At 64.1% G+C, this 56,610-nt stretch carries 59 protein-coding genes and 1 pseudogene (2 of these 60 only partly in view); 25 read left to right on the top strand and 35 right to left on the bottom strand.

Annotated elements, in window-relative coordinates:
- The 4 genes from L0966_RS19780 to L0966_RS19765 form a co-directional block, all read right to left on the bottom strand.
- On the bottom strand, positions 1-92 hold the 5' portion of the coding sequence (locus L0966_RS19780; protein ID WP_234053794.1) for a type II and III secretion system protein family protein. The gene continues 1,372 nt to the left of window position 1, outside the view; 92 of the gene's 1,464 nt are visible here — the first part of the coding sequence; it begins with the start codon at positions 90-92; the stop codon falls past the left edge of the window.
- Between the two features lie 29 nt (positions 93-121).
- Entirely contained in the window at positions 122-946 is an 825-nt protein-coding gene (gene cpaB / locus L0966_RS19775; RefSeq protein ID WP_234053765.1) for a Flp pilus assembly protein CpaB, read from the bottom strand.
- Between the two features lie 31 nt (positions 947-977).
- Entirely contained in the window at positions 978-1,499 is a 522-nt protein-coding gene (locus L0966_RS19770) for a prepilin peptidase (RefSeq protein WP_234053764.1), read from the bottom strand.
- A gap of 92 nt (positions 1,500-1,591) precedes the next feature.
- Positions 1,592-1,786, bottom strand: a complete 195-nt coding sequence (locus L0966_RS19765) for a Flp family type IVb pilin (protein WP_234053763.1) — start codon at positions 1,784-1,786, stop codon at positions 1,592-1,594.
- Positions 1,787-1,998: 212 nt separating this feature from the next.
- Here L0966_RS19765 and L0966_RS19760 point away from each other — a divergent pair, with 212 nt between their 5' ends.
- Genes L0966_RS19760 through L0966_RS19750 form a run of 3 tightly spaced genes read left to right on the top strand, consistent with a single transcriptional unit; the run spans position 1,999 to position 3,705 of the window.
- Positions 1,999-2,490 carry a pilus assembly protein N-terminal domain-containing protein gene (locus L0966_RS19760; RefSeq protein WP_234053762.1) on the top strand — a complete coding sequence of 164 codons (492 nt, stop codon included), beginning with the start codon at positions 1,999-2,001 and terminating at the stop codon, positions 2,488-2,490.
- Positions 2,487-3,098, top strand: coding sequence for a TadE/TadG family type IV pilus assembly protein (locus L0966_RS19755; RefSeq protein ID WP_234053761.1), 612 nt, complete (start codon positions 2,487-2,489; stop codon positions 3,096-3,098). Before L0966_RS19760 ends, L0966_RS19755 begins: the two co-directional genes overlap by 4 nt.
- A 10-nt stretch (positions 3,099-3,108) precedes the next feature.
- Positions 3,109-3,705 (top strand): TadE/TadG family type IV pilus assembly protein, encoded by a 597-nt coding sequence (locus tag L0966_RS19750; protein WP_234053760.1) that lies wholly within the window; start codon positions 3,109-3,111, stop codon positions 3,703-3,705.
- Between the two features lie 63 nt (positions 3,706-3,768).
- Here the strand turns inward: L0966_RS19750 and L0966_RS19745 are convergent, their stop codons facing one another.
- The 4 genes from L0966_RS19745 to repA form a co-directional block, all read right to left on the bottom strand.
- Positions 3,769-4,302, bottom strand: coding sequence for a hypothetical protein (locus L0966_RS19745; protein ID WP_234053759.1), 534 nt, complete (start codon positions 4,300-4,302; stop codon positions 3,769-3,771).
- A gap of 15 nt (positions 4,303-4,317) precedes the next feature.
- Positions 4,318-6,891: a TraM recognition domain-containing protein gene (locus L0966_RS22600; protein ID WP_234053758.1), complete on the bottom strand. Its 2,574-nt coding sequence runs from the start codon at positions 6,889-6,891 to the stop codon at positions 4,318-4,320.
- Positions 6,892-7,169: 278 nt separating this feature from the next.
- Positions 7,170-8,285, bottom strand: coding sequence for a plasmid partitioning protein RepB (gene repB / locus L0966_RS19735; RefSeq protein WP_234053757.1), 1,116 nt, complete (start codon positions 8,283-8,285; stop codon positions 7,170-7,172).
- Complete coding sequence (gene repA, locus L0966_RS19730; protein WP_234053756.1) at positions 8,285-9,454, bottom strand: plasmid partitioning protein RepA; 1,170 nt, start codon at positions 9,452-9,454, stop codon at positions 8,285-8,287. Before repA ends, repB begins: the two co-directional genes overlap by 1 nt.
- An 884-nt stretch (positions 9,455-10,338) precedes the next feature.
- On the opposite strand from repA, the gene topA reads away from it, so the two are divergent.
- The 7 genes from topA to L0966_RS19695 all read left to right on the top strand — a co-directional run bounded on the left by topA (position 10,339) and on the right by L0966_RS19695 (position 17,324).
- Positions 10,339-12,564: a type I DNA topoisomerase gene (topA, locus tag L0966_RS19725; RefSeq protein WP_234053755.1), complete on the top strand. Its 2,226-nt coding sequence runs from the start codon at positions 10,339-10,341 to the stop codon at positions 12,562-12,564.
- A 643-nt stretch (positions 12,565-13,207) separates the two neighbouring features.
- Positions 13,208-13,867: a hypothetical protein gene (locus L0966_RS19720; RefSeq protein WP_234053754.1), complete on the top strand. Its 660-nt coding sequence runs from the start codon at positions 13,208-13,210 to the stop codon at positions 13,865-13,867.
- Between the two features lie 195 nt (positions 13,868-14,062).
- Positions 14,063-14,548 (top strand): DUF4326 domain-containing protein, encoded by a 486-nt coding sequence (locus L0966_RS19715; protein ID WP_234053753.1) that lies wholly within the window; start codon positions 14,063-14,065, stop codon positions 14,546-14,548.
- The gene (locus L0966_RS19710; RefSeq protein WP_234053752.1) at positions 14,548-15,519 is read left to right on the top strand and encodes a hypothetical protein; all 972 of its coding nucleotides are present in this window, start codon (positions 14,548-14,550) and stop codon (positions 15,517-15,519) included. Before L0966_RS19715 ends, L0966_RS19710 begins: the two co-directional genes overlap by 1 nt.
- The gene (locus L0966_RS19705) at positions 15,519-16,151 is read left to right on the top strand and encodes a type II toxin-antitoxin system VapB family antitoxin (RefSeq protein WP_234053751.1); all 633 of its coding nucleotides are present in this window, start codon (positions 15,519-15,521) and stop codon (positions 16,149-16,151) included. Before L0966_RS19710 ends, L0966_RS19705 begins: the two co-directional genes overlap by 1 nt.
- On the top strand, positions 16,148-16,840 hold the full coding sequence (locus L0966_RS19700) for an MT-A70 family methyltransferase (protein WP_234053750.1): 693 nt from the start codon (positions 16,148-16,150) through the stop codon (positions 16,838-16,840). Before L0966_RS19705 ends, L0966_RS19700 begins: the two co-directional genes overlap by 4 nt.
- Positions 16,841-16,859: 19 nt before the next feature.
- A complete protein-coding gene (locus L0966_RS19695; protein ID WP_234053749.1) occupies positions 16,860-17,324 on the top strand; it encodes a hypothetical protein in 465 nt (154 codons plus the stop codon).
- A gap of 91 nt (positions 17,325-17,415) precedes the next feature.
- Here L0966_RS19695 and L0966_RS19690 read toward each other — a convergent pair whose 3' ends face one another.
- The 27 genes and pseudogenes from L0966_RS19690 to L0966_RS22595 form a co-directional block, all read right to left on the bottom strand.
- On the bottom strand, positions 17,416-18,174 hold the full coding sequence (locus L0966_RS19690) for a hypothetical protein (RefSeq protein WP_234053748.1): 759 nt from the start codon (positions 18,172-18,174) through the stop codon (positions 17,416-17,418).
- 34 nt (positions 18,175-18,208) lie between these two features.
- Complete coding sequence (locus L0966_RS19685) at positions 18,209-18,544, bottom strand: DUF4031 domain-containing protein (protein ID WP_234053747.1); 336 nt, start codon at positions 18,542-18,544, stop codon at positions 18,209-18,211.
- A gap of 61 nt (positions 18,545-18,605) precedes the next feature.
- Positions 18,606-19,733: a DNA polymerase III subunit beta gene (gene dnaN, locus L0966_RS19680; protein WP_234053746.1), complete on the bottom strand. Its 1,128-nt coding sequence runs from the start codon at positions 19,731-19,733 to the stop codon at positions 18,606-18,608.
- Positions 19,734-19,852: 119 nt separating this feature from the next.
- Positions 19,853-20,431, bottom strand: a complete 579-nt coding sequence (locus L0966_RS19675; protein ID WP_234053745.1) for a hypothetical protein — start codon at positions 20,429-20,431, stop codon at positions 19,853-19,855.
- Between the two features lie 75 nt (positions 20,432-20,506).
- A complete protein-coding gene (locus tag L0966_RS19670; protein ID WP_234053744.1) occupies positions 20,507-21,247 on the bottom strand; it encodes an outer membrane protein in 741 nt (246 codons plus the stop codon).
- Positions 21,248-21,544: 297 nt separating this feature from the next.
- Positions 21,545-24,424, bottom strand: coding sequence for a hypothetical protein (locus L0966_RS19665; protein WP_234053743.1), 2,880 nt, complete (start codon positions 24,422-24,424; stop codon positions 21,545-21,547).
- Between the two features lie 14 nt (positions 24,425-24,438).
- Positions 24,439-25,068, bottom strand: coding sequence for a hypothetical protein (locus L0966_RS19660; protein ID WP_234053742.1), 630 nt, complete (start codon positions 25,066-25,068; stop codon positions 24,439-24,441).
- A 10-nt stretch (positions 25,069-25,078) separates the two neighbouring features.
- Complete coding sequence (locus tag L0966_RS19655) at positions 25,079-25,513, bottom strand: hypothetical protein (RefSeq protein WP_234053741.1); 435 nt, start codon at positions 25,511-25,513, stop codon at positions 25,079-25,081.
- A 1-nt stretch (position 25,514) separates the two neighbouring features.
- Positions 25,515-26,489, bottom strand: coding sequence for a hypothetical protein (locus L0966_RS19650; RefSeq protein ID WP_234053740.1), 975 nt, complete (start codon positions 26,487-26,489; stop codon positions 25,515-25,517).
- A gap of 53 nt (positions 26,490-26,542) precedes the next feature.
- A complete protein-coding gene (locus L0966_RS19645; RefSeq protein WP_234053739.1) occupies positions 26,543-27,442 on the bottom strand; it encodes a hypothetical protein in 900 nt (299 codons plus the stop codon).
- Positions 27,443-27,566: 124 nt separating this feature from the next.
- Complete coding sequence (locus L0966_RS19640) at positions 27,567-28,274, bottom strand: hypothetical protein (RefSeq protein WP_234053738.1); 708 nt, start codon at positions 28,272-28,274, stop codon at positions 27,567-27,569.
- 52 nt (positions 28,275-28,326) lie between these two features.
- Complete coding sequence (locus L0966_RS19635) at positions 28,327-28,704, bottom strand: hypothetical protein (RefSeq protein WP_234053737.1); 378 nt, start codon at positions 28,702-28,704, stop codon at positions 28,327-28,329.
- 11 nt (positions 28,705-28,715) lie between these two features.
- On the bottom strand, positions 28,716-29,357 hold the full coding sequence (locus L0966_RS19630) for a hypothetical protein (protein WP_234053736.1): 642 nt from the start codon (positions 29,355-29,357) through the stop codon (positions 28,716-28,718).
- A complete protein-coding gene (locus L0966_RS19625; RefSeq protein ID WP_234053735.1) occupies positions 29,357-29,572 on the bottom strand; it encodes a hypothetical protein in 216 nt (71 codons plus the stop codon). Before L0966_RS19625 ends, L0966_RS19630 begins: the two co-directional genes overlap by 1 nt.
- Positions 29,572-30,864, bottom strand: a complete 1,293-nt coding sequence (locus L0966_RS19620; protein WP_234053734.1) for a hypothetical protein — start codon at positions 30,862-30,864, stop codon at positions 29,572-29,574. Before L0966_RS19620 ends, L0966_RS19625 begins: the two co-directional genes overlap by 1 nt.
- A gap of 402 nt (positions 30,865-31,266) precedes the next feature.
- A complete protein-coding gene (locus L0966_RS19615; RefSeq protein WP_234053733.1) occupies positions 31,267-37,860 on the bottom strand; it encodes a strawberry notch-like NTP hydrolase domain-containing protein in 6,594 nt (2,197 codons plus the stop codon).
- 282 nt (positions 37,861-38,142) lie between these two features.
- Complete coding sequence (locus L0966_RS19610; protein WP_234053732.1) at positions 38,143-38,667, bottom strand: hypothetical protein; 525 nt, start codon at positions 38,665-38,667, stop codon at positions 38,143-38,145.
- A 280-nt stretch (positions 38,668-38,947) separates the two neighbouring features.
- Positions 38,948-39,196: a hypothetical protein gene (locus L0966_RS19605; protein ID WP_234053731.1), complete on the bottom strand. Its 249-nt coding sequence runs from the start codon at positions 39,194-39,196 to the stop codon at positions 38,948-38,950.
- Between the two features lies 1 nt (position 39,197).
- Positions 39,198-39,686 (bottom strand): DUF882 domain-containing protein, encoded by a 489-nt coding sequence (locus L0966_RS19600; RefSeq protein ID WP_234053730.1) that lies wholly within the window; start codon positions 39,684-39,686, stop codon positions 39,198-39,200.
- A gap of 82 nt (positions 39,687-39,768) precedes the next feature.
- Positions 39,769-41,022 carry a type IV pilus twitching motility protein PilT gene (locus L0966_RS19595; RefSeq protein WP_234053729.1) on the bottom strand — a complete coding sequence of 418 codons (1,254 nt, stop codon included), beginning with the start codon at positions 41,020-41,022 and terminating at the stop codon, positions 39,769-39,771.
- A 25-nt stretch (positions 41,023-41,047) separates the two neighbouring features.
- Positions 41,048-42,313, bottom strand: a complete 1,266-nt coding sequence (locus L0966_RS19590) for a type IV secretory system conjugative DNA transfer family protein (RefSeq protein ID WP_234053728.1) — start codon at positions 42,311-42,313, stop codon at positions 41,048-41,050.
- A gap of 289 nt (positions 42,314-42,602) precedes the next feature.
- Positions 42,603-42,935 carry a hypothetical protein gene (locus tag L0966_RS19585; protein ID WP_234053727.1) on the bottom strand — a complete coding sequence of 111 codons (333 nt, stop codon included), beginning with the start codon at positions 42,933-42,935 and terminating at the stop codon, positions 42,603-42,605.
- A gap of 177 nt (positions 42,936-43,112) precedes the next feature.
- Positions 43,113-44,474, bottom strand: a complete 1,362-nt coding sequence (locus L0966_RS19580; protein ID WP_234053726.1) for a hypothetical protein — start codon at positions 44,472-44,474, stop codon at positions 43,113-43,115.
- A 47-nt stretch (positions 44,475-44,521) separates the two neighbouring features.
- A pseudogene (locus L0966_RS19575) lies at positions 44,522-44,668 on the bottom strand (GapR family DNA-binding domain-containing protein); the annotation flags it as partial.
- Complete coding sequence (locus L0966_RS19570; protein WP_234053725.1) at positions 44,668-45,306, bottom strand: hypothetical protein; 639 nt, start codon at positions 45,304-45,306, stop codon at positions 44,668-44,670. The pseudogene L0966_RS19575 and the gene L0966_RS19570, both read right to left, overlap by 1 nt.
- Positions 45,307-45,370: 64 nt before the next feature.
- Positions 45,371-45,793: a hypothetical protein gene (locus L0966_RS19565; protein ID WP_234053724.1), complete on the bottom strand. Its 423-nt coding sequence runs from the start codon at positions 45,791-45,793 to the stop codon at positions 45,371-45,373.
- Complete coding sequence (locus tag L0966_RS22595; RefSeq protein WP_370640938.1) at positions 45,793-46,467, bottom strand: GcrA family cell cycle regulator; 675 nt, start codon at positions 46,465-46,467, stop codon at positions 45,793-45,795. Before L0966_RS22595 ends, L0966_RS19565 begins: the two co-directional genes overlap by 1 nt.
- Before the next feature lie 466 nt (positions 46,468-46,933).
- On the opposite strand from L0966_RS22595, the gene L0966_RS19560 reads away from it, so the two are divergent.
- The 15 genes from L0966_RS19560 to L0966_RS19490 form a co-directional block, all read left to right on the top strand.
- Positions 46,934-47,863 (top strand): hypothetical protein, encoded by a 930-nt coding sequence (locus tag L0966_RS19560; protein ID WP_234053723.1) that lies wholly within the window; start codon positions 46,934-46,936, stop codon positions 47,861-47,863.
- 326 nt (positions 47,864-48,189) lie between these two features.
- Positions 48,190-49,383, top strand: a complete 1,194-nt coding sequence (gene parM, locus L0966_RS19555) for a ParM/StbA family protein (RefSeq protein ID WP_234053722.1) — start codon at positions 48,190-48,192, stop codon at positions 49,381-49,383.
- Between the two features lie 76 nt (positions 49,384-49,459).
- Complete coding sequence (locus L0966_RS19550) at positions 49,460-49,990, top strand: hypothetical protein (RefSeq protein WP_234053721.1); 531 nt, start codon at positions 49,460-49,462, stop codon at positions 49,988-49,990.
- Positions 49,991-49,995: 5 nt separating this feature from the next.
- On the top strand, positions 49,996-50,484 hold the full coding sequence (locus tag L0966_RS19545; RefSeq protein ID WP_234053720.1) for a hypothetical protein: 489 nt from the start codon (positions 49,996-49,998) through the stop codon (positions 50,482-50,484).
- Between the two features lie 262 nt (positions 50,485-50,746).
- Positions 50,747-51,181, top strand: coding sequence for a hypothetical protein (locus L0966_RS19540; RefSeq protein ID WP_234053719.1), 435 nt, complete (start codon positions 50,747-50,749; stop codon positions 51,179-51,181).
- A 17-nt stretch (positions 51,182-51,198) separates the two neighbouring features.
- On the top strand, positions 51,199-51,507 hold the full coding sequence (locus tag L0966_RS19535; protein ID WP_234053718.1) for a hypothetical protein: 309 nt from the start codon (positions 51,199-51,201) through the stop codon (positions 51,505-51,507).
- A gap of 154 nt (positions 51,508-51,661) precedes the next feature.
- Complete coding sequence (locus tag L0966_RS19530; RefSeq protein ID WP_234053717.1) at positions 51,662-52,603, top strand: DUF4116 domain-containing protein; 942 nt, start codon at positions 51,662-51,664, stop codon at positions 52,601-52,603.
- 53 nt (positions 52,604-52,656) lie between these two features.
- Entirely contained in the window at positions 52,657-54,060 is a 1,404-nt protein-coding gene (locus L0966_RS19525; protein WP_234053716.1) for a UvrD-helicase domain-containing protein, read from the top strand.
- Positions 54,061-54,127: 67 nt separating this feature from the next.
- A complete protein-coding gene (locus L0966_RS19520; RefSeq protein ID WP_234053715.1) occupies positions 54,128-54,715 on the top strand; it encodes a DUF6012 family protein in 588 nt (195 codons plus the stop codon).
- A gap of 3 nt (positions 54,716-54,718) precedes the next feature.
- A complete protein-coding gene (locus tag L0966_RS19515; protein ID WP_234053714.1) occupies positions 54,719-54,943 on the top strand; it encodes a hypothetical protein in 225 nt (74 codons plus the stop codon).
- A 15-nt stretch (positions 54,944-54,958) separates the two neighbouring features.
- Positions 54,959-55,192: a hypothetical protein gene (locus tag L0966_RS19510; protein WP_234053713.1), complete on the top strand. Its 234-nt coding sequence runs from the start codon at positions 54,959-54,961 to the stop codon at positions 55,190-55,192.
- Positions 55,167-55,583: a helix-turn-helix domain-containing protein gene (locus tag L0966_RS19505; RefSeq protein WP_234053712.1), complete on the top strand. Its 417-nt coding sequence runs from the start codon at positions 55,167-55,169 to the stop codon at positions 55,581-55,583. The genes L0966_RS19510 and L0966_RS19505 overlap by 26 nt, the downstream gene beginning before the upstream one ends.
- A gap of 49 nt (positions 55,584-55,632) precedes the next feature.
- Positions 55,633-55,818, top strand: coding sequence for a hypothetical protein (locus L0966_RS19500; RefSeq protein ID WP_234053711.1), 186 nt, complete (start codon positions 55,633-55,635; stop codon positions 55,816-55,818).
- A 13-nt stretch (positions 55,819-55,831) separates the two neighbouring features.
- Positions 55,832-56,332 (top strand): hypothetical protein, encoded by a 501-nt coding sequence (locus L0966_RS19495; protein WP_234053710.1) that lies wholly within the window; start codon positions 55,832-55,834, stop codon positions 56,330-56,332.
- Positions 56,333-56,504: 172 nt separating this feature from the next.
- A protein-coding gene (locus L0966_RS19490; RefSeq protein ID WP_234053709.1) for a hypothetical protein crosses the window boundary here: on the top strand, positions 56,505-56,610 show its 5' portion. Its footprint extends 65 nt past the window's final position; 106 of the gene's 171 nt are visible here — the first part of the coding sequence; the start codon lies at positions 56,505-56,507; the stop codon falls past the right edge of the window.

The raw sequence follows: 56,610 nt of genomic DNA, 5'->3' as shown, positions 1-56,610 counted from the left end.
ACCGGCGAGCCGTCCCCGGCTGCGACCACCGGGCCGCTCATCGCGATCAGCGCGAGGGCAATCGCCGCCGCGGACAGTCTTCCAGCTCGCATCACGGCTCCCCCATCTTGCCTTGCTACTTTCATCGGACCACGCCACCACGCATGATCGTGACCGATCCCGGCGCATGCGCCGGCCCCGCCAGCTTGCGGCGATCACCCAGCGCCCGCAGCGCCAACGTGATCCCGTTGCCCGCCGCACCAGATGCCATGCTCGCGATCTTGATGGCCGACGCGAGCTCCTCGGCCTGCTCCGGCGTGACCTCCAGCGTGGCCGTCTCCCCCGTCAGGCCCTTCTGGCCCCGGTCGGACACGTCGGACATAGTCTGGCCTATCGCCAACACGCGGAGGTCCTGCAGCAGCACCCGCGTCGTTGCCGTTGCCGGCCCTCCGCGCCCCCCCGACTGCTCTGTCCTCGTGAGGAGGACATCCACACGGTCCTGCGGTACGATGAAGCCACCCGCGGACTGCCCGCCGGAGCGCTCCAATGGAACCGCCATCGCCCTCATGCCGTCAGGCAGCACCGCCGCGAGGAATCCGGCGTCGCCCGGCGGGACGACCCGCATCGCGGAAACCGGCTCGCCCTTGCCAACGTCAACCCTCACGGCAGCACCGGCCATCTTCTCCGCAGCATCCGGCTCTGACTCCCGGCGAATAGCCGTCGACGGGATGAGCGACGATGGCCAGCGCAGCCATGTGACGTCCCCCCTGGACAGCCTGTCGCCCACCATCAGCGCCCGCGTCGTAACCAAAACCTCCTCACCGTCACGGCTCTCCCCTCCCCCGCCGAGCAGCCCGCCCGAGGCGTGGATTTCTTCGCCCTCCCCACCCACCGGGACCGCCTCGGGCTTCGCCGCCACCAGGAGAAACGCCGCAGCGCCACACACAACGGCGACGCCGAACAACATCAGTCTTTTTGCTTGCATCGCCTCGCGCCTCCTACAGGCTCCAGACCGTCACACCACCCGCGATCGCAAGCGGCACGCCGAACGGCACTGACACCCTCATGACCGGCGTGGGGCCGAACAGTAGATTTTCCAACCAGGGAAGCGGCACGCGGGTTTGGACCGGCAGGACTCCCGCGAAAAACCGGAAGGCGTAGGCCGCCAACGTGAACGCACCGCCAATCAGGCAGGCCAGGACCAGGAAATCGATTGACGCCGACGAGCCGACGCCGAACCAGATCCCCAACGCGCCCATAATCTTGGCGTCCCCCCCACCGAGCGGTCCCAGCGGCGCCCAAACCGCGGCGATAAAGAGCACCGCAAAGAACACCAGGCCCGTGACCAGATGATAAACGATCCGCTCGAACGGATAGCCATGCAGGGCCGCGAATGGCACGAACAGAGCAATGACCCACAGGACCGACCGGTCCCTGATGATCATCTGGCGCAGATCCTCAATGCAGATCGACGCCATCAGAAACGTAAAGGCGAGCCTCAGCCCAAGATCGACGACCACGTTGCCCCCTTGTCACGGTTTCCCGCTCTGGATTGCCCTGTGTGCAGGAGGGGCAAGGCGACCTGTCCCTCCTGCCGCCGTGTGTCAGGCCGTCACTTGATCGCAGCCACCTTCGTGGTCAACGTCGAGAAAATCGTACTGATCTGCGTCCCCATGTTGGTGGAGATCAGCGTCGCAGCGACGATGCCCACCACCAACAACCCCCCGTACTCCATGGCTCCAGCGCCCCGGTTGTCGCTCCAGACGGAACGGCAACCGTCGCCGAGCGCGCAGATGGCACTCAACATAATCAGCTCCCTGATTTCGGCAATCGATGATCGGTCGCCGATAAAAACGCATAATCCCGCCACATGAGAGCGTCAACTCGTGAGATAATAACTTGATTATCAGAACACGGGCAACATCTGGCGATTTTCCATCAACCGCCGCGATGGCAATGGCCCGCGACACGCATTATGCTCAGATCCGCTTAAGATCGCCCCACAATGAGGGAAATGATATGCTCCGCCAACCGCATCTCCGCCGCATTATGAGCGGTGTTTTTGCCACAGGATTGCTTATTTTCGGTGCCGCAGAATGCACTGCCGAGCCGCCGCCGCCGTTAAGCGCGCAGACGTCCGTTCTACTGGACGATTCCGTGCCCTTCTCCGTGCCGGCGGACACGAAGGTCGTCTCGGTGGCCAATCCCGCCGTCGCGGACGTCGCGAAGACCGACGCCCCGACTGTCTACATGCTGACCGGACGGTCTTTCGGCTCCACGAGCGTGCTCGTGCTGGACGGGATCGGAAACCAGCTCGCCCGGGTCACCATCACCGTGGGCCGCCCCCGCGGCCTCGTGACGGTGCAGCACGGGCCTGCGCAGCGCACCACTTACGCCTGCGGGCCGACCTGCTCACCGACCGCCGCCGTCGGCGACAGCGGGGAGTCCTTCGGTGCCCTCGCCTCCCAGCTCCAGCAGCGCGGCCAGCAGCTCACGGGAGCGCCGCAATGATCGCCCCTCGCCGTCCCGGACTGGATCGCGGCCGGGACCTGCTGTTCAACAGCCGGGCCGCGCTCCACAACAACAGCGGCGCCATGGCTGTCGAGTATGCCGCCGTGCTCTATCCGGTGGTTCTGTTCCTGGTGGCGACTCTGGAATTGTCGACCGTGCTGCTCACTCAGGGCACCCTGCACAATGTGACCCAAAACGCTGCGCGGATGATCTCCGACGGCGGCATCATCGGCAAGTCAAATAGCGCCGCAACTACGATCATACGGGACTACATCTGCGACAGCGGCGCCTTGACCTATTTCAGCGCAGCCACCTGTAAGTCGTCGCTGCGCGTTGGCCTGATGGCAGTCACCTCGTCGACCACGATCCCCGCCCCCATCGCGGGCGGCGCCGTCAACAGCGCCGCCTTTACCGTCACCTCCACGGACGTAGCCTCGGTCCTCCTGCTCCGCACCGGCCTGCAAATGCCGGATCTCACGATCGCCGGCTTGTCCAGCTTCCCGAAATTGACCAACGGCCGTCTCTTCCTCGTGTCAGGCGGCATCAGCAGGGTGAACCCCTATGCACAACATTATAATTCCGGCGACGGATCAGTCCTGTCGTTCTAGCAGCCTCATCATGAGGCGCGCGCGCTGCGCGCGCGCAACCTGGCGCGATACCCGCGGCGGCGCCGCCCTGGAAGCAGCGCTGACACTGCCGATCATGCTGGGCCTTATCGTGTTGACCACCTACTTCGCCGACACGATGCTCATCCGCAACCGGGTTTCACAGGCGGCGTGGGCCGTTGCCCAAGCCGTGTCGTTTGATACCGACGTCAGCAACGCAGAAATGAAGGCGATCCTGATTGCCGGCCGCGCCATGATGCAGCCCTACGACAACTACACGTCGATGCGCGTTTCGATCATCAAGCCCGAGGCAGCCAAAAACACATACAGTGTTCAGTATAGCGACATACTCGGAAATGCTGGTGGCCTGAGCGCGCTAATGACGGGTTCATCCTTCACCTTCCCCGACAGCGTGGCGGCGCAATCGTTCGGCCGCGTCACCAATAAGCCGATCATCGTCGCAACGACACAGGTGAAGTATCCCGACAGCCTCGGAGCGGCGCTCAACAGCGTCATGGGCAAGACCATGGCGACCACCACCAAGACCATGTCAGACACCTCCTATGCACTGCCGGTAGCGATCTGGAGCCGCGCCTGGACCCAGCGCTGAGGCCACCACCGGAACAAAAACGGGGCGCCGTGGGCGCCCCGTCTTTGTTCCAAGACCTTTGTTTCACGACGCGAAGGGCGTAGGGGCCTGCCACGTAGCAGGAAATCGGTCTGGTGCTTCCGATCTGGACTGTTCCTGGCCACGGCGATTGGCCAGCTTCTCCTGCAGCTCCACGACGTCCTCAAAATACTCGTCTAGGCCCGCTACCGCCTCCGGCACCCGCAGGGACTCCTCGATCCGGCCAAGTGCACTCGCCAGCTCGCCCCCTCCCACGCCAAGAGCGAGGTCCTTGAAGACCTGCCGCACCTCGCTCTTGGCCTTACGCTCTGTGCCCTCCCATTGCGTCGTCAGGGCCTGGCGATAACCGCTCGCCCGGCCGAGGGCTTCCCGGCGCTGGGCGGGAGTCGCCCGAGGGTCGGCCGCCACCGCAAGCGCCGCCAGCGCACGCTGCGCCGTCGCCTCGATCGCGCGCATGTGGCCACGCCAGACCTGCATCGCCCTCTCCTGCGCCATCTTCAGGGCGACCGCCTTGACGATGCCCGCGTCCGGCGACATCGCCGGCGTGGACGGGCCCGCCCGCCTGGGAATCCTCAGCATGCTGTCCTCCTGATCTTATGCAGCCTCGCCAACGCGCGGTCCCCGCGCGAGGAGCAACCTTCCCTGCGCCGCGCGCGCGGCTGCACCGCGAAGCACCGTCAACTCCGCAACCCGGGTATTCCTCATGCGATCCATTACACCGTAGAGCACTTCGAGCACGGCGTCGCGGTCCTCGCCCTCGACGCCTGCCGCGTCGACGCTTTCCTCCAGCGCCTCGAGGATAGGCGCCGCCTCCTCCGCCACACCCTGAACGATGAGATTCGACATTCTCTGCACGACGAAGTCGGTAACTATTTGCACGCCCGCCTCGACCACCTCATCATCCGGCATCGTCGCCGGCATAGCCGAGATCTCCCGCACCAGCACCGACAACACCGACTCGTCGAGATCGAGTCGCATCTGCCGCTGCGCGGCCTCGTCTAGAAAATCCAGCACGTCCTGCTCCGACACCCGGGCGAGCTTCCGCCTCAGCGCAAGCGTGTCAGACAGCTCCCGCAGACGAGCCGCGGAGGGCGGCTTTACGGCGCAGAAATGGTTAAGTCTGTAATATGGCACCTTCGGCACGTCGCCGGTGTAGAAGGCAAGATACCGCACCACCCGCACGCCGCCCTCCTTGGCGAGGACAGTGCCGCGCCGGGCGTCACTCTTAGCCCCGACGATGAGGGTGAACTGGCCGTCCTGCTGCGAAATGAGGTCGACGGCGCTGAGCCGATCGATTTTTTCGGCTCGTGAGCTCTTCGCCACCTCGAAATTTGAGCCGACGTTTCCTGACCGATATGTCATCTCACCCGCCACGGATACATAAGCTTGCCCCGCGGCACCGGAGAACTTCTTAAAAGTGTCGCTATCCTCGCCGGCGGTCATACGCCCGACCATGCGCAGGTTTGTGTTAGACCAAGTCGCCTCTGCTTCGTTTGGATCACCCTTTTTCATATCCTCATAGGCCTGCATCGCGAACTTCAGCGACGTGCCGAAGGAGCGTCCCTGGGCCGGCGTTACGGCGAAACCGGACTGAACCATGTAGCCGTATTCGTCGAGGTTGATATCGAACGGCACTTCCGAGTTCGACGGCCGACCTTCGATGATCTCGCGCCGGAACCCCTCGAACGGTGTATCGAGCAGGCTCGCGAGCACGCCCTTGACGCTACCGAGCGTCAACTTGCCCAGCGCCGACAGGCTGGTCGGCGAGCGTTCGAGAGACGGAAGCGCCGTATACATAATGCGGCGGTTGAGCATTAGGTCCCGGTAATCGATTTCACCTTCAAGCACATTGAACACGTGGCCATACTCAAAGGTTAGGAGCGCCGTCGAGCGCACCAACTGCATGGTGATGTAGCCATGCTGCTCGTAGACCTTCCCGCGCGCCGCCTCCGCGGCTTGATCCGGCTGCGGGGTCTTGGGCTTCGGCCCCCTGCCGCCGGCGCCGGGCAGTCCGGGAGCCAGATCCGGTTCCACCTCATTCTGCCGGGCGGCGTGGCGAAGGGCCCAAGCCCTGACCCCCTCCTCCCCTTCCGCAATGGCACGAAGAATTTCGTCCTGCGCCGTCGGCGCTATCTTGTGCGGCTTCTTCGGCCGGCCCATGGAATAACCCGGTAGTTGCTCCACATAAAGCTTGATCGGCCCCGACACTTGGTCCGTTTGCAATTGCGCGAAGTCCATGGGGGCGTCAGCCCGCATGTCGACCACGACGCCGTCGTAACGCTCGATAATGCCGAACCAGATCAGGTTCTCAATCCGGTCCAGATTGTAGAAATCCGCCAGCAGCCGCGGATTGAACAACACGTAGCCCCGATCGGCGAGGAAAGACAGGAGCGGCATCACTGCGGCGTTAAAGCTCACAGCGCGCTCGCTCCACACGTCCTGCTTTCCATCCGGCATCAACCCGTTCATCAACTCCGCCTTCATCGCCGACGAGCCCAGCGAGAACGGGTTGTAGGTGTTCGACATCTTGGTTGCGGACGCGCCGAACTGATCGCGGCCTCCCATAATGTAGTTCATCAAAAACAGCTCTTCCTCGCGGCCGAACAATCGGCAGATCCGGTAGAGCGAATCGAAGGTTTGCTGCGACGCTTTCGCGTCGACCAGCAACGCGCCTGAATTAAGCATGAGCGCATTGAAGATGCCGCCCAGGATCTCCTCAGTCTTGCCCGACCCCGTGGTACCGACCAAGAACCGATGGGTACGTAGATCGGAAGGGGTCGCCCACACCTCCTCCATCTTGTCGTTCCGGGACGAACGCGCCGCGCCCAGATAAACCAGGCCCTCGCCAAGATTCCCAGTTGACCGATCTTTGTAGCCTCGATCCGCCAAATAGCGCGGCACTCGGAAGGGCAGATCCCACGTTCGGCCCTTGTACCGGTATCCAAACGCTAGTGTAAGGAACGCAAAAAGCCCAATGACTTCGGGAAAAAATGGCACCGGCGACAGCACCAGACACAGGATCGCCATGGTCGCGAACACCTTCCTTGTGCCCTCCGGTGTGCGGAGCGCATCCAGGAACTTCCGCTTGGTCGATCGCGCATCGTCGCGACGGGCGACGATATCCATTTCCTCGTGCCGCTCGACGCCCTGATACCGAACCTGGACCACCCGTGCCTCCTCATGGACCAACGAAAGTGCTCAGCAGAGATATTCGCATAAATGGCGATTATTGCACAATCCGGCACCTAATCCCTGGATAAACACGCCCATCATACCCAACGTAGCAGGCAATGATACTGAGAATGACCCGAGCCCTCCCGAAGCCGAGGAGCCGCCAACCCATTTTAGCGGCTAGCCGTCTGCCACAATTTGCAGCAATCAATCGCCCTTCAGACGAATGGGCCCGCCCGAGGCGAAGGGGGCGGGCCACACCGCGAGGAGCACAATCAAATGTCCTCCTCTTCCCTTTCCCCGGCACCGGCCATCTTCTCTCTGAATGCCTCATACAGGTCCGGCAGTCGAGAAAGGAGGAAGTCGCCGAAGTCCGGGAGCTCCCTCCCATCGAGCTTGAGTGTCATCCCACCGGACTTGCTGCGCCGGACCTCCGCCAGATGCACACCATCACTCCCCTTCGCCACCGTTACCAGCGGCACAGAGGGCTTCGACGTCGACGTCAAGGCGGATAGCACCCGCGCAAACCGCTCGTCGGAGGACAGTCGGACAAATGCCTCCTCTGCCAACATCCGATTGACAGCCGTCAACTCCCGCTCCCCGGCCTCGCCCAACCGCGCGCCGAGTTCTGTCCAACGATCTCGACCAATCTTCGGTGCTGAGCCTATCGCGACCAGGATGCTCGGCACGATTGCCCGATACACGCTCAACAGACGCGACAGCTCCGTCTTGTCCACACCAAGCGCCGCCCCGATGATCTTTCGGTCGAAGCCGAAATCCTCAAGCTGCGCTGCATACATTGCGCGCTCGATAAAGGTCGTGTCTTTGCGCGCACTGTTCTCTTGCCCCTGCGCAATAACAAGCTGGGCGTCCGACATATCTTGGATGACCGCCTTTACCGGCCTCCCAAGCTCTCGGCACGCGCGCTCACGCCGATGCCCATAGGCGATTTGATAGTGACCCGGCCTATCAGGATGTGGCCGCAAAAGAATCGGAGTTTGTTGCCCGTTGGCCCGGATACCTTCCCGGAACTCGGCAAAGCTCTGCTCGCTTTCATCCATGCGATCCCGCACGAATGACCGAACAATGCGGCTCGTCTCCACTTCGACCACGTGCTCTCCAGTCGCAAGTCGCGACTGCAACTGGAGCTCCTCCTTCTCCCTGGCCGCCTGCAGCGCTTGCGCGACTGCGCCGACTGCGCCGAGGGGGATCGCAGGCTTGGCGGGAGCGCGCCCTTCTCCCACCCGCGGCCGCGCAGCTTCCCCTGCGAGCTCTACGCCGAGCCTTAACGCGACCGCTCCGTTCGGTTCGTTGACAGCAGTCAACTCCGAGGCCGCACCCGGCGTGTCGCCAGCAGGCATCACGTTTGCGAATACGTTTTTCCGCCCCATCACACCCTCCCCCAGGCCTTGCGGATCAATTCCTCGATCTCACCGTTCGCATCGTTGAGCGAGTTGAGGGCACGGTCATATGTCGCCTTGTTGAACTGGCTCCGCTCCACTTCATACAGCGTCTGGTTCGTCAACTGCGCATCTGCGATCGCCGTGCTCTTCAGCACGGGATTCTTGAGCACACGATCGGCTAGGTCTGGCAAGCCACGCATGAATCCCATCATCTGAAGCTGCGGGCCATCCTGGGGCTCTAGGCGCGTGATGAGATACCGCATGAAATCATATTGCACTTTGGCACCGCCCGCGCCGACCACCGACATCAGTGCCGACACCGTCTGGAGAAACTGGCTCATACTCAGAACGTCCAGCATCTGCGGGTGCACTGGCACAATGATGCCGGTGGCGGCACAGAGCGCCGACAACGTCAGGTATCCCAGCGATGGCGGGCAATCCATGACCACTACGTCGTAGTCATCGGCCACGCTTGACAGTGCGTTTGCCACTCGCACGAAGAAGTAGTCACCAAACGCCGGGCCGCTCGCAAGGACCTTCGGCGTTTCGTGCTCAAATTCCATAAGCTCCTGCGAGCCCGGGACCATGTCCAGACCAGGGAAATAGGTTCGTCGGATGACCTCCGACATCGCCCGCTGCTCATCGACGTACTGGACCGCACCATAAAGCGAGTCACCTGCTTGCACGTCATACTCGGGCTGGTAGCCCAACATCGCCGAAAAGGATGCCTGGGGATCGAGGTCCACCCCAAGCACCCGGTATCCCTGCATCGCGAGATACTGAGCAAGGTGGGCACTCGTTGTGGTTTTCCCGCTACCACCCTTAAAGTTGACAACCGCCAACACCTGCAGATGCTCTGGCCCGGCGCGGTGACGCACATACTGTCTATTCCCGCCCAGAGACAGATATTCCCGGATCCCCTGAATCACTTGCAGAGAATATAGCTTGCGCCCGCCGGGCAGCGTCTCGGGCTGGGGCGCCCCCTCCTGCCCCATGAGCTTACGAAGGTATCCATCGTGCACCCCGATCAGACGCGCAGCTTCCGCCGTGGAGAATCCTCGCATCTGCTTCAGCGCGAGCGGGGGAAACATCTTCAGCCTGTGCTCGTTGAGCTTCTCCGACAAGATGCGTCCGTCGGCTCCGAACACTTCGTACATAGGGAGATCCGACGTGGTCTCCGGAACTGCGGCCGTTGTCATTAATGCCTCCTGTTAGCGACAGCTACGCATTGCCTGCCCGGGTAGGCCAGGCGCTACATACGCGCAGAATGACCGTCGGCGCGGCTTTTTTCGCGTATGACCACATTTTGCGCGCCTAGTAGGCACATAAACGACCCAAGGCGCAAGAGTGAAATTGGAAGTTGACAGCTGTCAACGATGCCGGCGCGCAAGAAAATAGGGGCAACACCTTGCCGACTTGTTTCGGCGTTGCCAGCGGAGCGGGATCGGTCCGTCGAGTCGCCTCCTGCCGGTTGATAGCCAGCCGAATGAAGCTTCTATGCAGGCCCATGCACGAAGATCGGATCTGATCCGCGGGTTTTTTCGCATTATATTTCAATCGTTTACGTGATTTTCTGAGCAATTTCTTTATATTTTGCACGCCTGCCGCACACGATGCGACTTATCGTATTGATTTTATTGGCTTTCTACGCCTGCATAGAGCATTTCCCTACGACCTCACACACGCCGTCGAGCCTATACCCGGCGATTGTTGACAGCCGTCACCGGCTCTAGAGGACGCGGTTATGCGAGTTCATCTGGCAAGCCTCCGCGACGCGTGCGCCCAGCCTGCATCCGCGGTGCGCGGCACGACTAGCGAAGGAACGGTAGGTCCAAATTCAGCAGCTCAAGCGTTAAGCCGTTGGGCCCCCGCTCGTCCCGCGCAGAGTCGCCTAGCCTCAGAGGCAGCGACCGATAATTCATCCGATGATACGCCTTGTCATACACGCATTTTGCGTTCTATCTGTCATTTTATCGCCGGTTATCGCGCATCATATGCCATTTATTGGCATTTCATGCCACGGCCCGTCCGAGGTGCTTACATGCGCTTGCTGATCGTTGAGAGCCCTGCAAAGGCAAAGACCATTCAAACCTATCTCGGCTCTGACTGGCAGGTCGCCGCGTCGATGGGGCATATCCGCGATCTCCCCTCGGGTCGCATTGGCGTGTCGTCTCCGGACTACCGCCTCGAATATGTCGTGACAAAGCCAGACCAAGTTGCAAAGCTGGTGAGCTTGGCGAGACATGCCGACGAGGTGTTCCTCGCCACGGACCCGGACCGGGAGGGGGAGGCGATCTCCTGGCATCTAATGGAGGTGCTGAGGCTTCGCTCGCCTAAGCGCGTTACTTTCAACGCCATCACCGAGCAGACCGTAAAGGCGGCCGTCTCGGCCCCCCGCACTATCGACGAGGCGCTTGTGAGTGCGCAGGAGGCTCGGCGCGCCCTGGATCGCCTCGTGGGTTTCGAGGTCTCCCCCCTTCTGTCGCGGCTCCTCGCCACCAAGGCGAGCGCCGGCCGGGTGCAATCGCCGGCGGTTCGCCTGGTGGTGGAGCGCGAAGAGGCCATCGAACGTTTCACGCAGACGAAGCACTTCGGCGCACGCGTCGTGTTCGACGGCGGCAAGTGGACCGCCGAATGGGATACCAAACCCTGGCTCGGCAACGACGAGCAATACCTGCTCGATGTCGGCCGCGCGGAAAAGGCGGCCGGCTGTCGCGACTTCAAGGTGATCACCAGCGAGACGAAAATAGTCCCGCGTCAGCCGCCGGCCGCGTTCACGACCTCCGAGCTCCAGCAGGCCGCATTCAGGCGCTTCCGGTTCGACGTCGATGTCACCATGCAGCTGGCGCAGAAGCTCTACGAAGCGGGGCACATCTCCTATCACCGCACTGACAACCCCAATCTCGATCCGGAGGCCATCGCTGCTATCCGCGAGCTGGCAGGAGAACGCGGCTGGCCGGTTCCCGCCTCACCGCGGAAGTGGGCCTCCAAGGAGAGTGCCCAGGAGGCGCATCCCGCCATCCATCCAACCCACCTCGAGCGGGCTGTCGTCGGGGATGACGACAAGCAGCAGAAGCTCTACCAGCTCATCTGGCAACAGGCCGTCGCCAGCCAGCTCGCGGCGGCGGAGTATTTTGCGACAAACGTCGAGCTGGAATGCCAACAGGGAGAGGACCGCTATCGCTTCGGGGCGACCGGCCGCGTCCTGCAAAAGCCTGGCTGGCTCGTCCTTCAGGCGAAGGAGGGCGAGAACGACGACGAGGTGAAGCCTGACAGCAACGGCGCTGTGCCCGCGCTCCCGAAGGGGTCCTCGAAGCGCGCCGACAGTGGCGAAGTGCTCGCCAAGGCGACCACCCCGCCGACCCGGTACACACAGGCTACGCTGATCAAGGCCCTCGAAGCCGCCGGCGTCGGCCGGCCGGCCACATATGCCTCCATCATGCGCACCATCATGAAGGATCGGAACTTCGTCGAGGAAAAGGGCAAAGCCAAGCACCTCTTCCCCACAGCCATCGGGCGCGCCGTCGTCCAGGCGCTGCGCGGCAAGTACAGCTTCGTAGACCTCGACTTTACCCGCCGCGCCGAGGACGAACTCGACGACATCGCCTCCGGCAAAGCGCAGTACCGGGAGGTCATCTCGGGCATGCACCAGAAGCTGCGCGCCGAGATCGGCGTGCAGATGAAGGACATGGGCTTCGATCCGAACGGCCCCCTGCCTCCGTCCGATAAGGCCGTCACCTACGCCCGCTCGATCGCGCAGGCGCTCGGCATCGATCTTCCTGACGACACCGCCCGCAGCACGGCAGCGTTGCGCACCTGGATCGACGCCAACAAGAAAGCCTACGACGCTGCGCACGAGGCAGCATTTGCGGCGCGCATGGCCGGCGAACCGGCTTCCGAGAAGCAGATCAGCGTGATCCAGAGGGCAATTGACGAAGGCAAGGTGCCAGCACCTGAGGGCTGGCCCGCCATCTCGAAGCTCTCAGCCTCGAAGCTTCTCGACCAGATCATGGGCGGATCTTCCGATCGCAAGGCGTCGGACACACGCAAGAGCACAACCGGCGGCCGACGCAGCAGCAGGCGGGGGGAGGGCACCTCCGCCTCGGACGGCGCCCCCCGCTACGCCAGCGACAAGCAAATGGACCTGCTGCGCCGCCTGGTGGGCGACAAGAAGATCCGTCCGCCAGCCGGATGGCCCGACAAGGTGCTGATGGTCGACGCCAGTTCCGCCCTGGACAAGGCTTTCGGAAAGAGGGCATCGAAATGACCCTGACGCGCCCGGCCGTGCGCCCGTCAGCGCGGGAAGAGGGCAGGGTCCTCTTTCGCCCCCATCGCATCCTCATGGCCACCCGCCCGGTTATGAGCGCGGTCAGACCCCGCTGCCCAGCGTGCGCCGACGAGCCGGAGCGCGTCGCCTTCACCCCACTGGCCTTCCTGGCGAGCAACGAGCCATCTCCCCTCATGGAGGGGACGACAATTGAGTATCGGTGCGGCTGCGGCGCAACCTCCCACGGCATCGCCCTGTACGTAGCTAGCATCGTCGACCCGTGCGGGATAGGGCATTGCAATCCTCATCTCCTCGTCCAGATTCCCGATGAGCTCCAGACGTTCCACGCCAGGGCCACCAGTGGAGAAGAGTGGGGCATCACGCGCCGGCACTACCGGACGGGACGGATGCCCCATGGCGAGGACCCATTCCTCCCACATGGCCCCTTCGTGATCGACGAGCACCTGTTTGGGCCGCTTTCACGCCGAGGAACGTCCGCAGGCGCCTCCTGCCTCCTGGAGCGCCTCGCCCCGGCCGCATGCAGCTTTCTGCAGGCCTTCAAGGATAGCCGCTGAAAGCAGACGGCTACACGAGCCGTAGCAACCATACACCCTCACGACAGGGCAAAAACCTGGAGCAGCGAATGAGCAACATGGAAATCGTGAAGGAAATCCGTGTCGGCCACCTCTGCTGTGGCAGTGGGTTCGGCGCCAAAGGTTTCCGGAAAGGCAATGCCCGAGTGGGCAACATGGTCGCTCGGTTCCGGAACATTGGCGGTATCGATGTCGATCCGGCCGGCATCAGAGACTTCGAGCGCTTCGCCGGCGTCAAGGGCACTGTTCTCGATCTCATGACGCGGGAGCAATACCTCGCTTTCCACGAGAGAATGCCGCCGGCCGGCTGGCGGGAAGCGACAACGGCCGACGTGCAGCGCGCTATGCACTACGAGCGCCCGCACATCTGGTTCGTGTCCGCGCCATGTAAGGGATTTTCGGGACTGCTGTCCGAGCGGATCTCACTCTCCCCGAAGTACCAGGCGCTCAACGGACTCACGCTGCGCGCGGTGTGGCTGGCGCTCGAGGCCTTCAAGGATGACCCCGTCGAGTTCTTCCTCTTCGAGAACGTGCCCCGCATCGCGACGCGCGGTCGCTGGCTCCTCGACCAGATCCAGGCGCTCCTTGCCGCCTATGGGTATGCGTTTGCCGAGACCACGCACGACTGCGGCGAGCTCGGCGGCCTCCCCATCTGGGTCCAACCGCTGACGGTGGCCCTGTCGGTCGACACGCCGGAGACCATCGCATGAGCAGCATCCCGAGGCTCCAGCCGCGGACCCGCTGCGTCTGCTGCGACGGCAGCGGCGAAGTCACCTCCGCGTCAGGTGAACTGCGCCCCTGCAGCCGGTGCCGGTTTGCAGACTTCCGTGAAGAAGCCCGGTCGCCTGAAGGCGACGCACGCGACCGGGCGGGGAGGGGAGGGGAGGGGAGGGGAGGAGCGCCTCATGAAGATCCATATGCAGGTCGGAGAGCCGCCAATGCCTGAGCAGCCTATCCGCATCCAGCTCTCTCGCACCAGGGGCTGGCGGATGCCGGAGAACACCCTGAAGATCGACCGCTCAACGCGGTGGGGCAACCACTTCCACGTCATCGCCTGCGAGGACGGGGCCTTCGAGGTGCGGTGCCGGCTCCCCGACAGCGACAGCGCGCCCAAAGCCGCTGCAGGCACCCTGGCCGCGGCCCTCGGGGCCGCGGTGGGGCTCTACGGCGCCTGGCTCAATAGTGAATGGGGCATCCACACGCGTCGGCGCGCCAAAGACGAGTTGCGCAGCAAAAACCTCGCCTGCTGGTGCCGGCTCTGCGAGCGGCACCACGCCGGTCGACCATTTGGCGAGGCCTGCGCCGCGTGCCAGCCCTGCCATGCGGACGTACTCGGGCGGGTGGCGAACGGGCTGACCTGTGAGCCACTCGCGCCCGCAAGGACGGCGTGATGGGACAAGACAAGCCTATCGGCAAGCCCACCCCGCCCCGGTTGACGGACGCTCAAGGAACGGCTCCCACACAGCCGTCCGGGTTGACAGAACAGGAGATCGAGTTGACAGCCGTCAACTCCGAACCTCCCAGTGCCCGCCTCCTGACGGCGGCCGTCAAGAACGCGCTCGCTTACAACTACCGCGGCCCCGCGCACGCCATTCTCTTCGAGGTGGCGGACAGCACCGGCGCCGCGGCGTGTCGGCGCGCCGACGCGATCGCCATGTCCCTGTGGCCCTCGCGCGGACTGAACATCACCGGCTTCGAGGTCAAAGTCGCCCGTTCCGACTTCATGCGCGAGATGAAGAAGCCCGAGAAGGCGGACATCATCGCCCGCTATTGCGACGCATGGGTCCTGGTATCGACGCCCGGCGTGGTGCGAAACATGGACGAACTACCCCCAACCTGGGGCTGGATGGAACTCCAGGACATCGGCAACACCATCCTAACCACCCACCGCAAAGCCCCCGAGCGCCACGACGACAATCCGGCACAGCCCGTGGACCGCCAGTTCCTGGCGGCCCTCATGCGCCGCGCCGGCCAGGTGTCCGAGGACCGCCTCGCCGACGCCATCGAGGAGATGGAAAAGCGGCTCACCAACCAGCACAACATGGAGCAGAGGGTGGAAGCTGAGGTGCACCGGCGCCTCGGCGAGCGAACCGCCCTCGAAGAGCGCGTAAGCGCCTTCGAGCAAGCCTCCGGACTGGATCTCCGCAGTGGCAAGGGCCACGAGCACGTCCGCAAGCTAGGGCGCGCCGTCAAGGCCATGCTCCACGCTGAAGTTGAGGGCAGCACGCTTCCTCAACTTCTCTCCTACATCGAGATGACCGCCGACTGCCTGCGGGAAGGCATGCAGAAGTTCGGCATCCCCACAGGTGGGCAGACCGACCTGCTCACCCGCCACGCGTCTTCGCGCAAGAGGAGGTCCTGATGCCGTTCCACGTGAGAAACGAGGAAACCGAGCGCGCCGTGCGCGCCCTCGCCAAAGCGCTGGGCGTGGGTGTAACGGAGGCGGTGGGGATCGCGGCCCGCGAGGCGCTCCAGCGGCGCGCCTCGAAACTCCCCCTTGCGATGCGCCTGCGTCCTCTGCGCGAAGAGGTCGGTCTGCTCCGCGCTTCCATGGCCCGGATCATCCGGCACGACTGCGCCATTCCAGGCGAAGGCGCGAAGATCTTCCTCGCGGACACGGCCATCACGGCCATCCTAGAGGATCCCGACGGCGGCGCCTCGGGCCTTACAACAGCGGTGGAGGGGGCAGAACGGGCCTTCACCAGCCAGGTGGCGGCGCGGCGCGCCGAGAGGCTCCTGATGGACCGCAACCACCTGCCCGCCCGCATGGCGCACCATGCGGTGGAGGGCTTCATCGCCCTCGCCGGCGTAAAGACGCTTCCGGTCTCCGATGCCATCTACGCCAGCGCCCTCGAGGCGCGTGAGCGCCATCTCGATAGACGTCTCGCGGTCGGCGCCAACGCGCCGCCGGACGACGACGCCCTCCTGGACGACGCCTTCTGCGCCCAGTTCCGTGTCCCGCTCCATCGACTGGCGGTGGAGGCGCTACGATGACCCAGCTCGCACTCGCCCTGCCTGGCGGCTCTGGCACCGCGCCGCCGCTCCCCTCACCGCCAAACTGGCCGCTCGCCCCGCTCCGGCCGCGAGCCTATGGCCGCATTCTGGCCGACCCGGCCTGGAAGTTCAGCACTTGGTCGCCCGAAGGGCTCAGCAAGTCACCGGAGCAGCACTACCCGACGATGCAGCTCAAGGACATCAAGGCGCTTCCTGTGGCCGACATCGCCGCGCCCGACTGCCTGTTGATTCTCTGGAGCACATGGCCACACCTCAAGCAGGCAATGGAGGTGCTGGCGTCCTGGGGGTTCGACTACAAAACCGGCGGAAGCTGGATCAAGCGCACCAAGTACGGCAAGCTCGCCTTCGGCGGAGGCTACATCGTGCGCTCCTCGTGTGAGCCCTACCTGATCGGAACCCGCGGAAATCCCAAGGTCCATGTGAAAGACCAGCGCAATGTGCTGGAAACCGAGGAGAGGATCGAGACCGACGATCTCAGCCTGATCCCCGATCATATGGAAGCGCTCCGGCGCGAGCACAGCCGCAAGCCGCCCGACATGATCGAGATGCTGACCCGGATGCGTCCTGATGTCCCTGGGGCCGAGCTCTTCGCGCGAGAGACCGTGCCAGGGTATGACGTGTGGGGCAATGAGGTGACAAAGTTCAACTCGCTGCCCATCTCTTCGTGAACGGCTTCAGGGAGCCTCCATGATATCGACAATCGCCAGAACCCTCGCCGGCGCCGCTGCGCTGATGCTCTGCACCCTCGCGCTCCCCGCTTCGGCCGAGCCGCCAGCCACGCAGCAGCCGATGGCTGCCGGCAAGTGGGTTTCGGCCGACACGGACAAACCGGTTTCGGCTGCCAAGCGCGCGCAGATCTGTGCCAAGCCCAATTTCCACATGGTGGTGGGCGACACCACCTGGTCCGAATACGAGTCCGACGGACATTTCGTGCAGAAGTGCACGATCCCCAAGTGGACCATCAAGAAGGTGAAGAACCAGCCGACCTTCACCGGCGATCGCCCCAAGTGCGAGGCCTCTCAAGCCGAGGCCTTGGAGCAGGCGCCGCCCGTCGAGGGCGACGGCGACGAGGACTATGTCAGCCTCACCATCGTTGCGCTGGATCCGCGTACGGTCACCCTCAACGGCTGGCACTACATCCGCTGCGACTAAGCCGGCGGCCGGACGCCGTCGTCAGGATGCCCCAAAACAAGAAAGGCCCCGGCTGCGACCAGCCGGGGCCTTTCCTTTGGAGCAGCCTGTGTCAGATGACCTCGGCCGGTTCCGATTGCCGCCAGGCCAAGGCCGTCCCACCGACCATCGCAGTGCCTTCCCGCGCGCCGGCCGCCATCTGGACCTCGATCTTGCTCCAGGCGTCGGTGATCGCGCCGAGGCTTCCGAACACGCCGAGGGCCGCGGCCAGCCGCTCGCGACCTGTGGTCTCGCCCTGCTTATCGGGGAACAGCACAAGCGGCGCGCCCCACCGCAGGGCATGGCCGACGGCGTAGCCATACTGCTCATACATTGCGGCGCGAGCGCTCCTGAAGCACGCCACGTCGCCCGTGGCGATACCGGGCAGCCCCGCGACCTCAGCCGCCCGGCCTGACGCCCAGCTCCGCACGTCATTCTCATCGCGATGCGCCCACCGCGCGGCGGCCACGAAGGCGCCCTCGCTCGCCGGATCGACAGGCACGGGCTTCGCCGGCGCCGCCAGCAGGTGGCCGGGCAGGTTGCTCATGAACTGCGTCAGGCCACCGAAAATAACCGGCAACTGAAGCTCTCGGATGACCTGCGGCGCCCCTGAGCCCAGCAGATCGATAAACTCTCCGTCCCTGTCGATGCAGAAAAACCGCACCAGGTTGTCCAAGCGATCCGGATGGAACAGCGCTTCTTGGGACATCCCGCCGGAGCCCACAATGCCCGCGCGCTCGAGGGCTCCGACCACGGGCGCAAGCGCTCCGCTCAGCAGGAGTGCGCGTTCCACCCAGATGTCATGCCGCAGGCCCGGTTCTTCATAGCTCATGATGCATTACCTTTTTCCGAATTGAAGACGGTAGTCATGAAAACGTCTCCCTCGCGGCCGCCAGCCGCCAACGCTGCTCGGCAGCCGCGAGGGCCGTGCCCGGATCGCCGAGGGGCAGTCCAGCCCGCCTGTTGCCGGCCATTGCCGCAAGCTGCCTCATCGTGATCGGAAGAGCGCCGGCGGCGATAGCCCGCTCTCGAAGAGCCATGCAGACGTCGTAGTGATCGCCCTGGAACCACCGCCGAGCGAGCCCGATGCGCGCGGCCATGGTGTGAAGCTCGCTGTCGGTGTCGGCGATCATGTGGCTCATTCGCATGCGCCCGTACCGGCCCATCGGCCGAAGGTACATATCGTCAACATAGACGCTCATGCTCTGCTCATCGCCAGGTGTGGACAGGACAGAAGGGGCAGGAGCATGCGACCGCCAGACCCTAGACACGCATGGGCATAAGTACGAACCGGCAGTCGTCGTTCCCAACGGCCGCCAGCATGGCCGGCGAACCGGGATCCGCGAGCTCGAAACGAACCCGGTCCCCGGGCACGGCCCGCAGGATGTCCTGCACGTAGTTGCCGTTAAAGCCGATCGCGACGGGCTCAGCGTCATAGTCCGCCTCCAGCGCATCGGTCGCGGTGTGATCCGACTTACCGGCCGTCAGAGTCAGTTCGCCGCGCTCGAACGTGAACTTCACGCTGCGGTCCCGATCGCCGGAGACCGTGCTCACGCGATCAACGGCGGCCGCGAGCGCCCGGCGGTCCACCACGGCGAACTTGTCGTTGTTCCTGGGCAGCGCCCGCTCATAGTCTGGAAATTTGCCGTCGATGAGCTTCGAGGTGAACGACTTGGCGCCGAGACGCACCCGCACCAGGGTGGCGCTCAAGGAAACCTCCGCCAAGCTCTCCGGATCCTGAGCTTTCACGAGGCGCGCGATCTCTTCCATTGCCCTCCGCGGCACGATGGCGCCTGCGGCCGTCCCCGTGCCGGCGGGAGTCAGGAGCCGGAGCAGCGCCAGCCGATGCCCATCCGTCGCCGCCGCGCAGAGGCCCTCGCCGAGCGTCCCTTCTGCCACCTGGTGGAGGTAGACGCCCGTCAGGTAGTAGCGAGTCTCCTCCGTACTGGTGGCAAACACAACCCGGTCCAGCACCTTCTCGAGATCGGCAATCTTCATGTCGAGCCGCGTGGGAAAGGCGTCCTCTTTGGTCGCAGGAAACTCATGGGCCGGCAGGGTGTGCAAGTTGACGCGGCTGCGGCCGGTTCGCACGGACAAGTCGCTCCCGCTGATCGTCGCCTTGTCCTCCAGCGTCACCTGCGCGCCGCTCGGCAGCTTCTTCAGAAAGCTCCCGAGCGTCGCCGCCGGCACCGCTATCTGCCCACACTCGGCAATCTCGGCCGGGACGATCTCCGTCAATGTCATCGACAGATCCGTGGCGGTAACCGTGAGCACGTTGTCCTGCGCCTGCAGGAGCACATGGCTCAGGCTCGGCACGACCTTCCCCACGGCAATGTCCTTCATGCCCGCCAGAACACGGGCCAGGCGATCGCCCTCCACCACGAGTTTCATCGCGTCGCCTCGCCGGCAGTGCCTTCCGCCGCGCGCCGCGCGGCTACGGCCATATCCATGAAAGTGTTCCCCTGACACCTGCCCACGGAACCACAACAACGCATCGGCCGTACAGACATCTAGGGCGTCACTCCGGGCCCGCCATAGGCGGCCTCCGGCACATCCTCCGCGTCTTCATCGATGATGTAGTCATCGAGACACGCCCTGTAGCTTTCGGCTTCCTCCAGATACCCACCGATATGCTTCACGAACCTCAGCTCGTACCGCCCGTCGCTGAGGTCTGCATCGAATTCGCACGGCAGCTCCAATTGAAATGTGCTGTCCGTGTACTCCTGCGAATCGCGCTCCGCCCATGCGCTGCAGCGCTTCAGATGCGTATTCATGACGCCGGCTGCCGCGGTCTGGAAGGTCCGGTAGGCGCTGTCCACCCGCCCCATCAGCTCCCGGACATCATCGATATCCGCGCCAAGATCCTCTACCCAATCGCTGAATGTCACGGCCTCGATCCCGGCAAGGTTTCCCCTCAGCTCGTCAAGGGCCCCCTGCAATGACGGCCGGTCGCCGAACACCGGCAGGTGATACCTTGCGTCGCGGGTCTGCGCCCAGGGATCTTCGCCTTCGGGCTTACCAACATCAACAGCGCTGCTCGATGCATCCCGCCCCGCACCACTGCCGTTTGTGATACCGATCTTCAGCATCTCAGCCTCCTGGATCTTCGCACCTAAGGGCGCCCCAGAGGGCGCCCAGGTGCTTCGCACTGCGGGGAGGAAGCGTCAGAACTTGTAGGCGAGGCCGAGGCGCGCCGTCAGGAAGTCCGGCTTGACGTTGTAGCTGACACCCCAGGCCGGGTAGGACATCGAGGCGCTTTCAGCCGAGAGCGTGTACTCGCCCTCGACACGGAGCAGCCAGTTGCCGCCGACGAGCGCCTCAATACCGGCGCCGAGCAGAAGCCCGTTGCGGTAACCGTCGTTGTAGACGGCGCCCGTCGCCGGCCAGCCGACAATGCCATCGACACTCGAGTTCACCGACACGTTGGTGAAGGCCCAGCCCACCTTGGTGAACACCAGCGCGGTGGGGGTCACGAGATAGCCGATGCGGCCGCTGATGGCGAACTGCCAGTCGCTGTCCGCGAAGGCGCCGAAGTCGTTGCCGTTGTCGAACGCCGCATTGAGCCAGGTGGCCTCGCCCTCGACGCCGAGCACGAACGTATCGAGCTGGAAATTGTAGCCAGCGTAGACGCCGGTCGAGAAGCTCGAGGAACCGAAGGCACCGTTGTCGTAGCTGATCACGTTCCCGGTGGAGAAATTGAACACGTCGCTGTCGGCATTGGTGTTGGCGAAGGTCGCGCCAAGCGCGCCGCCGAGATAGAAGCCGGTCCAGCCAGCGGCGCCGGCGAGCGGCGCAGGCGCCAGCGTCCCCTTGATCGGATACGAGAAGTCGGCGGCGATAGCACTCCCCGCGGAGGCACCCGTGGCCAGCACGAGCGCGGTAGAGGCGGCGATGACGAGCTTCATGAGATGACGATTCCTTGTATTGACGCAGCCAGATCGATCCGTCACCCGGACGATAATCGTCAATCTGTCCCCACAATCGAACGGCTTCAAGCCTCAAACGTCATTTTGTGTGAATTAACCGCATCAAGTTGCCATTACGCCACATATCATCGTCAATTCATGCGCATCATCGCCATATTCACTATGTTCCGCCAGTTTCTGCTTTTTCCTCGCCCCATTGCGCGAAACAAAGGACCGCTACCACATCCTGCGCGACCACCATCACGGTGGCCGCGGGCCAGCCGATGGCTGCAGAACTCACATCGCGGGGCTCACAAGGTGGCCGCGAAAGGGTGGCGCCGGCGCATCAGCACCCAGCACTTCTCGCAAATCCCGCATGAACACCTCGATCACGCTTAGGCTCGCCGTGTGGTCGAAAGCCTGGCTGAAACCGAAAGCACCACCAGCGGTCGCTGCATGAGGCGACGCGGCAATTGCAGCGGGAACCGTGCGCGCGAGGATTTCAGCGGGCTGGAGGGCATATGCCTTCCAGCCCGCATTCGCCGGTCCAGCCGCCTCCTCCCAGATCTTCATGACCCGTCGTGTCGACGCGATGAGGCCGCTGTCCTCCATGAGATCTAGGATGGCCTTTCGCCGCTCGGGAGCCCGCCCATAATCGACCAGGTGCGTGAACTCGTGCATAGCCGCGCCACTGGCGAAAGGCGAAAGGCGTACCATGCCGGTAAATTTCGCAATCATCGCCATGCCTTCCGCCGCACCGTCCAGGGACGGCTCCTTCGACACGGCGACCTGGACCGGCCGGCCGGCCAACATCTCGCTGAGGCCTCCCTCGCCCTCGAAGCCCAAGATCCGCTGCATGCTCATCAGGCTTTCCGCGAGCCGATACCGAGTCTGGATGATCAGACCTTGCGGTATCGTGACATCCAGCACTCGGACACACGCCGCTGCCTGCCCCGCCCGGCTCGTGTCGAGACCCACGAACCGGTAGACCTCCTCGGTGAGATCCTTCGGCTCCGGCCGCTCGCCATCCAATACCGTGAAGGGCAATCGATTGGCCGCCTTTTCCAGGACGGAGGCCATCATTGCGCGCTCGCTGGCCACCTCATGGCGCTGCATCACCTGCGCCACCTCAGCGCTGCTCTCAACCTGGGCCACGAGCTCCGGCCGGCGCCGCGCTGCGCGCACGACCGCGGAGAGCGCATCCGCATCACCCGCGGCCGCAAGGTTGAGCGCCTTCTCGCAGTCTCCCAGCTCCGGACGGAGGCCGCGCAAGAGACACAGCGCATGGCTAACGGCAAGGGTCGCGTCGACATAGCCATGCGCTGTGCCGATACGATCCCAAAGTCCCAGGACGCCGCCGGCAAACGGGACGTGCTGCTGACCCTTGCCGCCAGATATCATGCCGACGGCGCGCCGCGCCATATCCACCTTTTGCAGGATCTCTGCCCGGCGGTCCTCGGTCATGCCCGCCACGAACCTCTCTACCGGGATCTGCGCCTTCGCACCCCTCTGGGCAGGGGCGCGACCCCCTTCCGGTTCGGGCACGGAGTCGTCCTGCAGTCGCTCTTCCCGCCGCGACCGCTCGCCTGCGGCGGCGCTCACGGCAAGCTTGCTCTCCAACTGTCTCGCCCTGATCTCCAACTCGTCAGCGAAACTCTTGATCAGTTCCGCACCCTGCCGCGCAAGGGCCGCAAGGCCGAGCAGGTCGCCCGCATGCAAGCCCGCGTCCCAGCCCTCCGGCTTGCGGTCCATGTCGAGCACTTTCAGAATCTCCCACCCCTCGACGAGCGCCCCCCAGACATCTGGGAACTGGTCCCGGAACGCGCCCCTGTCTGGCGTGTTTTTGTCCGCAGCCTCCTTGCACAGCCGGTTTGCCGCCGTGCGCAGGCTGTCGGCCACCCTCCCTAACTCACCGCGCAGCGCCTTCAGGCCATCGCCCAAACGCCCCTCGCCATCCAGCGCGCTCACAATCCCGCGCAGCAAGTCCACCGCCGAGCCCCCGGATTGGCGGTCAAACGGCGCCTTGCTGACCAGCGTGCGCTCCAAGGCTTCCATCACGTCTTCCAGGCGATCCACCATCCCGAACGAAGGCGGAGTCGCGTTCAGAAGTCCGAGGTGTGCGGCCTTGATATCCCTGCCCTCGCACACGTGCCGGACGTTTTGCAATTCTGCGAGCGCGGTCTCGGCGAACCGCCTCGCCTGCTGCCGGTCTCGCTCTCCGGGACCGGTCTCGCCGCCTTGATCGAGGCACCGCTCAATCTGAACGGCCAGGAGCGCCACCATCAAAGTGCCCCCCTGACCGAATCCGACAGCCTCACTGACCCGAGGCTCACCGCGCCCGACAAGACGCTCCCTCATCTTGTCCTCACATGGGGCAAGCCGGTCGGCGATCCGCACTCGTCCAGGCAACTGGGTGCGCGGCAGCCATTCGCAGGCCCTCCGGGCGATGCCCCCGACATCTCGCAATACCGCCTGCCCAGCTGCGGCCAGCTCGTGCGCCGCCTGGTCGAGTGCGCGCGCCAGCAGGAGACGCTGGCGTCCTGTGGCCATGCCGTTCTCACCGGTGGCGGCAGTCACTGCCGTGCGATACGCCAAGCCCGCCGCAGTCCAAGCTTCCTGCGCGGCGCGAAACCTATCCTTCTCCTCCCCGGTACCGAAGCTATCCAGCACACTGCCCGTCCACGGCAAAAGATCCAATGCCAGCTCTGCGAAAATACCGCCGGCTTCAAACCCGCGGTCGGCCGACGCCAGGATCTCGCGCGTCGACCAAATGCCGTAGGGATCGGGAGCCACGCCCTGGGCATCTCGCAGAGCCTGCCTGAACGCCGCCTCCGGCGAAATGACAAGCCCTGGCACAGCGGACTCCGGCTCGAAGCCGACCAGGTCCGCGTCATGCAGCGGGATCGACGGATTGCGGTGGGGCCGCTCGCGCGCCGCGGCTAATCGCTCCCGACCGAAAAAAGGCGCCAGGATCACATCATAATCGGTTGCCCCGATTGCGCCGAAATGGTCGAAATCGCAGCCGTTGTCGTAGACCACCCATCCATGCATGAGGGCCTTCAGCTGAACATCCTCTCCCGCCGGCTCTCTCAGCCGCAGCCGTGTCAACTCTACGCCGCTCCTGCTCTGGACGAGATCGATCCGTGCGTCCGGTGCCAGGTCGAACCACTGCTGCATCTGATCCTCCGTCCTCAGCAATCGACCAAATAGGTCGAACTCCCGCCATCGTCATCGCCGCCGGCCTCATAGGTGCCGTCCTCGCCCTCCTCGATCGGCGCGACCTCGATCTCGTCGAACCGATGGGCGGGAGCAGCATGCGTGTCGAAGCGCCAGGACGTCCGCCACCGACCCGGTCCTAGCCGCGACATGAACATGGCCTCCTCCACGCGCTTCTGCAGCGTGATCGCCGATACATCCTGCCGGATCTGATCGTCGAAGAAGGCCCCTTCGGAATAGGCTCGGACGAGCACACCCTCCTGTTCGCCCTCGACCACAACCCCCACCGCCTCAAGCACCGCCGCTCCGTCCGCCATGCTCCCGAAAGAAACCACGAAGGCATCCTCGACGTCCGAGCGCTCCCGCTCAACGAGCATCCAGATGCTGCCATCGGGCACAGTCCAGAACGAGGTCTCGCCAACGGGCGGGCATGGAGCGAGTGCGAACAGCTCGCCCAGGAAAGACGCCGCACTCACCGCCCGGTAGCCCCGCCCGTCGAGGCTGCGACCTCGGATCAGGTCAAGCCCCCGGAGGGCGCGCGGACGCGCCACCTCAAGTTGCCGAGAGAGATCCTTATTCTCCACCGACAGAGGCAATACGGCCATGGGTTCCTCCTTATGCCTGATCCACTCGCATGCCCTGCCGAGCCATGCGCACTCGATTCGCGAGCATCTGCACGAAGGTCGTCAGGAGCCGCGCCCCGACCTCGTCCACCAGCTTGCGAAAACGCCGGTCCGCGCCACCCGGCGGGCTCAGGCGTCGAAGCAGTTCCGCCCCTCGCTCCTGCCGCGCTCTGCGCTCCCTGTCGCCAGCCCGCGCCGCCACCCCGAGATCAACCACCTCGCGCACCGTGCCAGGTGCCTCCGCGAAGTCGCCGAACCCATCCACCGGATCATCGCCTGCATCCTGAAAGGCGTCCTCGAAGCGCACGCCCACCGGTTCGCCGAAGCCTACGGCCTCGGAAACCGGCTCCAGCGGGCCGTCGGCGGACGGGACCGAGCCCTGCCAGCGCCGCATCAACTGTCCTTCGTCGTCGAACGACCGCGCCACGTCACTCCCCTCCCGTCTCAACGGCAAGCAGTGCCGCCTTCAGGACCGAAAGGCGTGCGCGCTGCTCCGTGTCGGACTGGCGCAACGACAGCGCCAGAGCGCGCAGCCGGCTTAGCTCCACCAGCAGCCCGCGCTCGGACTGCCCCGTGAGCCCGGCGCTCCATGCCTCATAATCCGCTCCACCGCCGTAGCGCTTCAGCAGCTCGTCGAGGCTCTCCGACAGACTGGTGTCGCTCGAAGAAGTCAGCGCCATAGAACCGGTGGCACCCCTGGTGTGGACAGCAGCCACCGCTGACAGGGACGCCAGCGCCGGGCTTCGCAACGCCTCCACGCGCCGGGCGCGCTGCAGCTGCGTCACCTGCCCGACCGTGGTGAGCGTTGCCGGCTTGTCTACAGGTAGACCCGCCATGTGGGCGACCACGGCGGCCTTGTCCGCTGCACTGGCGGTGATATCGAAAAGCAGCGACGCATCCACCTTATCCAAGCTCTCCAGGCGCGTCGCCACGGCCTCCTGTGCCGTCGCTACTGCGCCGGGAGCCACATCCAGTGCAGCGATCGCGCCAAGACCGATCTCCCGGCGCGCGGCCAGCGCCGAATTGACCCCATGCATCAGGGCGATCGTCTTGCAAACTTTCACGCCCTGTCCCGTGTCGATCCCATAATCCTGCTGTGCCTTGACGATGCGCTGGTTGATGTCCTGCTGGTTAATCGTCGAGGCCAGGGCCTGGTTGATCTGTGCCTTCGCCGTATTGGCGCGCGATGCCTCAAGATCCACCTGCTTGGTCTGCACCTTCATCGCAGACGTGAGCAACTGGGCGGTGGTGGTCATGGAGGCGGCCAGGGCGCTCTGCATGGCCAAAACCTGACTGTTGAGACTCGCCTGCACACTATTGTGCTGCGCCTTCCATATGGGATCGAGCACGAAGCACGTCGCTGCCGACGCCTGTCCCGCCCAGACCACCAGGCCCGCACCCATCCCGGCCGCCAGCAGCATTTTCCCGAATGGCCGCATAAGCCCCGATCGCGGCATCACCGGCCCCTCCCCACCGCCGGTGGTTCGGATGCTTGGCCCTCCCGCTCAAGGGCCCTGTTGACGCGCGCCAGCAGTAGCGCCGCCGTCACCGCCTCCTCCCGTGTGGAGGTCTTAATCTGAAGGGCGAGGGTCGCTATGTTCGCGGCTTCCATCCGCACCGCGTCCTGAAGCACCCCGCGCTCAGACTGCCCCGCGATGCTGGCTGCCCAGGTCTCCCCTCCGTCCTCCCCGACCCAGTGCGCGTCCAGCGCCCGCATCTTCTCCACCACGCCGCCGGTCCTAAAGTCACTTGCGACATCCGCCATCACAAAGGCCGACATCGACTTCGTCGAGTCCATCTGGGCCTTGCGCAGCTTGGCGTGCTGCGCGGCAATTCCATTGCCCGCCGTCATCGCGGCAGGGTCCGGCGGCCCCATCACGAACGAGATGTACTTCGCCGCCTTCGCGGCATCACCGCCAAACAGCGTGCTGGCATCGAAGGGACCGCTCTGGGACAGGCTAATCCAGTCCGCAGGATCACCGTAGCCGCCGGGTTTCCAAACCGCGTCCCCCAGGATCGTTCTACGAGTATCCGCCTTGTTCTCCACCGCGCCGAAGAACCCGGCGGCCTTACTCACGTTGCCGCAGGCCCTATAGCCCGTCGCCTCGTAGCGCGTTTTCGCGTCCACCACCTCCTGAGCCTGGCGCGCGCTTACGATGGCGGCGGCGGCCGCCTCGCCAGCTTGCTTCTCCGTGGTAAGGGCGGCATCGCCGGACACGGACTGCTGCATCGTCATGACCTTAAGTGCCGACAGAATATTGGCTCGATTGACCTCATCCAAGGCGAGGAGTCCGGCCTGCGACGTCGCGATTTGGGTGGCGACAGCCGTGCCGAGCACCGCTGTCTGAACATTCACGCGCACCTCCACGCCGGCGCAGGTCTGGGCCCCCGCTGGCGTCATGGACCCGAACAATGCAAGGGCCAGACCGTAGACGCGGGCCCAACGCCCGCTCCACCTCTCCGGCAAGCGCACTCGTTCCCTACTCATCGTCGCCCCCCATCTTGCCTGAGACGACCGACCATACCGTGCCGCGGACAGCCGTCGCGAAAGCGCCAGTCCGGCGCGCAGCAGCCCGCGCGCTGTTCGCTCCCCAACCGCTGTCCGCCATGCTGACGGTGGGCAGCGGAGCAAGAGTATCCAGATAGTCTCCGGCAACCATGAATTCTTCCGGGCCGACATCTTCCCGCCCCATAAATATCGAGGCATCGGTGTCACCCGCCGGCGTCCCACCGCTCGCGGTGGCAGCTGTGCACCAGCTGTAGCGAGCACGCTCCTGGGCTGAGCAATAAAACCCGGCCCGCGCAGCCTGCAGCGCCACACTGCGCGCGGTGGCGTCGCCGCCGCCGGTCAGCCAAGCCGCATCGGCGGCGGCGGCTGCCGCTTGCACCTTCACCGACGACTTTTCCGCAATGGCCATGCCGAACATGCGGTCCTTCGAGCTGCACACGCCATAGCCCTGCCCCTGCTCCGCGCCATGACTGGCTTGAGCACGCACAGCGCGCATATTGACCTCGTGCTGGCCCACCGCCGCCGCTAGACCCGTGCGGGCTTGGCCTTCGGCCGAGTTCCGCACCGTCCGGGATACATCCAATTGGCTGGTTGCGACCTTAATCGCCGAGACCAAGTTGCCGAACGCCGCCTGCGCGGCGGCGAGATCCGCCTGAGCGAGAGCAGCTGAGGCACTCACACACTGCATCCAGGACAGTGTGAGTGCGATCGTTATGGCCCTGACACAGGGGCTAGGCCACGCCATCAGCCATCCCCCCGGGCCAGCCCGCCAAAAGCGCCTGCCCGGCAGCGAGATTCCGCGTCATGCCACCCATGTTCCCCCCCTCGACACAGCCCACCGTGGAAGCGTCAACAGCGGCTACGAACCGGCAGATCGCCACATATTCCACCGGATTTTGGGCCTCGACGAAGCCCAGCGCTGCCTGGTGATATGCGCTGCCCATGGCCGCGCGCTGCCATACGAACAGCCAAGCCTCACCGTCCGTACCGAACCGCGAGGCTCCCAAAAGCCGGCCCATCTGCCAATGTCCGTCAGCCGATCCCGGCCGCTCGAAGATGCCCCACCCCTCGGCCCGGGCCCGCCGCCAGTCGAATTCACACTCCCCCATGCCCAGCTCCGTTAGTTGCCGAACAGAATCGATCCGAAGCTTGTCGAGCTTCCGGTCGTGCTCGCCGTGGTTGACGTCGCTGCAGAGCTCGACGAAGAGCCGGTTGCCACGGTCGCCGCCGTACTGCCCGAAGCTGGCGCTGCGCTCAGCCCGAGCACATTGGAGTAGGAGCGAGACGAGCCGGTCAGAGAATAAGTGCCAAAACTGCCACAGGAGGAGCTTGTCTTGATGGATGAACTCGTGCCCAGAATGGCCGCCAGTTTCGCCGACAGCCCGCTCGTGAAACAGGTATTCGTGCTGTTAATGTTGGAGATCAGCTCCGACATTTGGCTGTTGAGCGCCGAGCAGACCTGCTGCTGTGCCGAAGCGATCGCCGACGTAATCGCCGACGTCACTCCGCTATAGACCAGACCAGCTAAGTCCGGGATCAAGTTCGACAGGTCGAACGACCCCATCAACGCCGCCGAAATGCAGCTGCCAGAGCCGGAGAAAAACTGCGCCGGATTGACCTTCGCCGCATCGATCATGTGGATCTGTCGCTGCACCGCAGCGTCCGCGGCCTGTGTCACGAGGCAATCCTCGGCTTCCTCGGCGCCCGCGGGCGCCGCTACCAGCCCCGCGAGCAGCAGGGCCACCGCAATCGACCGCTTCATCACAGTGCCTCCTTCTCTCGCTCGAGCGCTCCGCGCACATCCTCCACCACTTGGACCACCCGGGCATCGAATAGCCCGACGACGTCCAGGCTTCGCCGCGTTGCAGCCTCCTCGCTCTCGGCTGAAATGCGAATCATGCGTCGGATCGGCTCGACCACGTGGTCGAGAACGACGCTCCCCGGCATTGTGCCATCATCGGCATGAAATTCTGCCATTATTGCCACTCTCCGATACGGACACGCCGCGACCCGGCCAATGCACCGGAGATTACAACGACATGGGGCATGAAGCCATGCACATCCGCCGGATTTGCGACGCGATCAGCGATCGATTTCCAAATCGCAACATCGTTGGCGCGCGGAAATGCGAGGGTCAGTCGGTCCTGCTCGCCGATGCGGTCAAGCCGTGCATATCCGCCAGCTCCTCCGGCGCTAACGGCTCTGCGGCAATCCGGGTCCAGCTGGGGTGCAGCATCCGCCAGGGCGAGAAACTGACGGACTGCGTCCTGAGCCTTCACCCGGGCTTCCTCGTCCGCTTCCAGCTGGTGCCGGGCCTGCTCCGCGCCCATGCGACGCTCGGCTTCGCTTATGGCCCGACGCAGGCTTGCGAGCGAAAAGCTCGCCTCTCGCCGTGAGGTCCGCAGCAGGTGGATGAGAAGCCCTTTTGGCTTCTGGCCGAGCAGGAATGCGGCTATGGCATGCAGCAGCAACCCGCGACCATAGCGTTGTGCACCGGAGGCAATCAGAGAGGGGGAAACACCTGGGCCAGTAGCACTCGGGCCGAACAGGTCTGGCAGAACCACCTCAAGGTCATTCGAGCTCCAGTTCTCTGGCAAGGCGGCAAGGAGAGCTGCGATATCCTGCCCGTGTTCGAGATGCTTTTGGAGGTCGCTACTGCGCAGCGTTTCGATTAGGGACGCAACCTCGCTTTGCGGGAAATCCAAAAAATCTCCAGCAGAATCCTGGTCAGTAGAATCAATAGAAATAGATTCTATATCTCTATCTATTTCTAAACTAGAGTCCTTAGAGTCATAGAGGGGCGAACCGCCGAAATCCTGGAGGCTTGACTCCGATTTTCCGGCAACGTTTCCCAGCCTCATACACGCCGATTCGCGGGACACATCATCCGTCCCGAGGAACGAATTGCGCCGCGGGGCGGCGGGCGCGTCTCCGACGAACGTCGGAGTGTCAGCCTGAATGTCGAACCCCACCATCCTTGCTGTCGCGGTCAGATCGATTGCCGCGCGCCGACCCGCTGCGCGGACTGCCAGCCCCATGTCCCTGAGTGCGCCGAGAGAGGCGCGCACGGTCGAGAGACTGCGGCCGAGCAGTCGTCCCAACTCATCGACGGTGATCTCCGCCAGCAGGTGACAGCCGATAATCTCCAGCTTCGCCGCGCCGGCGATCTGGAACAGCGTGAGCCGGTCCAGCCCGGTGGGGCCGGTCCAGATCGCCATTCGCGAGAACAGGTCCCCGCGTTCCGAAAGCGTCAAAAGTCGTGCGTTCATAAGCTCCTCCGTGGGGAGGAGAGTGGCGAGCCTGAGGTGTCCACGAGTGCAGACACCAGCCACTAATACCCACTTGCGCGCAGGCAAAGTTCGAGTATTATCTGAGAGCGACGTTCTCAGAAGCACTGTGGTTGGTGTCTGTCTGAATTGAGGGGCTCGAAGGCTGCAATCCTTCGGGCCCTTCCTCGTTTCTAGGTCACCCGGTCATCACATCTCCTTTGGTCAGATGACGTTGCCTGCACGCTCACGGTGCCGTCTTAGGCGTCCGCACGCAGGCCAATGGTTAAGAAGCTCAGATTCGCGGCCCGCCGTAAACGACGATGGCTGACACACTGAAATCATTGTGTCTTTTGCAGTTGCCGACCGCGAGATCATCGCCAGGTTCCTCAAATTGTTGCCGACTCAGGGGGCGGCGTAAGTGCCCTGCACCGGAGCCGGTGCCATGTCCTTTTCGTCCTCCATCTTCAGGGTGGTGTGTTCCACGAGCTCCCGCTCCATCTCGCGGGTAATGGTGCGAACCTCCTCGAAAATGGCCCGCAGGGGCCCGTGGAAGGAGAGGCTGCGCTGGTGAGCGCGGGCATGCTCAACGAGCTCCTCCATACCTTTCTGATCCGCGATTTGGCCGATGACACAGCCTGCCCGTGGTTTCACACCGGCAATCGAGCTGCGCCAATTGATGGCGTCGGCGGCCTCTGGAAGCCCGCCCTTGGCATGCGTCAGAACGCAGATGAGGCCGTTGAAGGGGACGACCACGGCGCCCTCGCGGTCCCCCGCCATTTGCTTCGTGAGCGTCTGCAGGCGCGAGGAGAAGACGCCGACGTCAAGGGATGAGTCACTCGCCTTGCGATATTCCACAGGAGCATCGGGGGCAGCCTGGAACGGGTCGCTGCCGACGCTCACTGCGGCCGGCGCCTTGCCCGCTTCCACGATCGCGAGCCGCAGGCGCTCGATCCACCCGGGGGTCCTGTCGTCGACATTCAGGAGCAGGTCGCGGAGCTCGTCGGCGTGCAGGGGATCGACCAGAGCCAGGCTGACCTGGGAGACCGCACCCACCAACGCGGCGTGCTGTACGGAGAGCTTAGCCTCGATGGTCTGCAGCCGCTCCTTCTCCCGCTGCACGAACGACGATTGTTCGCCGTAGCGGCGCGTGAGGTCCGCCATGCCCCGGGTGCTTTGTGCCCGCGAACGCATCGTCTGCGAGATCTCCTCCATAGACCGGAGCACGGAACAGACATAGAGGAGGAGGGCGGGATTGTCTGGCGCGGGCGCCGTGCGGGCTGCAAGGCTCTGCTCTAGGGACGCATTGAGCTTATCGAGCTTGGAGTTTTTCAGCAGCACCGCATGACGGATCTCACCATCATCCGTTGTATAAAGAACCTTTTCGCCCAATTTCTGCTGCACCGCCACCGCCACCGCCTCGAAGATGTTACCCTCAAGCGAGAAGCGGGTGCGCGTCCGCTCGCCCTGCGGAGCGTGCCTGAAACAGCCCTCCATTAATTGGCGCTGGACGTCAGGATTGAAGGTCCCTGCTTCGACGTCTGCCGACCCCTCCTTCAAGGACTTCAGGAGGGCAGCGTGCTCGTGGCTTAACCCCTCTGCCATGGCCACCAGGAGCACGCCGGCCGGCAGCAGCGGGCGCGGTCCCCAGACGGGCGGGGTAGGGGGCATTGCCCCCGTCTTGCGCGCTTTCTCTTGCTCCTCTTCCTGCGCCCGGCTAGCCGCATAAATGCTCGCGAGCGAGATGGTAAGCGCATGTTCTTCGCCGGGGACGGCGAAATCGATCTCCCATTCGCCGAGGTTGAGTGGCCGGTCAGTGGGAAAACGAACCGTCTGCACCACAGCAGGAACCAGCGTCAGGTCCGACATGTGCATATCGGCCCAGGCGCCGAAAATGCCGACCTCCCGCACCTGCTGGACCAAGTCCGGCTGCACGCCAACGAACCGCCCTGGCTCGATGTCCTGCACTATATTCGCTAGGTAACGGGCCTTGTGGGCCGCCTCGACGATGTTTCTTTCAAGCGATGAGGGTTTGTCCAGGCTGCCGCGCCGGTTCCATATCTCCTGTGCGACCTTGCTGGAAACCGCCTCAAGCCCGAGCGAGCCGAGCCCTTCGTCGCGGTTCAGCACGCGGTCGAAGAGGCTGGCCTGGAAGTCGATATCGCCGTTGCGGATAGCTTCCAGCTCGGGGAACTGCTCATCCAGCCCCACGTAGCGTCCGCTCTCCTGCGACCAGCGCTCACGGGTCCGTTCGACGCGCTCCATGACCTGCTGGAATGAGGCCGCGCGCACTGTCTCCCGATAGGTGATCTGGTTCAGCACCAGGGGCTTTTCGGCGAGCGAGTCCGACCTGCGATCGCCTGCGATGAGCTGGCGCAGCTCGCGAACTTCCGCACCCCACTCGTAGCGGGACAGCTTGAGGGGATTCTCGCCCTTCGCCTCGAGCTCCGCGACCATCAGGCGAAAGGAACTCTCGATTTCCGCCATGATCTGGATCTGCGCCTGCGACGGCAAGATGAGCAGCCGCCCCATAAACTTGCGGGCCATGCCCTCCCAGCCCCTTGCGCTGCCGCTACTGCCATCGCCGCCGACGTCGATGTCGAAGCGTTCGGCAAGCACTGGGTTCGCGGTCAGGAAATTGAAGACCACCCGATCACCGATCGGGTTCAGGATGTCCGGCGCGTTGGAGAGATCCGTCGAGCTGTCGCGCGTCGCGCGGCTCGCGGAGCTGAGTGACCGGTTCTTGCGATTGTACATCGCGCACAACCTGTCCTGCGCGACGAACCCGGTCATCGGCAGACAATATTCGCCGGCCACGATCTGCCCAGTACGATGAATGCGCCCGTCGAGCTGTCGCTCGTGGGTGATGTCCGCCTGCAGCTGCAGCTTGATCATCTTCCGCGGCCGCAGGTCCCCACCATTCTTTGGGGAGGCCTGGAGCGAGATGCCCGAGGACGCCGATCGGTTCATTGCCAGGACGTCGATCGCGCCGGCGTTGAAGTCGCGGGTGATGTCCTGCACCCGGGGCTTGTCGCGAGCCTGCACCTCGTAGGCGCCTTCGTCGGTTGGCACCATGCAGAACTTGCGCCGGGTGAGCTCCGCCATGGACAGCCCGTAGCCGTGGAGCTGCTGGCGGATCAGGTCCAAGCCGCTGGTCGTAAGGTCGCTGAAGTCAGCGGTGCGCACCCGCGCCTTGAAATCTTCCAGCCATCCGTCATGTTCATGCAGATGCCGCTTCTCGACCACTCCGAAACCGTTGCGGATGGTGATGTCGAGCATGGCTTCCGCATTGCGGATCAGCATGTCGCCGACATTCGGCAAACGATCGAGACCCTTACCCTCGACAGGCGTATCCTCGGCGGCATCATCGTCCACTTCCAGATTGCCGCTCCCGTCGCCAAGCATGTACTGCACCATGGCGTCGCCCACGTTATCCACAACCAGCACCGGCTTGCGCCCGTCCGCTACCGCGCGCAGCGCAAGCTCGCTCGCGAACTGGCACGAGAACGCACTCAACATGTATTGAGCAATGGTATGGAAGCGTGTCGCCGGCGATACGGAGCTGCACTCGGCGCGGCCGACCTTTTGTCCCCTCGCTTCCGCTTCCTGGGCCTGCGCCTTGACGGCCTTATTGATCACTTCGGCCTTGGTCTTGACCTCCCCGCTCTTCTCGAGCATTTCCGCCAGGAACTCCGAGACTGCGTCCATCTTTTGCCGCAGGTGCTCGTATTTCTCGGGGTTGAGATCCACCAAGTTGATGAACTCCCGCACCACGCCGCTCTGGTCCATCTCGCGCGAAATGGTGGTGCCCGCCCGCGCCATTTCATAGGAGATGGCCTCCTGCATCGCGAGCGGAGACAGTGCCACCAGATCCAGGAGTTTTTCGCTGCCCATGCCGAGTTCCGGCAGGATCGGCGCGTAAACCCTGATGTTATTGAGCGACTTCAAGGGTGTCGCCGACGAATATATCACCGTTGCGCGGTCGCCTTTGCTAACCGCAGGATGGCTGGTGGCGGCCGCCACAAGCTTCTGGGTGAGTTCGCCGCAGCGAGAGGTATCGCCGGCGGCGCGGTGGCTTTCGTCGATCAGTAGGGCAGGCGCCTTCTCGAATCTGGTCATCCAGTTCGCGATGGCCGCAGCTTTCCAGTCGCCGCCCTGGGCTCCGAGCTGGCTGTAGGTGCACAGCACTAAGTTGACCCGTCCGGCCCCCGACGTGGGAATGCCCTTCTCGCGCGCAAGCTTGGCCGCCGCAGCGTCGTGGCCGAACAGGAGCTTGGGCTGTCCGTTCTCGTCCACCGAAGAATAGTCGATGATCCGCGCTTCTTTCGCATTGTTGAAGATGAAGGGCCGGATATGCTTTGGCAGATCGCGCAGCCCCAGGCCCGTCACGTCACACAGATCGCGCGCGACGAGGTCCTGGAACAGGTCTGGCCGTTCGCTGAAGAAGATGATGGGTCGATCTTCGAGCAGGGCCTTGCTGATGTGCGCCGCCAGGAAGCGCCCCTTGCCCACACCCATGGAGTCGGAATTCAGGAAGCCCTGGCCGCGCTCGATAGCCGCGAAGCTCAGCGCAAGCGCATCCGTCTGCTCCGGGCTGAATCGCTCGCCGAGCGCGGCGACCGTTTCTTCCGGTGTGTCGCGCAAGAGCCCGAGACGCGCGGCCACCATCTCGTCGATGTCGCCGTACCGACGCGCAACTGCGGAGAGCGCGGCCATGGTTGGCCCCGCCAGCGAGCGTTGGATGCGGGTTGACGATTCCCCGACCTTGGACAGCGGTTCGTAGATCAAAAGGAAGGGGTCGTCGTCCTCCCTGAAAGTCTCCACGGGAACAGGCTCCGGCATCGCGCCCACCACTGCGGCTTCTGCGGCTTCAGTCGGCGCCGGTGTGGGCGCATCCGTTTCGACAACAGGAACCGCGCCAGCGGAGGGACTGACGGGACGAGCCACACCGCCTCGCGTGTCCCCCGCGGCGGCGGGCCGGGGCCGCCGACCACGCGCAGCCGGCGCATCGCCGCCCGGCTGCGACCCGGTCGGGGCGGCGAGGACCGGCTTCCCAGCCTGAGCCACCGCTGAAGCATCCCGCGCTCGGCCGGACACCGCCGCCAGTGCCGCGGCTTGCTCCTCCTTTCCCCACATCTGCAGCCCGGCCTGGATGGCCTGGTCCCGGGTCCACTCCGCGCCGGACGGAGACGGGTTGGAGTGGCGTGTCGCGACCCCGCCGGGGTCGCGACGAACGACCGTCCAGCCGCGACGGGTATCCTCAATGCGGATCATCGACGCATCGGCGAGCAGCAACGGCCGACTTGCCACAAGGGCGCCAAAGGCTTCGGCGGGGTTCGCCGCCTTAGCGGCGTCCGACCAGTTCGGGCCGACCGACGCACCATCGGTACCGAGGGCGGATCGGCCGTCCACAACGGCCGCATCAGCTGCTGCACCGATGGACGGATTGCGTGCCACCAGCAGCGCGCGCATGTTGGCCGCAGCTTGCGCCGACCACGCATTCAGCTCGTCCAGATTCCGCAGGACGGGGATTTCCCGCGGCGCCAGTTCCACCGCCTCGTCCACCGACAGCGGCTCCGTGCGCCGCGGCCCGATGGCGTACAGCTGAACGTTGAACTGCGTCCCCATCTTTCGATACATGGCGCCGTCGAGCACGGCGGCGCCGGCAATGTCGTACATCGAGCGCATCCAGGCATCGAACGTTTTTCGTGCCCCTTCCAGGCGCCCTTCGGCGACGTTGTCGCCGGCCATCACCACGAACGCCCGGCCGTCGGCCCTCAGCTGCTTAAGCGCCTCGAAAATGTAGTAATGATCCGGGCGGGCGATCCTCAGCTCGCGGCCGAAGGCATCCACCGCAACGCTCGGCGCATCGACCTGTGTCGAGAAGGGCGGGTTCATCACCAGCATGTCGAACTCCCGACCCTTGCCGGGGCCCGCCGCAAAGGCCTCGAATGACCCTGTGAAGATCTCGGCGGCCTCGCCCAGTGCAGCTGTCGCTCGTCGCGCGCGGGCGGGGTCGATCTCCACACCCGTGATCTGCGCGCCCTGCGCTGCCAGCACGCTTACGAACACCCCGTTTCCGACCATCGGCTCCAGCACCGTCTCGCCAGTCGAGGGGTGGAGCACCAACGCCGCCGCCCCCGAAACCGTCAGCGGCGTCGAAAATTGGTCAAAGCGCGCGTTTTCCAGGCTTCGCGCCTTCCGATCCGGAAGGCGGGCGTTCAGGCCCTCGGCCACAATCCGCGGGTTCGCGCCGATGGACAGCGACCTGCTCACCGCCCGCGCACACTCCGCTTCCACGTGCTCGTGCCAATCGGCGAAGGTCATGCCCGCCGCCGTGCGCAGGTCAGCCGCAACGATGTGATTGTAGAGTTTTTCGAAGCTCGACGAATTGAAACGCCACCGGTCGAGAGACATCCAGTGCACGGCGCCGCGTGCGCAGCCGGCGAGCTCGTCTGATGTCGTAGCGCGCAAGAAGAAGTCGCGTACGTGGCCCCGCGGCTTCCCGTCCGGGCCTCGTTCCCAGTCCCGGAAGACACGCCCGTCGCTGTGCTCGGCGATCCGGCCGAGCGGCGTTTCCCGTACCAAACACCCGTACCTGGTACGCCCGATCTCGATCGGATCGAACACCGTTTTGCGGACGCCCAGCTGACGCGTGAACGTCAAACGGTGATTCACGAGGTCCTGCTGAGACACGGTCACGCGGCTCAGGCCCCGGGGCGCCAGCCCCAGGGCGGTCCACAGAGCGCGAGTGTCCAACTTTTCCTTCGGGCTGCACAACAGCAGCATGCCTTTCGCCTTCCGGCTTTCCACCTGAAGGGCGCGAAGCACCGGCATGTCCAGTTTGCCGACAACCTCGGCGAACGTATCCACGCTGAACGGGGCATTTTCCGAGATGAAGGTGGCCAGCGCGGGCGCGGGCAGGTCTTTGCCCTCGCTGGTCAGGAACGTTGCCGCGACGCCATGCGATTTCAGATTGGGCAGGAGCACGGAAGCCATGATTTCCTCACGCAACAAAAAGGCCTCGGCGTTGCCGACGATAATCCCGAATTAGCGCCTGAAGCGGTGCTGGTGTGTGAGCTCGGCCGCCAACTGATTAGGCCGGCAAGGAAGGGGATAATCCATACGGCTGCCAGACAATCTGGATCTCGCAGATCACGGTTGTCAACCGATGAAAATCGAATAAACGGCCACAATGATGCGGATAATCCACATAATGATGCCATATCTCTCTCGGATTCCCGCGCTGACGCGATGGCGGTCATGGCGATTCTCGCCGCATCAGCGCAATCCCCGCTCGAGCATCTCGCGGTCCACGACCCGGTCCAGTTCGCCGACGGCGTCGAGCACGAAGGCGTGGCCTTGCGATAGTGCTCGATAGGTCGCGAGGGCGGTCGCCATGATGAATTCGCTCTGTGCGCGCCGGTCCGCCGCCAGACGGCGGCTCTGGGTAAAGCCCACGAGTCTGAGGCCGAATACACCATCGTCATCGACCGCAATGTCGACTTTGAAGGGGCTTGGCGAGAGCACCCGCTCCATGATCCCGGCGGCGGCGGCGGCGATCAGAGGTGACACGAAACGTGCATCGACCCAGAGAGCGGTCAGCCCCGGGCGGTGCTCCTCCATTTTCCCCATCAGCGCCTCCCGCAGCGCGGGGCTGCGGGAGGGGGCGCTGTCCGACCCCCGGACCAGCTCGAGAAGGGCCGCGCGCTGATGGTCGATGAAGGCCGCCGCATCGGCCGCGAAATGTCGCGTGGCGGCCGCCTCTATGGCGAGCTCATGGATGCGCAGCGCATCGATCGCCATCACCGCGTTCTCCACTGGCATCCCGCGACGTGACGCACATAGAGTGCCTGGAGCTGCTCATAAGGGCCGCGTCGCTGGCGCCGGCAATAGAGCAGATAGCCTGTATAGACCAGAATCAGGGGGAGCCCGAACTTCCAGAAGATGCCAAGGGTTGCGAATACGAGTCCGCCGACCAAAGCCACGGGCAACAGAGATCCATGCAGATCTCCCACAGTATTGATCGAAAGGGCTGTCCACCGCCAGCCGGTCCAGTTGTCCCAGTCAATGTTCCCATGTCCGCTCATGACTGGTCCCTCATGTTTCGCCTGGCGGCGACCTCACCGGACGCCAGGATTTGCTCCAGAACGTCCTCCGCATTGCAATCGAACCGATGGCCGCGCGCCTCGCTGTCCCAGCGGCCACCAGCGTCCCTTAGTACCCTGGTCACCTGTTGGTAGAGCTGGATGTCGCGGAACGCCGGCAGCACCAGGAGCCGGCCATCGGTGACGGCGTCGCGCAGCGGCGCAAGAATGTCCTCTGACAGACCCATGTCAGCCCCCGGCCGCCGCGCCGCGCCAGAACCTCTCCCGCGCCACATCCAGATGTACGAAGGTCGCGTAGAGCCCGATTCCCCCGGCACCAGCCACCGCCCCGGCGGCGGCCACCTGCTGCGGCGTGAACGGCGGGATCCGCACGTCGGCCGCCTGAGCCATCATATGGCGCGAGTTGCGCGCGGCCCCCTCGATGGCCGCATTGCTCTCCGGCGTCCGATACCCGCTCTGCAATATGATTGGGACGGCCGAACCATGGACCTGCGATAGCCCGGTCTGTACCCGGGCCAAAACCTCGATCAGCGCGGTGTTCATGGCGACGGCCGCGTTGCTGCGATAATCGCGCATGGCCCATGACAACGCCGAAAGGCCGGCAGTGAGCCAAGCGCCATCTGGGCGGCGAAAGTCCGCGAACACCTCTTCGCCCGACTGACGCCGAAGCCAGATGGCGGTCGGCCAACCGCCGCGCGCCTCGAGGGCGCGCCGCATTTCTCCCGCAATAGAATCGGCGAGGGCAGGGGGTGCCGGCAGGAAGGCCAGTAGGGGGCTCGTCACAACGGCCCCGATTAGACTACGTCGGGAGCTCGCCATGACCAGGCCTCCCTGCCGGCACTATCATCGACGCGGGCGGCGCCGCCAGGCGCCCGGCTTCCGCTCGATATCCATATCGATTGAGGGCCATGATCGCTGTTTCGACCGTGATTGCCCCCTCCTCCAGCTTGCGTGCGACCGTATCGCACATCGGCCGGCCGCCTTCGCCGCGGCGGATGATCTTCAACATGGTCGCATATGAGTGCCGCGGCCCGGAGCTCTCCACCTCCGCCCGCACGCCCTCATCCATGACCTGCCACTCGCGCAGGCAGACGCGGCCGCCGCCCATGCGCGGGACCAGCACCTGCGACACAAGCAAGTGCGTGTTCGACACGATGTCAAAAAAACCCTGGTCCTGCATGTCGCTGGGGAAGCGCTGGGTCAGGCGCCGAAACACATGGGCGACGCTCTGCGCATGCACCGTCGCGTAGACGGGATGCCCTGTGCTGGCGGCTTCTGTCGCCGCGGAAATCGTCTCGGCGTCGCGCAGCTCCTGGATCTCGATCAGGGCGGGGTCCCGCCGCATGGCGTTGCGGACCGCCTCCGCGAACGACTTCACATGACGAGGCACCTCGTGCTGGACCAGCGTGCAGCATGCGGATGGGACGCTCGAAAAGAGAAACTCGATCGGTGCCTCAAAGCAAATCAGGTTGCCGCGCAGATGGGTATTTCCGGCCAGAATGTTGCGTTTTAGGGCTGCGGTGGTGCTGGTTTTGCCCGAACCCGTCTCGCCGGCCAAGAAGACCGCCCCCTGGTGCGGAGCGGATTCCGCGACGATTTCCGGCTCCAGCTCCACTTCTTCCGGGGTGGGGGGTTGGTCCCGCACGTACCGAAGAACGATCTGCAGGCCCGCCTCGCCGCCCTCGAAAAACGCGGGCGTCGCGTTGACCCGAAAGCGATAGCGCATCGGGTCGCCGGCGTCGTCCACCTCGAGGGGATCGTCATATTGCACCGAGCAGTCTTGCGAGGCGGCCGAGGCCAGACGCGCCTCGACACTATCGCTTCCCGTCAGCGCCACCACGACGCGTCGCACTTCCTCGAGCTGCAGCCTGCGCAGCGTGATAGCGGCCGGCACGCCATCGATCTTCACGAGCACCGGTTGGCCGGGCTCAATGTAGATATCGCTCGCCCCGCGCTTGGCACAGCCAATTAGGAGCCGCCGGATCTCCTCCTTGGAGCCTACGTCATAAGGCATGTCGGGCTGCTCCACATGCACGCCAGTCCATTTCGACATGCTCAGGTCCTCAACGGAGGGGGCTCTATTGCGCCGCGACCCGGGCGGCCAGCTCTGCAAGCTTCTTGCTCTGCTGGTCCCCCGGAGTGAGCGCGAGGATGACATCCGGCGCCGCGACACTATCTGCAGGCTTCACCGTCGGCCGCGCCGGTACTGCAGCTGCGATCGGCGCCGGAACGGCCTTCGTCGTCGCCGGCGCAGCCGTGCTCCGCGCCGGAACGGATCGCTGCCCAAGATAGGCAGCGGGCGCTGCCTGACGAAAGGTGGGCGTCACCACAAGCTCAACGGTGGTGGCGCCCACCACAGCGCGCGCGCCGCCATCGGAAAGGGCCAATGCGCGTTGCTGCTGGGTTACCTTCGGCAGCGAGACTGCCCCGCGACGTGCCAAGTCGTGGTAAAGCTTCATTCCGGCGAAATCACGCTCCAGGCGCGCCAGGTTCACCTCGAACAGAGCGCGAGCCTCCTCGATCCCGTCGGCCCGTGCGGCCTCGGCGACCTCTTCGTAGGTCCGCCGCTCGGCCTCATTCTGCGGCAGGAGATCCGGTCCTCGGGAGGCGACCGATCGAGGCTGCACATCGAGATAGTCGCGCCATGTCGGAGCCGTCAGCGAGATGCGCGCAGGCACGGCGATGCGAAACGTCCCCTGAGCCAGATGTACCAGTCGGTCGCTCTGCTGCTGGCCGACCTGGCGGACTTCGGTAATCACGGGTGGAATGACAATACCATCCACCAGCAAACGGCGAAAATCGAAGCGGCCATAGAATGCAGCCGCCGTGCGCTCAAGCGCCAGATTGATGCGTCCGGCCTCCTCAGCGAAGCCAGTCCGGAGTCCAGTCTTGCGCGCGCTGCGGCTCAGTAGATCCGCCCGGATGCCGCTCGGCGCTCCACCCGGGGCATTGTAGCCCGTGACACCGCCCGGAGGGTCCACGAACGCGGGTGTTGTGCCTGTACCAGCGTTCGCCGCGGTACCTGATACGAACTCCGCCTGCGACTGGCCGGGACTCTGCTGCCCCATCCCGTACTGGCGTAGCGCTTGCTGCTGCTGGAGCATCTGCTGCTGCGCCAGTATCGGATTCACCGCCCCTACTTGCGGATATCCCGCCCCCGCTTGCGGATATCCGTACACGGCCGCCTGCGGATAGGGATACATCATCATCTGGCCCGATGCCGGCAGGGCACCGGGCCAGACCGACATAAGGGCCGTGGCACCGAACAGCAACATGGAGCGCCCAGGCACGCTCCGCGCGGCCAGAAGCCGTCGCACGCGGCTGGACACGGTGGTTCGGATCATCGATCGCCTTCCCCTTCGATCGCGCGAAAGTCCCCTTAGAAAGGGCCATAAGTGCCAAGATTGTCAACCAGAAACGACAATCGTGCCATATAATGACGTTTTATGCCGAAAAATTCGCATAAATTCCGTGCCTTTCTGTGAAGGCACCCGCTGCGCAGCTCACTTCAAATCAGGCGTCGATGCTTAAGGGGGAAAGAAAAATGCCCCGCCGAAGCGGGGCAAAAGGACTGGAGCCATCAGAGCACGGTTCTTACTTTCTACTCAACGCTCATGCAGCGCGTTGACCGGATCACACCTGACGCCGGAACTCAGCCTCGCGGCATGGCGCAACCGCAGGAACCGTGACCGAGGACGTGGCGACCAAGGCCGCCATGGCCACGAAGCTCTGTGCCTCATCGAGGGAGTACGCAACCCCCTGATTTAACACGTTATACCGGCCCATGCGGAGCTCGGCAATATCGTAGATGAAGTTCTCGCCGGTGTCGAAAATCGAAGCATGGAACACACGCTCGTCGATTTCGAAGTCCGCGGAACTGTACGACCATCCGCCGAATTGCATGGCGGCACCCCAGGCCCAGTCGTTGCGAGACGAGGATGATTCATGTTTCCCGATACTATCCATCCTGCCCTCTGTTGTGTCCGCGAAAACAGCCTCGTCGAGCCCCCTCATAACACGCCGCCTCGCTTTTGGTAGAAATGCGGACACTCCCGAAATGACAAAATCCGAGAACCCGCGATGAAAAATAAACAACCTGTACATTTGTGGTGTCAATACGGGTGAATCCGTGACGTTTCATCCCTAATGGTCTGGAGGGGGCTCGGAAAGGCCTCCACCGGAGGATGGGAGCCGATCATCCGGTGCGACGTTCGGCGCACGCATAGGCGATGAAGCCGGCACGATGTGAATGAGCCGCTGTAATAACGGAAGGGAATCCTGAGAATTCCCCGTTCCACGCGCAAAGTCCTTTAACACGGACACGGTTTCCTCCCCCAGAAAGCCCTGAGGGAGGGTAAGGATTACTTCCCCGGTGTCCTTCCGGAACTTAACGGGCGGTATCCTTTTGCGCCTTCGGCGGGGTGACTGTGAGTCAGGCTCCCCAGTGTTCTTAACCTCGGAAGCCTGCGAGATATGCGCTAATGGCATGGATGTGTGATTAGCATATGTCCGTAACGCATATACCAAGAACGCAATCAGGGGAGTTTTGGTGTGTGCAACTTGCAACGTCCTCGCCCCCGCGAGGGCCGCCTCGTAGATGTCCGCGTCCGCACCGGTCACGAGGATCGAGTCATAAGAGCTCCGCAGGAGGGTAAACATATCCGATACTTCGCGCGAAACGCCGGACACCGCGTCTTGAATCGCCAGCACAACATCATTCGCGTCAATTAGCTTTGTTGCAATGCTATCAGGCGTGCCGCAGATTGCATGAGCTCGAGACGCGAGGGCCTCCGATGCGCCACCCGCTATGGCGCCGCGGGACTTAATCCGAGCGGTAAATGCTGTCTCAAAATCGTCGTAAAGTGAAGGAACATGGATCGGTTGTGCACCTTGACATAGAGGTAACGTTGAAAGTGTGCCGCCATCGCAATGGAGCAGGGCCTGTGCTGGGCGGCGTAGGCGGCTATTTTCGGGCCGTGTCGCTTTCTGGTTGATGGTCTCGACCATCGCCGCCAGGCTTTGCTCATTCAGGTGATGGATGCTGTTCGGTCGCGGGTGCTCACGGGTGCCGGGCACCGGAGCGGCTATCTCGGCTACACGCCCGATGGCGCTGGCTATCCTGCAGGCCCGGTCCGCATCCGTGGTCAGCAAAACGAGATCATGGGTGCGAAACCCCGCATCAAGCCGCGCCATGGCCGTCAACACCAGGAGAGCGTCTTCCGACGCCATCGCAGTAGCGCGTGTAACGGGCAAGGTGGAGCCGGTGCGTTGGATAAACCGCCCGGGCGCCACGGCCGGACCGCCGACGCGCACGAGACCTCCCAGAACGCGATAGAGGCTGGGTGCGCCCTGGCCTGCGGCGATCGAAGCCTCTTCCCACGCCGTGGCGGCGCCGGCGACGAGACGGGCGGGGAACGTTATGGTTCGCGGCGCCTGATCCGCGTCAGGCGCAAGCACCCCGGCGGCGACCCACCGAGGTCCGATCTCCACGAAGAGGGGCAGCATACACTCACCTGTCCTTGAGCCATTCGTCTCTTGAGCCCAGCTCAATCGTTCTCATTGGCTTCGGCGAACACATTCTTAATGTCGTCGGAAATGGCCTTCTTCTCCTCCTCGAGGCGCTCAATGCGCTCGATGAAGGACTTGAGCTGTTCCTTGGCGAAGCCCGCGGGGGCAACCGACACCTCGTCCTCTGACATCATCTAGCTCCCTTGCTTGTCGGGGCCGGGCGGTTCTCCAGGTAGAAGGAGGCCGCTAGATCGCGGTCTGTAGGCAACCGAAGTTCTCTGGCGCTTTCCTTGGTCAAGCCGAGCTGGGAGAGACGCTTCGACCAGGCCGCCGCCACCACGGTGCGCGCCGCGATCATTTCCTCAAGAGTGATACCCTGCAATTCCGGGCACTTCGGGGCCACCGCCGGCTGCATCACCCGCCCCATGATCGCCCGGATGATGGAAATCGCTCGAGCGATCTCCATCGACGCGTGCTCCGGCCGCGGGCTGTTTTCCGGGCAAACGGACGCGCGCAGTAATGCATTCTCGCGCAGCAACGCATCGATGGTCGCCCGTTCGCATTCGAGCGTCTCGAACAAGACGCGGATATCGGAGGCCTGATAGGCCAGCAGCGCCACGTCGCGCAGGCCCGGCGCCGGCCGGAGTGCCGCGAGAAACCGGTCGCCCGCCGCCTCCTCGATCGACAGATCCTCCGGCGCGTCTCGTCCGGGGGCCGTCTTACAGGTATTCACCATCCGCCAAAGGCGGGCACGGGGGGCGACTTCGCCATCGCCGGGCGTGCGCGGCGATGGCGCGGCGCGGCCGGCGGATTCAGCGGGAACGCTCATCTGCCTTTTCCTCCTTCCACCAGCAATACCAACTGCAGTTCCTGATCCACTTGCTGCTGCTCCTTCAGGTCTTCAGGGTGATGACGCCCAACTCCGCCAGCCCCGCGACCAATCGGCCAAGGGCTGCAGCGGCCTCATTGTCGGCGGCCAGGCTTCGCGCCGCCGTCTCCGTGGTCAGGGGGACATTGCTGAACCCGAGACAAACCTCCAGGGCCGCAACATAATCTGCGGCCAGCTCCACCACCTTCACGTAGCTCGTGACCGCCTGCGCCATGACGATGATCTGGTTGACCGCCAAGCTCGTTGCGCGCCGACCGGCGCTGCCCACCATCCTCGGCCGGCTCGGGGCAATGCCATCCGGCAGATCCTCCGGCCCCAACATGACCGGCCGCTCCGGTGCATGGGCGATACGGCGGGCTTCTTCGATCGCCTCAGAGAAGCGAGCCCCGCGAGGAAGCCCGCTGCTGCTCCCCATGTCCGCGCCCATCACCTCTGCTCCGCGGTGCGCGCCACGCCCCGGGCTGCCACCGGCACGTAGGCCCGGGCCCGATGAACAGCGCACCAGGACTCTCCCGGCACCGTCTGTTCACCGCACACCATCATGTCCGCGCTCGGAGCATTCAGTGGCCAGCGGCACTGACGCTCGCCACTGAATTTGAACAAAACCCCGGACGTCGGGAACCGCGGCTCCGCTTGAACACGCTGCACCGCAGTAGGAGCAACCGCCGCCGGCCCTGGAGTTAGCTGGGCCCGCTCGTCGGTCGGCTCCAGGGCCTTATCCGCGCTCCTGGGAGCCGGTCGTGCCGCTGGAACTGCCTCGCTCCGACGCTGCAGCCGCCCCTCGGTGATAAGCCGATCCAGCTTTCCGGCGACGCCGCTCTTTGAGATCGCCTGATCCGGTAAGGACACCGCGGCCGCGATCTGCGCCAACGGGAGGCCTTCACCGTACATCCTGATGAGAGCAGAGGTTTGGGCCTCCGACCATGTCCGCAGACGCGGACGCAGGTCGATTCCGCGGGCGGCCGCTCGCCTGGACACCGAGTCCGGCGTCCGCGGAATCGACTGCCGTCGAAGCGCGGACGCAATATCGAGGGCAGTGACTCCCTTGGCCGCAAGCTCGGAGAGGATCTCATCCTCCCGGGGCGTCCATGCCACTCGCATCCGCATCGCTTTGCGCGCCATTTCACCCTCCGTTCCGCTGAACGGCTGCCTCAACCTTCTGCCGCACAAATTCGTCCGTCGAGACCTGCCGCTGAACCGCATTCATCGAAGCGCATCCGGCGACCATGAGTGCCAGCGCCACCGCGGCGCCCCTCACGAGCATCCCCATCACAATCTCCATCCATCCGACCACTCAAATTCGCAATGCCCGCATGATGCGACATCAAATGCGGCTCAGCAATGCGCATCGTCACCATAATTGGTCATTTATGCGTCTTTTTATGCGCGGAAACCCGTGTTACATCCTGCAGGGGACGGTAACGTAGGTTATGAGATGAAATCGAATAGCCGGAGCAACGCGACGCCACCGCTTAGCGGTGCCGCCGCAGGCGGGCGGAGCGAGGACACGGAACGGCGCTACGAGCAGCGGGCGAGGCGGTTCGTGGAGTGGGTAAAGACGCGCGGAATGAACCTCGACTGGAGGGCACTGGTGGCCGCCTACGAGGCACTCACGGAGGGCCTCAGGCCATCGAGCAGGCGGCAATACCGCGCAGCGCTGAAGTTCTGGATCGAGCGGTTCCGCGCGATGCAGGACGCACTGCTTTTCACGGAAGCCGCGGCGGATATCGACCGGGCATGGCGATCGCGGCAGCGGACAGGATCGGGGGAGGGGAGTGCGCGGCGGAACAATACGTTACTGCGTCAGATGCCAGAGGCAGTGCGGCGCCGGATTGCCTATCACCTCTACGGAGTGGGGACCGTATACGCGCTGATGGCAGGGGATCTTCTTCTTGCCACGCCGGTCCTCGGTCTTCGCCCGAAGGAATGGGGCTGCTGCTCTATCGAGGGTGACGTGCTCAGAGTGCAAAATTCAAAATATATCAAGGATTTACGAGCTAATGGCGAAGTGCGCACCCTGACGATCGACCGCGAGCAGGTCGCCGCCGACGAGATGGAGGCAGCGCAAAGGCTGATCCTCTGGATGCAGGGGCGGACCTGGGATGCTGCGCGAACCAAACTCCAACCTAGGCTGAAAGCGGCTCTTAAATCGCTGATCGACCAGGGCCTTATCGAACGCAAGTGGCGGCATCTGCGGTTTTATGACGGTCGACACCAGTTCTCGGCAGAGGCCAAGGCCACCCTAGAGGCCGGTAAGGGCGAGGTAGCGGCGGTCATGGGACATTCGAGTGCGCTGACGGCTGTCCACCACTACGGTCGGCGGCGACGAGCCGAGAGGCCATCAGCCGTTCAGCCGAGTGCCGATTCCGTTGCTGCCGTGAAGGCCAAGACAATCGATCGGCTGAACAAGATCATGCAACGGCGGGGAGAAAAGGTGCCAGAGCACTCGCTCCGGCAAGCACCCGAGCGAAATCGGGGGGCATTACCCTCCGAATAATCGAAATCCGTCCCAAATGCGCACCATCGGCTGTTCAGATTATCGTTTTTTTACAAGATGATAGTTCAAAAATCGTTCGTCTTTATGCGGGATTTGTCAATTCTGCGCATGTTTGCACATTATCGTTCACATCAGTCCTTTATTGTGCCATTATGTGCCTGTTTCATCGGTGGTGCTCGCAGTTTCAGTATCTGCGTGCACCTGAGTGCGCTTTGTCCATGTGTCGGTACCTTGCTGTTCAAGGTCTTGGGGCACCATGCAAAGCGCTGGATGTTTGGGACGCAGCCCCGTTCACCGATCCTCGGTGAACCGGACCGGAGATCGCGATGAAGGCGAAGTTGAGCACCGCAAACATTGACAATGCTGACCTCACGCCCGCTGACATGGAGGTGGTCGATACGGCCGCAGAGGTTGCAGGGCTGCATCCCCCGGCACTCGTGGCCGTCGATGACGGTCATTCTGAAACCAAGGTGGCATTCTTCTCCGGCGTGGATCGCGGCGAAATCCGCACATTTTCCTTCCCCAGCCGCACCGCGCGCGACCTGGTGGAGGTCGAGAGCTCGGGCGCCCAGGCGCCCAACGCCTATCGCGTGTCCGATGGAGCTGAGGAGGTCGTGACGATCCTGCCGCGTGGAAAGAACACGGAGGATGCCGGTGACAACCGCACGCAGGACTATCCCACCAGCGTGCGCAATCGCGTGGTGGTGCATCACGCCCTGCACGAGGTCCTGCCCCTTCTCGGCGCGCGTGGCGACGTGCTCAGCATCGGCACGACCTTGCCCTACTCGGACTTCTACCTGCCGGTGAACGGAGCCCAAAACGCGGCACTCATCGAGGCGAAGAAGACGAACATTGCGCGGGGCGTACATCTGGTGGATCGGGAGGATCTCAGCTCTCAGCCTTCACCGTATCGGGTGGCTCAACACCGGGTGTATTCGGAAGGGGTTGCCGCATTTTTCGACGCAATGCTGCTCTGCCGCGCCGATGGCACGATCACCGTCAATGAGGACTTTGCGCAGCGGTTCGCCTATGGGCCGGCGTTCGTGGTGGTGGATGTCGGCGGCAAGACCACGGACATCGTTTACGGCAACTGGAGCGGTCGATTAAGCGAAGCGCCGACGCTGACAGTGGCGAAGTCGGAGAGCATCAAAGCCGGGTGCCTCGACGCCTGTGATGATCTCGAGAGTTTCATCAAGTCGAAGTTCTCTATTCGCAACGTGGTGGATCCCGAGCGATGCCTGGTGGAGCGCATCGTGCCGCTCTACGGCAAAACGCGGGACATCTCCGACCTGGTGGAGCGCGCCATGAAGCCGCTCGCTGACAAGGTGCAGGAGGCAGTGTACCGGCACGCGGAGGACGGCAGCGCACTGTCCTGCGTCATCTACGTCGGCGGAGGCTCGCTTCTCCTGCAGTCCCACCTCGAGGGGCTGTTCCACCCCGACCTTATGGTCTTCCCGGACCAGCCGCGGTTCGCCAACGCGCGCGGCATCCTCAAGGTCATGAAAGCCACCAGCGGCTGACCGCAGGGGCGGCGACTGAAAGCTGAACGGCGACCCGCCGTTCAGAATGAAACGACAGCGCGGGGACGGCGAGGCGATGGCCCGAAAGACCAAAGGGGTTGCGGCACGTGGTGGCGCCGACAGCAGTGACGCAGAGCGGATCTACGGATTCTCGTTCGATACGAACATCCCGGAGCACAGGCAGCTGCACGGCTTCCTGACCACCCGCATCAGCGGCAGCCGGAGGCGCCATTACATGATGGACCTCATGCTGATCGGCTTCCACGTGGTGAGGGGGCAGCATGGCGGGCGGGTACCGCTCACCATGCCGAGCACCTTGCTTGCGGAACTTTCCGAAGACGACGCGGCTCAGGCGCGAGCGGCCGCGGCGCCACCGCCTTTCATCCCTCCGCCCCTTGCCCCTGCGTCTCCATCCAAGCGGATCCCTGTCACCCGAGCCGCATCGCCCGAGCCTGAGGCCCTTACCCGCGGGGCGTCCGGTGGAGAGCTGCGCGCGCCGCCGGCCGGCTCCCCGGTGCGAGAGGAGGCACCGGCGCCCGCCGCATCATCCGCTCCGGCCGTCGCCGAAGTGGGCCTGCTCGCCGCGCTGCGTGGATTTGAGGGCTGAGCCACATGGTCAAGTCACTCCCGACCATCTGGGCCTTTCTGGATATCACAAGCGCGCTGGTGGGGCTCACCAGCCTCGTCGCTCAGTTCTGGCCGCCGCTCGTCGCCGGCGCGGCCGCCGGCGCGGCTTGGGCTCTGCTGACCGCGATCCACCTAGGAATGGCGCCCAGCTCCGATGCCATGTTGGGCCTCTCAATACTCGTCACCACGACGCTCATAACCGTCGTCCGGCGTACCGCATGCCTGTTCGATCGTGGGCCCGCCATGAGCGATCCCCTTCGGGCAGGGCGGAGCAAGCGCCCCGGCGGGCCCTTCAGCGGCTCCTCTGCCCTTGCAGCGGCCACCCTCCTTGCAGCGCTTCCCATCGGGCTCAGCATCTCGCGGATGCTGCCGCTCTATCTCCTCGTGCCCCTCGGCGTCGTCACCGGCGGCGTCGTGATGGCGCTCAACATCATGGTCCATGACGCGGGCGAACGACCCGCGGCCCGCAAATAGGAGCAACTCAAGATGCGCATGATGTATTATATGACGATACTATTCTGTGCGGTGTCTATTGCTGTGCTTTACACGACTCTGACAGCACCCACGCAGGCAGATCTCTGTGCCCAGCGCTGGGATGGATCGGGTTTCACCGTCGACTGGCACGCCGGTTCCTGCAGGGTTCAGGTCGACGGTCGCTGGATTCCGGAAAATAGCGTGCGGCTTCCTCTGGCCGGCACAGGCGCGACCCCTGCGGCTGCCGACTAGGGAGCCTCCATTGTACTCCCTGCCCACCTTCCTCATAGCTTCCGCGCCCCTTCTCATCGCTCTAACGCGGCTCGGCTGGCCGTTGGTGCGCAGCATCGTGGGCGCGGGCGTCGCGTGGCTCGTCCTGATCTGCCTGTGGCAAATCGTGGGAATGCCCATCCTGCCCATGTTCGCGGCTGCGTTCGCCCTGAGCGGAGGTGTCGTGTTGACCGGAGAGGTTCTCCGGGCGCGGCGTAACAGCGTTACGCCGCGCGGACCCGGAACGTGGCACCCTGAAATCCCTGCCGCCGCCTTTCCGCCCCCTGATGCCGGACGGCTGTTCTTTGCCCTCAGCATCGCAGCTCCGACCTTCGCCCTGAGCGCCTGCGGGCTGTTCCTCGGTCCGGCCGCGCTGCTCCAACCATTTGTCATCGTTGGCGCCACGCTCCTCCTGCTTCTTCCCTGACGCCCGACGAGGTCGCGATGCTTCACCTTGTTCTGGACGAGACCAAGACCTTTAATTTGCAAGATATCCTGGAAAACATGCCACCGTTCGGCGAACCACTCGAAGCGGTTGTTCCCGCGCTGCCCGTCAACGAGGACATCATCGGCCTGCTGGCCGTCGCCTCTATGCTAGTCGCAGGGCTCCTCGTTCTCCTCGCGCTTGTACGGGCGGTGCGATGGATCGCGCGTCGCGCACTCATGGCGCTGAATACCGCCAAGTCTCCCTCGATCCGCCGGACCCGAAGTAATCCCGCCGGCTCGGGCTACAGAAAGGGAGCGCACGAATGACTTTTCGCGACCTCCCAGCAAACCTCGAAGCGGTGCGTGGCGAGATCCTGAACGCCATCTCCGCTCCACTCCAATCACTGCCACGGACCGGAGATCCGGCATGAACATAATCAGTTCCCAGCCCGCGGACGCCCGGCCGCCCGTCCTGGAGGCCTTGCTCGCCGTCCGGCGGAACGGGCTGGATCTTGCGCTCTTCCCTATCGGCCTTCGTACCCCTCTCGTCTGCGAGGAGGCGGTCAAGCAGAACGGCCTCGCCATACCTTATGTCCCCGAAGCCTTCCGGGCCGAGCTCCTGCCCACCGCGATGCGGGTGTCGGGGGGCGGAGCGCTGGGCGCGATCCCCGTGATTGACCGCACTCCGGAGCTGTGCCGCCTCGCTGTCGAGGAGGGCGGGCAGGGTGCGCTGGAGCACGTGCCCACGGATCTGCTGGGACAGGTGCGGGCGGCCGTCGCCCGGGAGAACGCATTCCGGGCGACGTTCGATGTCGGGTTCTGGGTCCTTTCCATCGGCGCATTCCTTGGTGCCGTCCTGTACTGGGCACTGTCGTCCGGCCAGCCAATGGCGCAGCTGCTCACCGAGCCGGATATGCAGCCTCCCGACGGCATCACCATCGTCATCGGGCTCGCCGGCATCACCATCGCGCTCCTCCGCTTCATCCTTACCTATCGGTGGCGGGGCCGCCAGCTCGTCCGCGCCGATGACGCCGCGGCCCTCCAGAATAATCCGCCGGCGTGGCGGGCGGTTGCGCAGGATCCAGCTCTTCTCGCCCAAACACCCGAAGAGGTCGTTCCGAAAGTGCTCTCGGCGGCCGCGTGGGCGCTCGCATGGGAGCCGCTATCAGGGATTCTCGCCGGTCTCATCGTGAACGGGCTGACTGTGAGCCTCTGGCTGGCGCTCAACGGCTGTGCCCATTGGGGCGCAGAGACCTGCACCGGCACCACCCTCGGCCTCAGCCTATGGCTCGCGGCTGCCAATGTCCTCTGGGTGCTGAGCTGGGCGCTGATGTTGATCAGCACATATGTGGCCAAGAAGGAGGAACTGGCTGCGCTGCGCGCGGAACTGCTGTCCGCGCCGGATAGCCGGCACCCTCAATAGGGATAGCCGGCCCGGCCACGACGATGGAACTGCAACATCCTCGGAGACAAATCATGCCGCTCAAGGATGGCGAAACCGCCGCACCGCGGAACAAAGAGTGGACCGGCGAGCAGCGCGCCGTCATCGAGACCACGGCCCCGGTGACACGGGTGCGCGCCCGGGCCGGCACAGGCAAGACGACGGTGCTGCGCGGCTATTCGGCCGCGCGGCGGCAAGTGCCGATCCTCTATATCGTCTTCAACAAGGCCAACCAGAAGGCGGCCTCGGCCACCTTCCCGCCCTGGGTCCGCCCGGTCACCAGCCACGCACTGGCCTTTCGTGTCACCGGCGACCGTTATCGGCACAAGCTTGGCGATCCGCGGGCGGTGCACGTTGCCCGCATGTTCAACATCCGAAACGACACCGCGGCTCAGGCGATCCAAGTGCTCACCCGGTTTCTGTGTTGGCCGGGGCAATCGGTGGCCAGTTGCGCCCGTGGCCGCAAGCAGATGGACGCCGCTGTCTACGCGGAGCGCCTCTGGGAGCTGATGCTGGACCCAGAGAACCGCGACGTGCCGATGCCTCACGACGGCTACCTGAAGCTGTTCGACATGGAGCGGCATTCCGTTGGCCGCTACGAGCACATCCTCTTCGACGAGGCCCAGGACGCCAACCCCATCACGATTTCCATTCTGCAACGTCAGGAGCTGCCCCTGGTACTCGTCGGCGACGAGTACCAGTCCATCTACGGCTTCCGCGGCGCGGCGAATGCCCTCGATATGTTCACAGGCGCCGATCTTGCCCTGACACAGAGCTGGCGCTTCGGGCCGGAGATCGCCGCGGCTGCCAACGCCGTCCTCGCCGAGTTCGGCGAGCAAAGGTGCGTCACCGGCCGCGGCGGTCCCTCAGAGGTTCATGCCGAGGGAACCCCCGAGGGGCCCTACACCTTTCTCTCCCGAACCAACGCGGGCGTCATCGAGCACGCGATCGAGCGGGCCGGAGCGCCGCTGCATTTCGTCGGCGGTCTCGAAAGCTACCGCCTCGAGCGGATCCTGGACGCCTTCTACCTCTTCATGCGTCAGTTTCATCTGGTCGAGGATCGCGAGTTCAAGGCCTTCCAGAGCTTCGGTTCCCTCGCCGACTACGCGCAGGAGATCGACGACACAGAGATCAAGGCCATCGTGAACCTGGTGGCCGGATATGGCGCGACCACCGCAGATCGGCTCAACGAGCTTCGCCGGCGGTCCGTCGAAGCGCAGCGGGCAGAGGTAACCCTCACCACCATGCACCGCGCAAAGGGCCTGGAGTGGGACGTTGTGGTGCTGGGCGAGACGTTCTCCTATGCGGATTATCTCGAAGAGCGGCCCGAAGCCAGGATCACCAAATATCGGGAAGACCTCAACCTGCTTTACGTATCCGCGACCCGAGCGCGCAGGCGCCTCTTCCTGAATTCCACCCTCTACAACTTCATGAAGTGATCTTACTGCGGTCAACCAAGTTGCCGACAGCGATCCGACTCAGCACTAGGCCCAGGAGCTCCTCATCATGCTGCTTCATCTCACGCCGAAGGCCGTGGCGGCCCAGGAGGTTCAACTGATCGACGTCAGCTTTCCCGAATTCGACCTTGTGTTGCGCGAAGGCACGGATCTCAAGGCGAGACGCCCCTATCCTAACAAGACCTGGCTGGTCGCGAGCTCAGCCCGGGAGCGTGCCGCCAAGGACGGGATTCTTCTCGAAACGCAGGAGCGGGTGTCTCAGTTCACCATGGTCACGCGCTGGGCGGTCGCGGCGGAAATGGTGGTCACCCAGGAAATTGCCTACCGCATTCTCGACGAGACCCACGACGCGGCGAGCGCGGACCCATGCCTCTGGTACAGCTTCACCGGCTGGCCCAAGCGCTGGCCGGACTGCATTCCGTATGAGGCCCCTGTCCGCATCACGCCCACCCTGGTGCTTGACGGCAGCAAGAGCATCGAAGCGAAGACCGCTCACACATTTCCCATGCCCACGCTGGAACGCGAGCGCATCCTGCAGCACGCGGGCATGCACATCCCCAACAGGGCACCGAAGCAGGAAGCTGCCTTCGCGGTCCCTCAAGTCGCGCGCCCGGCGGGCGCCCGCACCGGGATGTAGCGGATGGCTGTGGACGTCACGCTGACTGTCAACGGCTGGGACGGACCTCCGCCGATGCCTGGCATCTACCTGAAGGCTCCGAAGGGGCGCACGGCTTACGAGGTGCTCGCGTTTTGGTCGGCACGCGCCGGTTCCAAGATAGTGGGCCGCCTGAGATGCCGGCGGCTCGAACCGAAAGAAATCCCGGCGGGCGCGACGGTGATCGCCTGGTATTGGGCGCAACGGTAGGGGAGGGACTACAGCATGGCCGACATCGACATGAATACCCTGCATGCGGCCGGGCGGGCCCGGATCGTCGAAGACCTCGCGAACATCCGGGATGCGATGAAGCAGGCCGAAGGCCAGGGCTTTGCCAAGGAGATCGAGAGGCTCAAGGCCGCTGAGGCGGCGCTGCAACGTCGTCTCGAGCAGATGGCTGCAAACCAGTGGGGTGAGGGCCGAGCCGGAGAGAATGAAAGAGCACGACCCGATCTCTGATGAACAAACGAAAGGACATCTGATGGCTTCGGAACTCGATACGGTAATCGGTGCTCGCCTGCGCAGCGTGCGGCAAGCGAGTGGCTGCAGTCAAGAAAAGCTCGCGGAGAGCCTTGGGATCACTTTTCAGCAAATTCAAAAGTACGAGAAAGGATCTAACCGGCTGTCACTCAGCAGCGCAATTCGCGCTGCGAAAGCCCTTGGCGTCTCTATCTCGAGTCTGTTGCCCACGGATACGGAAGTCGAATCCGGAGTGACTGAAATGATTACAGATAAACACGCTCTTCGCGCTGCAGAAATATTCACGCGCCTTCCTGCTCCCCTAAAAATTGGTGCTCTTCGTGCCGTCGAGGCGATCGAGCAGGCTGTCACCCCGGAAGCAGCGGAATGACAGCCTGGTGACGAGACTGTCGGATAACGAAACATTTGGAAAAACGAAGATGAATTGGGTTCTGATGTTCATCATGATTACATACGGCAATGACGTGGAATACTCGTCGACGACGTTCCGGGACGAAGCGGCGTGCATGGAGGCCGGTCGCGCCATGGAGGTCCTGACGCAGGAGACGGTGGTGCGCAGCGTTTATAAGTTCAAGTGGCTGTGCAAGCCGACCACGTCTAAATGAGGAGCGGCCAGTGGTGGATCTTCATGTTCTTGCCGAAGAGGTCGCCAGCGGCCAGGTGCCTGCTCTGAGCATCCGGCAGCCCTATCCCCATCACATCTTCCACGACGGGAAGGACGTGGAAAACCGCGACTGGGCGACGAAGCGGCGGGGCTGGTTCATGGTCCATGCCGGCGTCTCGACCGCGGAGATCGACCTCGAGGATGAGAGAGAGAGGGCGCTTCCGCGCGGCGGCATCGTGGGCATGGCCCGCATCATCGATTGCGTGACGCAGATGGACAGCGACTGGTTCTTCGGGCGCCACGGTTTCGTGCTGCGCGATGCCTTTCCGCTGCCACTGCTCCCCTGCAACGGGGCCCAGGGCTTCTTCAACGTGCCCCCCGACATCCGCGCCGCCGTCGCCGCCGCGATCCGGGGCATGTGCGAGGACACCAGAGCCACGGCGGAGATCCTGCTGGCGTCCGGGGTGTCGCCGGCGGCGGTGGAGTCAGCCGCGAGGCCCTGGCCCGGGCGCTAGGGGTGAGCGCCGGTCACGGCGTGGTCAAGGGCGCCTGGGCGGCGATCGCCGCCCAGGCCGCGAGGTAGGTGGTTGGAGAGCGGTCCATGAATGGCTCCGGCCCCGGCCGGATTTGTCCCTTGCAAGCTGCCACCTGACCATTCTCCGGCGCATGATGCGCCGGAGAATGGTGATGAGAGCGTTGAAGATCGGACTGGGTGGTGGTGCCGCCGGGGCTTGGGGCGTGGCCCTCTATGGCTTGTTGCAGGGCAGCGTCGAAGCGGCGGTCGCGGTGGGGA

The sequence above is a fragment of the Xanthobacter sp. NM-59 genome (assembly GCF_021401125.1).
Lineage (GTDB): Bacteria > Pseudomonadota > Alphaproteobacteria > Rhizobiales > Xanthobacteraceae > Xanthobacter.
The sequence above is the reverse complement of the archived record's forward strand: the minus strand, read 5'-3'. Positions and strand labels throughout refer to the sequence as shown.

Excerpts from the sequence above, each read along its gene's own strand:
- L0966_RS19625 (WP_234053735.1), bottom strand. The coding sequence starts at position 29,572 with ATGGCAGAATTTCATGCCGATGATGGCACAATGCCGGGGAGCGTCGTT.
- L0966_RS19760 (WP_234053762.1), top strand. The coding sequence starts at position 1,999 with ATGCTCCGCCAACCGCATCTCCGCCGCATTATGAGCGGTGTTTTTGCC.
- L0966_RS19510 (WP_234053713.1), top strand. The coding sequence starts at position 54,959 with ATGGCCGACATCGACATGAATACCCTGCATGCGGCCGGGCGGGCCCGG.
- L0966_RS19710 (WP_234053752.1), top strand. The coding sequence starts at position 14,548 with ATGGGACAAGACAAGCCTATCGGCAAGCCCACCCCGCCCCGGTTGACG.
- L0966_RS19535 (WP_234053718.1), top strand. The coding sequence starts at position 51,199 with ATGCTTCACCTTGTTCTGGACGAGACCAAGACCTTTAATTTGCAAGAT.
- L0966_RS19695 (WP_234053749.1), top strand. The coding sequence starts at position 16,860 with ATGATATCGACAATCGCCAGAACCCTCGCCGGCGCCGCTGCGCTGATG.
- topA (WP_234053755.1), top strand. The coding sequence starts at position 10,339 with ATGCGCTTGCTGATCGTTGAGAGCCCTGCAAAGGCAAAGACCATTCAA.
- dnaN (WP_234053746.1), bottom strand. The coding sequence starts at position 19,733 with ATGAAACTCGTGGTGGAGGGCGATCGCCTGGCCCGTGTTCTGGCGGGC.
- L0966_RS19745 (WP_234053759.1), bottom strand. The coding sequence starts at position 4,302 with ATGCTGAGGATTCCCAGGCGGGCGGGCCCGTCCACGCCGGCGATGTCG.
- L0966_RS19750 (WP_234053760.1), top strand. The coding sequence starts at position 3,109 with ATGAGGCGCGCGCGCTGCGCGCGCGCAACCTGGCGCGATACCCGCGGC.
- parM (WP_234053722.1), top strand. The coding sequence starts at position 48,190 with ATGAAGGCGAAGTTGAGCACCGCAAACATTGACAATGCTGACCTCACG.
- L0966_RS19700 (WP_234053750.1), top strand. The coding sequence starts at position 16,148 with ATGACCCAGCTCGCACTCGCCCTGCCTGGCGGCTCTGGCACCGCGCCG.
- L0966_RS19720 (WP_234053754.1), top strand. The coding sequence starts at position 13,208 with ATGAGCAACATGGAAATCGTGAAGGAAATCCGTGTCGGCCACCTCTGC.
- L0966_RS19610 (WP_234053732.1), bottom strand. The coding sequence starts at position 38,667 with ATGGCGATCGATGCGCTGCGCATCCATGAGCTCGCCATAGAGGCGGCC.
- L0966_RS22595 (WP_370640938.1), bottom strand. The coding sequence starts at position 46,467 with ATGCGAGTGGCATGGACGCCCCGGGAGGATGAGATCCTCTCCGAGCTT.
- L0966_RS19595 (WP_234053729.1), bottom strand. The coding sequence starts at position 41,022 with ATGTCGAAATGGACTGGCGTGCATGTGGAGCAGCCCGACATGCCTTAT.
- L0966_RS19520 (WP_234053715.1), top strand. The coding sequence starts at position 54,128 with ATGCTGCTTCATCTCACGCCGAAGGCCGTGGCGGCCCAGGAGGTTCAA.
- L0966_RS19670 (WP_234053744.1), bottom strand. The coding sequence starts at position 21,247 with ATGAAGCTCGTCATCGCCGCCTCTACCGCGCTCGTGCTGGCCACGGGT.
- repB (WP_234053757.1), bottom strand. The coding sequence starts at position 8,285 with ATGGGGCGGAAAAACGTATTCGCAAACGTGATGCCTGCTGGCGACACG.
- L0966_RS19590 (WP_234053728.1), bottom strand. The coding sequence starts at position 42,313 with ATGATCCGAACCACCGTGTCCAGCCGCGTGCGACGGCTTCTGGCCGCG.
- L0966_RS19650 (WP_234053740.1), bottom strand. The coding sequence starts at position 26,489 with ATGGGTGCGGGCCTGGTGGTCTGGGCGGGACAGGCGTCGGCAGCGACG.
- L0966_RS19665 (WP_234053743.1), bottom strand. The coding sequence starts at position 24,424 with ATGCAGCAGTGGTTCGACCTGGCACCGGACGCACGGATCGATCTCGTC.
- L0966_RS19550 (WP_234053721.1), top strand. The coding sequence starts at position 49,460 with ATGGCCCGAAAGACCAAAGGGGTTGCGGCACGTGGTGGCGCCGACAGC.
- repA (WP_234053756.1), bottom strand. The coding sequence starts at position 9,454 with ATGTACGAAGTGTTCGGAGCCGACGGACGCATCTTGTCGGAGAAGCTC.
- L0966_RS19635 (WP_234053737.1), bottom strand. The coding sequence starts at position 28,704 with ATGGGGGAGTGTGAATTCGACTGGCGGCGGGCCCGGGCCGAGGGGTGG.
- L0966_RS19565 (WP_234053724.1), bottom strand. The coding sequence starts at position 45,793 with ATGGGCGCGGACATGGGGAGCAGCAGCGGGCTTCCTCGCGGGGCTCGC.
- L0966_RS19660 (WP_234053742.1), bottom strand. The coding sequence starts at position 25,068 with ATGGCCGTATTGCCTCTGTCGGTGGAGAATAAGGATCTCTCTCGGCAA.
- L0966_RS19580 (WP_234053726.1), bottom strand. The coding sequence starts at position 44,474 with ATGCTGCCCCTCTTCGTGGAGATCGGACCTCGGTGGGTCGCCGCCGGG.
- L0966_RS19600 (WP_234053730.1), bottom strand. The coding sequence starts at position 39,686 with ATGCGGCGCGCCCTCGAGGCGCGCGGCGGTTGGCCGACCGCCATCTGG.
- L0966_RS19715 (WP_234053753.1), top strand. The coding sequence starts at position 14,063 with ATGAAGATCCATATGCAGGTCGGAGAGCCGCCAATGCCTGAGCAGCCT.
- L0966_RS19630 (WP_234053736.1), bottom strand. The coding sequence starts at position 29,357 with ATGAAGCGGTCGATTGCGGTGGCCCTGCTGCTCGCGGGGCTGGTAGCG.
- L0966_RS19705 (WP_234053751.1), top strand. The coding sequence starts at position 15,519 with ATGCCGTTCCACGTGAGAAACGAGGAAACCGAGCGCGCCGTGCGCGCC.
- L0966_RS19545 (WP_234053720.1), top strand. The coding sequence starts at position 49,996 with ATGGTCAAGTCACTCCCGACCATCTGGGCCTTTCTGGATATCACAAGC.
- L0966_RS19585 (WP_234053727.1), bottom strand. The coding sequence starts at position 42,935 with ATGGATAGTATCGGGAAACATGAATCATCCTCGTCTCGCAACGACTGG.
- L0966_RS19560 (WP_234053723.1), top strand. The coding sequence starts at position 46,934 with ATGAACCTCGACTGGAGGGCACTGGTGGCCGCCTACGAGGCACTCACG.
- L0966_RS19570 (WP_234053725.1), bottom strand. The coding sequence starts at position 45,306 with ATGAGCGTTCCCGCTGAATCCGCCGGCCGCGCCGCGCCATCGCCGCGC.
- L0966_RS19755 (WP_234053761.1), top strand. The coding sequence starts at position 2,487 with ATGATCGCCCCTCGCCGTCCCGGACTGGATCGCGGCCGGGACCTGCTG.
- L0966_RS19615 (WP_234053733.1), bottom strand. The coding sequence starts at position 37,860 with ATGGCTTCCGTGCTCCTGCCCAATCTGAAATCGCATGGCGTCGCGGCA.
- L0966_RS19525 (WP_234053716.1), top strand. The coding sequence starts at position 52,657 with ATGCCGCTCAAGGATGGCGAAACCGCCGCACCGCGGAACAAAGAGTGG.
- L0966_RS19690 (WP_234053748.1), bottom strand. The coding sequence starts at position 18,174 with ATGAGCTATGAAGAACCGGGCCTGCGGCATGACATCTGGGTGGAACGC.
- L0966_RS19500 (WP_234053711.1), top strand. The coding sequence starts at position 55,633 with ATGAATTGGGTTCTGATGTTCATCATGATTACATACGGCAATGACGTG.
- L0966_RS19505 (WP_234053712.1), top strand. The coding sequence starts at position 55,167 with ATGAAAGAGCACGACCCGATCTCTGATGAACAAACGAAAGGACATCTG.
- L0966_RS19765 (WP_234053763.1), bottom strand. The coding sequence starts at position 1,786 with ATGTTGAGTGCCATCTGCGCGCTCGGCGACGGTTGCCGTTCCGTCTGG.
- L0966_RS19685 (WP_234053747.1), bottom strand. The coding sequence starts at position 18,544 with ATGAGCGTCTATGTTGACGATATGTACCTTCGGCCGATGGGCCGGTAC.
- cpaB (WP_234053765.1), bottom strand. The coding sequence starts at position 946 with ATGTTGTTCGGCGTCGCCGTTGTGTGTGGCGCTGCGGCGTTTCTCCTG.
- L0966_RS19675 (WP_234053745.1), bottom strand. The coding sequence starts at position 20,431 with ATGCTGAAGATCGGTATCACAAACGGCAGTGGTGCGGGGCGGGATGCA.
- L0966_RS19605 (WP_234053731.1), bottom strand. The coding sequence starts at position 39,196 with ATGGGTCTGTCAGAGGACATTCTTGCGCCGCTGCGCGACGCCGTCACC.
- L0966_RS19515 (WP_234053714.1), top strand. The coding sequence starts at position 54,719 with ATGGCTGTGGACGTCACGCTGACTGTCAACGGCTGGGACGGACCTCCG.
- L0966_RS19620 (WP_234053734.1), bottom strand. The coding sequence starts at position 30,864 with ATGAACGCACGACTTTTGACGCTTTCGGAACGCGGGGACCTGTTCTCG.